Annotated in this window: 56 protein-coding genes and 6 pseudogenes (1 of these 62 only partly in view); 30 read left to right on the top strand and 32 right to left on the bottom strand. The window is 67.8% G+C overall.

Annotated features, from left to right (window positions below):
- Positions 1-27, top strand: partial view of a hypothetical protein gene (locus ACWFRU_RS35010; RefSeq protein ID WP_453692124.1) — the final stretch only. 255 nt of this gene lie to the left of the window's left edge; the window shows 27 of its 282 coding nt (coding positions 256-282); its start codon lies beyond the left edge, outside the window; its stop codon occupies positions 25-27.
- Positions 28-522: 495 nt separating this feature from the next.
- On the opposite strand, the gene ACWFRU_RS35005 is transcribed toward ACWFRU_RS35010, so the two are convergent.
- The 3 genes from ACWFRU_RS35005 to ACWFRU_RS34995 form a co-directional block, all read right to left on the bottom strand.
- Positions 523-900, bottom strand: coding sequence for a toxin Doc (locus tag ACWFRU_RS35005; RefSeq protein WP_453692123.1), 378 nt, complete (start codon positions 898-900; stop codon positions 523-525).
- Positions 901-903: 3 nt separating this feature from the next.
- On the bottom strand, positions 904-1140 hold the full coding sequence (locus ACWFRU_RS35000; protein ID WP_453692122.1) for a hypothetical protein: 237 nt from the start codon (positions 1138-1140) through the stop codon (positions 904-906).
- A gap of 238 nt (positions 1141-1378) precedes the next feature.
- Positions 1379-1828, bottom strand: a complete 450-nt coding sequence (locus ACWFRU_RS34995; protein WP_453692121.1) for an SgcJ/EcaC family oxidoreductase — start codon at positions 1826-1828, stop codon at positions 1379-1381.
- Positions 1829-1919: 91 nt separating this feature from the next.
- On the opposite strand from ACWFRU_RS34995, the gene ACWFRU_RS34990 reads away from it, so the two are divergent.
- The gene (locus ACWFRU_RS34990; protein ID WP_453692120.1) at positions 1920-2420 is read left to right on the top strand and encodes a MarR family winged helix-turn-helix transcriptional regulator; all 501 of its coding nucleotides are present in this window, start codon (positions 1920-1922) and stop codon (positions 2418-2420) included.
- Between the two features lie 509 nt (positions 2421-2929).
- Positions 2930-3490 carry a hypothetical protein gene (locus ACWFRU_RS34985; protein WP_453692119.1) on the top strand — a complete coding sequence of 187 codons (561 nt, stop codon included), beginning with the start codon at positions 2930-2932 and terminating at the stop codon, positions 3488-3490.
- Between the two features lie 248 nt (positions 3491-3738).
- Here the strand turns inward: ACWFRU_RS34985 and ACWFRU_RS34980 are convergent, their stop codons facing one another.
- Positions 3739-4143: a hypothetical protein gene (locus ACWFRU_RS34980; RefSeq protein WP_453692118.1), complete on the bottom strand. Its 405-nt coding sequence runs from the start codon at positions 4141-4143 to the stop codon at positions 3739-3741.
- 376 nt (positions 4144-4519) lie between these two features.
- Here ACWFRU_RS34980 and ACWFRU_RS34975 point away from each other — a divergent pair, with 376 nt between their 5' ends.
- The 3 genes from ACWFRU_RS34975 (at position 4520) to ACWFRU_RS34965 (ending at position 6887) form a co-directional block, all read left to right on the top strand.
- Complete coding sequence (locus tag ACWFRU_RS34975; protein ID WP_453692117.1) at positions 4520-5104, top strand: dihydrofolate reductase family protein; 585 nt, start codon at positions 4520-4522, stop codon at positions 5102-5104.
- Complete coding sequence (locus ACWFRU_RS34970; RefSeq protein WP_453692116.1) at positions 5101-5583, top strand: VOC family protein; 483 nt, start codon at positions 5101-5103, stop codon at positions 5581-5583. Before ACWFRU_RS34975 ends, ACWFRU_RS34970 begins: the two co-directional genes overlap by 4 nt.
- 62 nt (positions 5584-5645) lie before the next feature.
- A complete protein-coding gene (locus ACWFRU_RS34965) occupies positions 5646-6887 on the top strand; it encodes an IS256 family transposase (RefSeq protein WP_453692115.1) in 1242 nt (413 codons plus the stop codon).
- Positions 6888-7683: 796 nt separating this feature from the next.
- Here the strand turns inward: ACWFRU_RS34965 and ACWFRU_RS34960 are convergent.
- Positions 7684-8145, bottom strand: coding sequence for a hypothetical protein (locus ACWFRU_RS34960; RefSeq protein WP_453692114.1), 462 nt, complete (start codon positions 8143-8145; stop codon positions 7684-7686).
- An 870-nt stretch (positions 8146-9015) separates the two neighbouring features.
- Here ACWFRU_RS34960 and ACWFRU_RS34955 point away from each other — a divergent pair.
- The 5 genes and pseudogenes from ACWFRU_RS34955 to ACWFRU_RS34935 form a co-directional block, all read left to right on the top strand.
- A pseudogene (locus ACWFRU_RS34955) lies at positions 9016-9172 on the top strand (IS5/IS1182 family transposase); the annotation flags it as partial.
- 156 nt (positions 9173-9328) lie between these two features.
- On the top strand, positions 9329-9604 hold the full coding sequence (locus tag ACWFRU_RS34950; protein ID WP_453692113.1) for a hypothetical protein: 276 nt from the start codon (positions 9329-9331) through the stop codon (positions 9602-9604).
- 109 nt (positions 9605-9713) lie between these two features.
- Positions 9714-10100: a hypothetical protein gene (locus ACWFRU_RS34945; protein ID WP_453692112.1), complete on the top strand. Its 387-nt coding sequence runs from the start codon at positions 9714-9716 to the stop codon at positions 10098-10100.
- A gap of 121 nt (positions 10101-10221) precedes the next feature.
- Positions 10222-10578: a DoxX family protein gene (locus ACWFRU_RS34940; protein WP_453692111.1), complete on the top strand. Its 357-nt coding sequence runs from the start codon at positions 10222-10224 to the stop codon at positions 10576-10578.
- 329 nt (positions 10579-10907) lie between these two features.
- Positions 10908-11303 carry a hypothetical protein gene (locus tag ACWFRU_RS34935; RefSeq protein ID WP_453692110.1) on the top strand — a complete coding sequence of 132 codons (396 nt, stop codon included), beginning with the start codon at positions 10908-10910 and terminating at the stop codon, positions 11301-11303.
- A 10-nt stretch (positions 11304-11313) separates the two neighbouring features.
- Here ACWFRU_RS34935 and ACWFRU_RS34930 read toward each other — a convergent pair.
- Together ACWFRU_RS34930 and ACWFRU_RS34925 are read right to left on the bottom strand one after the other, a co-directional pair.
- A pseudogene (locus ACWFRU_RS34930) lies at positions 11314-11774 on the bottom strand (IS5/IS1182 family transposase); the annotation flags it as partial.
- A 233-nt stretch (positions 11775-12007) separates the two neighbouring features.
- Positions 12008-12430, bottom strand: coding sequence for a MerR family transcriptional regulator (locus ACWFRU_RS34925; protein ID WP_453692109.1), 423 nt, complete (start codon positions 12428-12430; stop codon positions 12008-12010).
- Between the two features lie 55 nt (positions 12431-12485).
- Here ACWFRU_RS34925 and ACWFRU_RS34920 point away from each other — a divergent pair, with 55 nt between their 5' ends.
- Positions 12486-13457, top strand: a complete 972-nt coding sequence (locus ACWFRU_RS34920) for an SDR family NAD(P)-dependent oxidoreductase (protein WP_453692108.1) — start codon at positions 12486-12488, stop codon at positions 13455-13457.
- Between the two features lie 504 nt (positions 13458-13961).
- Here the strand turns inward: ACWFRU_RS34920 and ACWFRU_RS34915 are convergent.
- The 3 genes from ACWFRU_RS34915 to ACWFRU_RS34905 form a co-directional block, all read right to left on the bottom strand.
- Positions 13962-14405, bottom strand: a complete 444-nt coding sequence (locus ACWFRU_RS34915; RefSeq protein ID WP_453692107.1) for a hypothetical protein — start codon at positions 14403-14405, stop codon at positions 13962-13964.
- 728 nt (positions 14406-15133) lie between these two features.
- Positions 15134-15454 (bottom strand): hypothetical protein, encoded by a 321-nt coding sequence (locus ACWFRU_RS34910; protein ID WP_453692106.1) that lies wholly within the window; start codon positions 15452-15454, stop codon positions 15134-15136.
- Positions 15454-15858, bottom strand: coding sequence for a hypothetical protein (locus tag ACWFRU_RS34905; protein WP_453692105.1), 405 nt, complete (start codon positions 15856-15858; stop codon positions 15454-15456). Before ACWFRU_RS34905 ends, ACWFRU_RS34910 begins: the two co-directional genes overlap by 1 nt.
- A 783-nt stretch (positions 15859-16641) precedes the next feature.
- On the opposite strand from ACWFRU_RS34905, the gene ACWFRU_RS34900 reads away from it, so the two are divergent.
- On the top strand, positions 16642-16974 hold the full coding sequence (locus ACWFRU_RS34900) for a hypothetical protein (RefSeq protein WP_453692104.1): 333 nt from the start codon (positions 16642-16644) through the stop codon (positions 16972-16974).
- Positions 16975-17029: 55 nt separating this feature from the next.
- Positions 17030-17960 (top strand): annotated as a pseudogene (locus tag ACWFRU_RS34895) (IS5 family transposase).
- Positions 17961-17978: 18 nt separating this feature from the next.
- Here the strand turns inward: ACWFRU_RS34895 and ACWFRU_RS34890 are convergent.
- From ACWFRU_RS34890 to ACWFRU_RS34880, 3 genes and pseudogenes are all read right to left on the bottom strand, one after another.
- Positions 17979-18368 (bottom strand): annotated as a pseudogene (locus ACWFRU_RS34890) (YdcF family protein); the annotation flags it as partial.
- Between the two features lie 49 nt (positions 18369-18417).
- Positions 18418-20376 carry an FHA domain-containing protein gene (locus tag ACWFRU_RS34885; RefSeq protein ID WP_453692103.1) on the bottom strand — a complete coding sequence of 653 codons (1959 nt, stop codon included), beginning with the start codon at positions 20374-20376 and terminating at the stop codon, positions 18418-18420.
- Positions 20377-20981: 605 nt separating this feature from the next.
- A complete protein-coding gene (locus tag ACWFRU_RS34880) occupies positions 20982-21173 on the bottom strand; it encodes a hypothetical protein (protein ID WP_453692102.1) in 192 nt (63 codons plus the stop codon).
- 125 nt (positions 21174-21298) lie between these two features.
- Here ACWFRU_RS34880 and ACWFRU_RS34875 point away from each other — a divergent pair, with 125 nt between their 5' ends.
- Positions 21299-21985 (top strand): HAD family hydrolase, encoded by a 687-nt coding sequence (locus ACWFRU_RS34875; RefSeq protein ID WP_453692101.1) that lies wholly within the window; start codon positions 21299-21301, stop codon positions 21983-21985.
- Positions 21986-23689: 1704 nt separating this feature from the next.
- On the opposite strand, the gene ACWFRU_RS34870 is transcribed toward ACWFRU_RS34875, so the two are convergent.
- The 4 genes and pseudogenes from ACWFRU_RS34870 to ACWFRU_RS34855 all read right to left on the bottom strand — a co-directional run bounded on the left by ACWFRU_RS34870 (position 23690) and on the right by ACWFRU_RS34855 (position 27109).
- A complete protein-coding gene (locus ACWFRU_RS34870) occupies positions 23690-24418 on the bottom strand; it encodes a dienelactone hydrolase family protein (protein WP_453692152.1) in 729 nt (242 codons plus the stop codon).
- An 80-nt stretch (positions 24419-24498) separates the two neighbouring features.
- Positions 24499-24954: pseudogene (locus ACWFRU_RS34865) on the bottom strand (transposase); the annotation flags it as partial.
- 306 nt (positions 24955-25260) lie between these two features.
- The gene (locus tag ACWFRU_RS34860) at positions 25261-25926 is read right to left on the bottom strand and encodes a helix-turn-helix transcriptional regulator (RefSeq protein ID WP_453692100.1); all 666 of its coding nucleotides are present in this window, start codon (positions 25924-25926) and stop codon (positions 25261-25263) included.
- 25 nt (positions 25927-25951) lie between these two features.
- On the bottom strand, positions 25952-27109 hold the full coding sequence (locus ACWFRU_RS34855) for a threonine synthase (RefSeq protein ID WP_453692099.1): 1158 nt from the start codon (positions 27107-27109) through the stop codon (positions 25952-25954).
- 544 nt (positions 27110-27653) lie between these two features.
- Between ACWFRU_RS34855 and ACWFRU_RS34850 the strand changes: the two genes are divergently transcribed.
- The 3 genes and pseudogenes from ACWFRU_RS34850 to ACWFRU_RS34840 form a co-directional block, all read left to right on the top strand.
- Positions 27654-28088, top strand: a complete 435-nt coding sequence (locus ACWFRU_RS34850) for an OsmC family protein (RefSeq protein WP_453692098.1) — start codon at positions 27654-27656, stop codon at positions 28086-28088.
- 91 nt (positions 28089-28179) lie between these two features.
- Positions 28180-29046 carry a GNAT family N-acetyltransferase gene (locus ACWFRU_RS34845; RefSeq protein ID WP_453692097.1) on the top strand — a complete coding sequence of 289 codons (867 nt, stop codon included), beginning with the start codon at positions 28180-28182 and terminating at the stop codon, positions 29044-29046.
- Between the two features lie 165 nt (positions 29047-29211).
- A pseudogene (locus ACWFRU_RS34840) lies at positions 29212-29358 on the top strand (IS701 family transposase); the annotation flags it as partial.
- Positions 29359-29499: 141 nt separating this feature from the next.
- Here ACWFRU_RS34840 and ACWFRU_RS34835 read toward each other — a convergent pair.
- Both ACWFRU_RS34835 and ACWFRU_RS34830 read right to left on the bottom strand, forming a co-directional pair.
- On the bottom strand, positions 29500-30909 hold the full coding sequence (locus ACWFRU_RS34835; RefSeq protein WP_453692096.1) for an IS701 family transposase: 1410 nt from the start codon (positions 30907-30909) through the stop codon (positions 29500-29502).
- A 143-nt stretch (positions 30910-31052) separates the two neighbouring features.
- Complete coding sequence (locus ACWFRU_RS34830; protein ID WP_453692095.1) at positions 31053-32228, bottom strand: hypothetical protein; 1176 nt, start codon at positions 32226-32228, stop codon at positions 31053-31055.
- 130 nt (positions 32229-32358) lie between these two features.
- Here ACWFRU_RS34830 and ACWFRU_RS34825 point away from each other — a divergent pair, with 130 nt between their 5' ends.
- The 4 genes from ACWFRU_RS34825 (at position 32359) to ACWFRU_RS34810 (ending at position 34422) form a co-directional block, all read left to right on the top strand.
- A complete protein-coding gene (locus ACWFRU_RS34825; protein ID WP_453692094.1) occupies positions 32359-32730 on the top strand; it encodes a hypothetical protein in 372 nt (123 codons plus the stop codon).
- 731 nt (positions 32731-33461) lie between these two features.
- Positions 33462-33800 carry a hypothetical protein gene (locus tag ACWFRU_RS34820; RefSeq protein ID WP_453692093.1) on the top strand — a complete coding sequence of 113 codons (339 nt, stop codon included), beginning with the start codon at positions 33462-33464 and terminating at the stop codon, positions 33798-33800.
- A gap of 34 nt (positions 33801-33834) precedes the next feature.
- Positions 33835-34203 (top strand): hypothetical protein, encoded by a 369-nt coding sequence (locus ACWFRU_RS34815; protein ID WP_453692092.1) that lies wholly within the window; start codon positions 33835-33837, stop codon positions 34201-34203.
- Between the two features lie 15 nt (positions 34204-34218).
- Positions 34219-34422, top strand: coding sequence for a hypothetical protein (locus ACWFRU_RS34810; RefSeq protein WP_453692091.1), 204 nt, complete (start codon positions 34219-34221; stop codon positions 34420-34422).
- Between the two features lie 212 nt (positions 34423-34634).
- Here ACWFRU_RS34810 and ACWFRU_RS34805 read toward each other — a convergent pair whose 3' ends face one another.
- On the bottom strand, positions 34635-34940 hold the full coding sequence (locus ACWFRU_RS34805) for a hypothetical protein (protein ID WP_453692154.1): 306 nt from the start codon (positions 34938-34940) through the stop codon (positions 34635-34637).
- An 84-nt stretch (positions 34941-35024) separates the two neighbouring features.
- Entirely contained in the window at positions 35025-35186 is a 162-nt protein-coding gene (locus ACWFRU_RS34800; RefSeq protein ID WP_453692090.1) for a hypothetical protein, read from the bottom strand.
- Between ACWFRU_RS34800 and ACWFRU_RS34795 the strand changes: the two genes are divergently transcribed.
- Positions 35185-35616: a YunG family protein gene (locus ACWFRU_RS34795; protein ID WP_453692089.1), complete on the top strand. Its 432-nt coding sequence runs from the start codon at positions 35185-35187 to the stop codon at positions 35614-35616. The two genes, ACWFRU_RS34800 and ACWFRU_RS34795, sit on opposite strands and share 2 nt — an antisense overlap.
- Before the next feature lie 527 nt (positions 35617-36143).
- On the opposite strand, the gene ACWFRU_RS34790 is transcribed toward ACWFRU_RS34795, so the two are convergent.
- From ACWFRU_RS34790 to ACWFRU_RS34770, 5 genes are all read right to left on the bottom strand, one after another.
- Entirely contained in the window at positions 36144-36719 is a 576-nt protein-coding gene (locus ACWFRU_RS34790) for a hypothetical protein (RefSeq protein ID WP_453692088.1), read from the bottom strand.
- An 845-nt stretch (positions 36720-37564) separates the two neighbouring features.
- Positions 37565-39724, bottom strand: a complete 2160-nt coding sequence (locus tag ACWFRU_RS34785; protein ID WP_453692151.1) for a SpoIIE family protein phosphatase — start codon at positions 39722-39724, stop codon at positions 37565-37567.
- A 312-nt stretch (positions 39725-40036) separates the two neighbouring features.
- Entirely contained in the window at positions 40037-40534 is a 498-nt protein-coding gene (locus ACWFRU_RS34780) for a nucleoside deaminase (RefSeq protein WP_453692087.1), read from the bottom strand.
- 148 nt (positions 40535-40682) lie between these two features.
- Positions 40683-41153, bottom strand: coding sequence for a cyanase (gene cynS, locus ACWFRU_RS34775; RefSeq protein WP_453692086.1), 471 nt, complete (start codon positions 41151-41153; stop codon positions 40683-40685).
- Positions 41154-41262: 109 nt separating this feature from the next.
- Positions 41263-41841: a carbonic anhydrase gene (locus ACWFRU_RS34770; protein ID WP_453692085.1), complete on the bottom strand. Its 579-nt coding sequence runs from the start codon at positions 41839-41841 to the stop codon at positions 41263-41265.
- Between the two features lie 128 nt (positions 41842-41969).
- Between ACWFRU_RS34770 and cynR the strand changes: the two genes are divergently transcribed.
- The gene (gene cynR, locus ACWFRU_RS34765) at positions 41970-42881 is read left to right on the top strand and encodes a transcriptional regulator CynR (protein ID WP_453692084.1); all 912 of its coding nucleotides are present in this window, start codon (positions 41970-41972) and stop codon (positions 42879-42881) included.
- A gap of 130 nt (positions 42882-43011) precedes the next feature.
- Positions 43012-43446 (top strand): DUF6892 domain-containing protein, encoded by a 435-nt coding sequence (locus ACWFRU_RS34760; RefSeq protein ID WP_453692083.1) that lies wholly within the window; start codon positions 43012-43014, stop codon positions 43444-43446.
- 534 nt (positions 43447-43980) lie between these two features.
- Here ACWFRU_RS34760 and ACWFRU_RS34755 read toward each other — a convergent pair.
- Positions 43981-45141, bottom strand: a complete 1161-nt coding sequence (locus tag ACWFRU_RS34755) for an alkaline phosphatase PhoX (protein ID WP_453692082.1) — start codon at positions 45139-45141, stop codon at positions 43981-43983.
- 659 nt (positions 45142-45800) lie between these two features.
- On the opposite strand from ACWFRU_RS34755, the gene ACWFRU_RS34750 reads away from it, so the two are divergent.
- A complete protein-coding gene (locus ACWFRU_RS34750; protein ID WP_453692150.1) occupies positions 45801-46640 on the top strand; it encodes a glycoside hydrolase family 19 protein in 840 nt (279 codons plus the stop codon).
- Positions 46641-47138: 498 nt separating this feature from the next.
- Here ACWFRU_RS34750 and ACWFRU_RS34745 read toward each other — a convergent pair whose 3' ends face one another.
- The 4 genes from ACWFRU_RS34745 to ACWFRU_RS34730 form a co-directional block, all read right to left on the bottom strand.
- Positions 47139-47450, bottom strand: a complete 312-nt coding sequence (locus ACWFRU_RS34745; protein ID WP_453692081.1) for an SCO5918 family protein — start codon at positions 47448-47450, stop codon at positions 47139-47141.
- Between the two features lie 67 nt (positions 47451-47517).
- Positions 47518-47922: a CBS domain-containing protein gene (locus ACWFRU_RS34740; RefSeq protein ID WP_453692080.1), complete on the bottom strand. Its 405-nt coding sequence runs from the start codon at positions 47920-47922 to the stop codon at positions 47518-47520.
- A gap of 46 nt (positions 47923-47968) precedes the next feature.
- Complete coding sequence (locus ACWFRU_RS34735) at positions 47969-49474, bottom strand: DEAD/DEAH box helicase (RefSeq protein ID WP_453692079.1); 1506 nt, start codon at positions 49472-49474, stop codon at positions 47969-47971.
- A gap of 282 nt (positions 49475-49756) precedes the next feature.
- Entirely contained in the window at positions 49757-49960 is a 204-nt protein-coding gene (locus ACWFRU_RS34730) for a cold-shock protein (protein ID WP_453692078.1), read from the bottom strand.
- Between the two features lie 540 nt (positions 49961-50500).
- Between ACWFRU_RS34730 and ACWFRU_RS34725 the strand changes: the two genes are divergently transcribed.
- Both ACWFRU_RS34725 and ACWFRU_RS34720 read left to right on the top strand, forming a co-directional pair.
- Complete coding sequence (locus ACWFRU_RS34725; protein WP_453692077.1) at positions 50501-51301, top strand: MerR family transcriptional regulator; 801 nt, start codon at positions 50501-50503, stop codon at positions 51299-51301.
- Entirely contained in the window at positions 51298-52512 is a 1215-nt protein-coding gene (locus tag ACWFRU_RS34720) for a glycosyltransferase (protein WP_453692076.1), read from the top strand. Before ACWFRU_RS34725 ends, ACWFRU_RS34720 begins: the two co-directional genes overlap by 4 nt.
- Positions 52513-53264: 752 nt before the next feature.
- Here ACWFRU_RS34720 and ACWFRU_RS34715 read toward each other — a convergent pair.
- Complete coding sequence (locus ACWFRU_RS34715) at positions 53265-54236, bottom strand: quinone oxidoreductase family protein (RefSeq protein WP_453692075.1); 972 nt, start codon at positions 54234-54236, stop codon at positions 53265-53267.
- A 486-nt stretch (positions 54237-54722) separates the two neighbouring features.
- Here ACWFRU_RS34715 and ACWFRU_RS34710 point away from each other — a divergent pair, with 486 nt between their 5' ends.
- Positions 54723-54932, top strand: coding sequence for a hypothetical protein (locus ACWFRU_RS34710; RefSeq protein WP_453692074.1), 210 nt, complete (start codon positions 54723-54725; stop codon positions 54930-54932).
- Between the two features lie 74 nt (positions 54933-55006).
- Positions 55007-55243 carry a hypothetical protein gene (locus ACWFRU_RS34705; protein ID WP_453692149.1) on the top strand — a complete coding sequence of 79 codons (237 nt, stop codon included), beginning with the start codon at positions 55007-55009 and terminating at the stop codon, positions 55241-55243.
- The last annotated feature ends 89 nt before the right edge of the window (positions 55244-55332 follow it).

Genomic DNA, 55332 nt, shown 5'->3' with positions numbered 1-55332 from the left:
CCCTCCGCCGGCAGCGCGACTTCATGAATAGCCGTCATATCCGCCTCAGCCGCAACCCACGTCCCGGCACAGAGCAGCAGCTGCCGACATAAGAGCGATGATCGTGGAGAGGGACATGCCGCACAGGCTGCCCCGCGCCGTGCCGGCTGCGCCTGAACGGCGCCGATGCCAAAAAGAGCTGGTTCGGCGTGGTCGTGATCGCGGCCGCCACGCCGCCGCCGTCACAGGAGAATTGGGGTGCGCGGATGGCCCGGTTTCACGGCAGACCGGGCCCCACACGGGCCCCGGAAGTTCGTGCACATCCCAAGGGGGGGCGCACGCCGTCACACCGGGACTGCGCCGTAGCCTGCCACGCCGCGCTGATCGGCAGGACCGTTTCGCCGGCTCTCACCAGATCGGGCTCCATCGTGCCCACGTGCGGACCTGACGTCCCGAGGGGAGCGCCGGGCCAGCGGACAGCTCTGGACCGCCGTTGGTTCTCCCGCCCACAGGCTCAACTGCGCGTGTGTCGATCAAAGTTGCCTAGATCCTCCAGGAGCGGATCCGGTCGGCTGCAGTGAGGACGTCCGTTTTGGCCGTCATCAACTGCTGGGTGAGGTCGACGAGTTGTCCGAAGGGGGCGTCCAGGCCCTGTCCGCAGGCGTGCATGTAGGCGAGAGTGGTCGCGCAAGCGAAGCGGACGTTGTAGGAGGGCAGAGGCCGCAGCAGGGCCAGGGTCTGCAGGAGCGCCGCGGCACGCCAGGACGGATCGGGGTCGCAGCCCAGGCGGGGCGGATCTACGCGGTGGCGGGCTACGGCCGCAACAAGCGCGGAGAAGTCACAGACCATCGGTTGGTCGGGCAGGGCCGCTTCGTGCTGGGCCAGCAGCCCGGGCACGTCGATGTGCAGGACAGGTGCCATGGGTCAGGCAGCCCGTCCCCTCGCGCTGGGGGCAGGTCCGTCGTCGATGCCGGCGGCCTCGATGGCGGCGGCCAGGTCTGGGTCGCGGAAGGTCGTCTGAAAGACTTCGGCAGCTTCCCGCAACGCCCGATGACGGGTGATCTTGTCTGCGGTGGCCTCACGGACGACGGCCTTCATGGTCGTGCCGCGTTCCTGGGCCAGGGCACGCAGCTCCTCAAGCTCCTGGTCGCTGAATTCCACGTGCGGGCATGTAAGAACGGTACCGCTCCGGTACCGCGGCGTACATCCGTGCAGCTCATAGGACAGGTGCAGAGGTACCTCTGCGCCCGGCCCCATGGCCCTCGTGGGACGACCTGCCGTCCGCAGGCACCCCTTGCGTGGTGACGCTGCGAACTGTCGGTGTGAGCGGACGTAGTGGAGGAGTGCGGTGTGAGGGTGCGGGCGCCTGCTCATGGAGGGCCTTTTGCGGCTTCACCGGTCACTTCTGGGAGGCCGGGACAAGAGCGGGCGCGGCCTTGAAGGAGATCGCTTCCATCAGCGGCTTGCGCTTGGTGTTGTGGAAGGCCGCGATGCGCCACTGGCCGTCCGACTCCCGGACCAGGGTGTAGGTCTGGACCTTGGTCAGTTTCTTTGGCCTGCTGCCCTTGTAGCTGTCGCCGCGACCGGTGATCACGGCGGTGTCCGGACCGCAGAAGCGGATGTCCAGGATCTCGTCGGCGAGCTGTGTGCCCTTGAGGAATCTGGCAAACAGCGTGCGGTGGCTGTCGATGATGTCGCGGCGGCCCTGGTAGTACGTACCGACGAAGGTGACGTAGGTGGCGTCCTGCGTGAACTGCGCACCATAGGTGTCGGCGTCGTGGCGTCGCCAGGCGTCGACGAGTGAGGCGATCACCGTGGTGACGGCATGCCGGTCGTCCGTGGTGGTCATGGAATCCTCCAGGTAGCTACACTGATGCAGATACTGCATGCAGACATTATCTGCACGCGTGCAACTATTTACGCAAGGGGCATCCAGGGACATGGCAGACCCGACGCCGGCAGATGAGCACCTGGTCTTCCGCCAGTACCTCGACGCTGTGGGACTCCACGCCATGGCCGGAGCGGAAGCGGTGGGGCTCGGCGCCTCCGAGTGGTATGCGCTCAGCCAGATCGCTTTGGAAGGCACGCTCACCTCGGGAGAACTGGCCGCACGTACCGGTCTCACCACCGGGGCGACCACTCGCCTCATCGACCGCCTGGAGCGAGCCGGATTCGTCCGCCGGGCTACCGATCCGAATGATCGACGCAAGGTCATCGTCGAGCCGGTGGCCGACTCCCTCGCCCAGATCGAAAAGGTGGTGGGGCCTGCCAGGCGCCAGATCGCCGAGGTTCTCCGTCGCTACACACCAGACGAACGCGCCGTTCTCTTCGACTACTTCGACCACGCCGCCCCTGCTTTCCGTGCGGCCACCCAGGAGATCCGGGACGCAGCAGCACACAGCCGTCAGCGCAAGCCAGGCGCGGCGGCCCGCCGCTCGTGAGGGCAGAGCGGGCCGCCGTCAGAGGACCTTCCCAGAAGTGCCCGTCCGGCTCGTACCCCACAGCAGGGACCGACCCTGACCCCACCACCCGAGGACCACGAGAGGGGCGCGGCGACGTCGGTTCCGGGACCGCCGTGGACGAAGCAGGACCAGAAGCCGACGGTCGCATGGCGGGCAGGCGGCTGGCCCGGCCGGAGCACTCGTTTCGTATGCAGTCGGTGAGGTCGTTGCCGTAGATGATGATGTCGTTCTGGTGGACGGCCAGTACGGGGTGGCCGCATTCGCCCGCCGTGCCCGGCAGGCAGCGGTGGCTGTAGAGGGGGACGCTCGGGTGATCGGCGCAGCTCCCGCTGCTGGGCGGCCGCGCTGCCGTTACGAGGGACGGGGACGGCACACTCGGCGTGCTGTTCATCCTGTGCGGGCTGCCGGGGTGCGGCTGCCGGCGCTGGACCGGGGGCTGTTTTGATATGTGCTCGTGATCCGGCGGAGGGCTTGGCAGACTGCGTGCGGTGAGCAACTCCTATGCGCAGGCCGTGCTGAGGACGCCGGATGTCACCGAGGCACTGCGGGTCGTTGGGCGGCTGCTCGCCCTGGCCGACACCGCGGACCTCGAAGTCGACTTCGAGGCGCGGGTCTCCACGATGTGCGAGCTGGAGCGGTTGAGCAAGGTCCTGCCGGATGCAGACTGGTGGCCCTACGGGGCCGGCAGGCACGGCTCTGGGCGCCCCGGCGACCGGGCGTCGCAGTGCCTGCCGGTCTTCATGCGCCAATGGTGCATGGCCCCGGACTCGGTGGAGGCGTTCGTGGCTGCGGCAGCAAGCATTCCGGCCATGGTGCGCTGGGATTTTCGCGGTTGGCCTGAGGCCCCGGAGGTCGGCCTTGGTTGCGGGGGCACCCGAGGCGCTTATGTGACGGTGTGTGTGAATGCCCGCGACCTCGACCTTGAGGAGCCCGCTCCGGACCACACGGTGTACGTCCACGTGACGCAGGTCGAAGCGCGGCGGGCAGCCTGGCTGGCCGGGCAGGTCGGCCTGCAAACGATCGGCGCATTGCAGATGGCGCCCCTGTGAGCCTGCCCGAACGCACCGCTGTACAGGGTCACTTTGGTCTTGTCGGACGGGTGCTGGACAGGCCTGCCCCGAGCACTTAACCGCGTGCGATGGCTGACGATTTGCTGTACGCGGCCTTACTGCGCCGCAGGCAAGAGGGGCGGAACGGCGCCGTGCAGAGCGCTGGGAGGCGTTCGCCACAGCGCACCGGGAGCGACGCGGGGCCAACCCTCGGGAGGGTTGGCCCTGCGTCGCTTATCCCGCCGGCTTCACAACGGCATGTCGATGCGATGAGTGCTTTGCTGTTTGCCGCACGTCAGGCAAAGAGTGAGGGTGAGCGAACCGGCTTCGGGTGCCGGCCCTGGCTGCAGCGAGATGGAGCCTTCGGTGAACCGGCCGTGGGGGTCGGTACCGAACGTCCCGCCCCCGTCCGTGTACTCCCTGCCAAGATCGTCTTTCGCTTCCAGCGACAAGTAGATCGGCGGCCCGGCCTGCGTCATCGAACCGTCGGGCTCATCCGCCCACCTCTCGGGAAGCGCGGGCGTGATGCGGTAGAAGAGTTCGATTCTCTCGGAGGTCCACGTCAGGCGCCGTACCTCCAGTTCGTGGTGGCCGCCCAGGACAGCGAACGTGCTGCCTGCAACGTCGCCGCTCTTGCGCTTACCTTTGCCCATGCCTGCCCCCTGCCGTGCCCCGAAGCCTACGGCTCATCCCGACCCCTTGGGCGGCACCTGACAGGTGAGGTAACGCGTGGCGCCCGCTCGCGGGTTGCTGTGACCAAGAGTTCCTGCTCGAGCAGCGGGTGGACGATCACCGGCGCGGTGCCCGCCAGTCCCCGGGGTGCGGCGCGAAGCGAGCACGGAACACAGCCCCGGCGTCAGCCGCCGCCCTTGGACCAGGGCTCATCGCCGAAAAGGCCCGGCAGCAGGGCCGGCGGGGCGTGCCGATGAGTTTCCCGGTTGCCGGAAGTCTTCTCTGTGACATTCCCGCCCCGTCGGCGGATCAGCAAACGCCGGATCCCGGTGTCGTGGAGGAGAGAGGGAGGCCAGGATGAACAATCCGATTCGGCTGTACATGTCGATGTCGCTCGACGGCTATATCGCCGGCCCGGACGATCGGCCGGGCCAGGAGCTGGGGCGCGCCGGTGGACGGCTCTTCAACTGGCTCGACGACCGGGAGTCCGACGGTCCGAGCGGCCAGGTCTACCGCGAAGCGCTGGCGACCGGCGCGGTGATCTCTGGCCGCCGGACCTTCGAACTCGCCGGGCGCTGGCAGGGCGACCACCACGACGGCGTGCCGATCTTCGTACTCACCCACCAGGCAGATGATGGGGACGTGCCACCCGGCCACGCGCGTTTCGTCACCGATGTCGAGGAGTGCGCCCGTCAGGCTCGCGCGGCCGCAGGGGACCGGCCGGTCATGGTCCATGGGGCGGGCGCGGCCCAAGCACTTCTGCGAGCCGGGCAGGTGGACGAGATGGAGATCCACCTGGTTCCGGTCCTCCTCGGGGACGGCCGACGGCTGTTCGACCACCTGGGTGGCGATCACATCGAACTCGACCTCGTCCGACGGCTCGAGGACCGAGACGTTACGCATCTCCGCTACCGGGTGCATCGACCCGAGGTGGCCGCGTGAAGACGCTCTTCGTCTCCTACCGCGTCACCGACCTGGACCGCTCGCTCGGTTTCTACACCGTCTTGGGTTACGTCGAATTGGGCAGGGTCGAGGCCGGCGACGGGGCTCGCCTTGTGATCCTCAAATTCTCCGACGAACCGGCGGCCTCGCTCGAACTGGTCCACCGCCCCGGCGGCGGACCAGTCGACGTGGGCAGCGGTTTCGACCACCTCGCGATCCAGGTGGAAACGCTCGCCACCACCCTGGAGTCGCTCACCAATGCCGGCCTGAGGCCCGAACCCCTCCAGCGCCCGGGCGGCCGAAACGGCCCGAAAACGTCGTGGCTCACGGACCCGGATGGTTACCGGATCGAGTTGGTGGAGTGGCCGTCCGGACATGCCGACGGATGGTGTCCCACCGAGTGGTGTAGGCGGGCAGGGCGTTGGAACGCGCGGTTGTCTGCTCGGGGCGTGCGCCTGCTGACGGCGACTGCTCCCTGAACAGAGGCGGGCCATCGCGCAAGTCTCCCTGGTAAACGGCCAGTTCAACCGAGGAGGACGCGATGGCCCTGTCCCAGTCTGGCCTGATGCGGCTGCTGGAGTCACTACGTACGGCCGATGGAGTCGAGTCGATCAGGGCGCTGTGTGAGCGCATTCTGCAGGAACTCATCGAGGCCGAGGCAACCGAAGCAATCGGGGCCGCCCCGCGCGAGCACACGAGCGAACGCACCACCTGGCGCAACGGGCACCGCGACCGGCTACTGACATCGCAGGCCGGCGACCTGGACCTGAAGATCCCCAAAGTGCGGACCGGGTCGTTCTTTCCCTCCCTGCTGGAGCGCCGGCGCCGGATCGACCGGGCCCTGTTCGCGGTGGTGATGGAGGCATACGTGCACGATGTCTCGACGCGTTCGGTCGATGACCTGGTCAAGGCGCTGGGTGCGGACTCCGGAATCTCGAAATCCGAAGTCTCCAGGATCTGCGGCGAACTCGATGAGGAATTGATCGCGTTCAGGGAACGGCCGCTGGATCACACCGTGTTCCCCTATGTGTTCCTGGACGCGACCTACTGCAAGGCCCGGGTGAATCACCGGATCGTGTCTCAGGCGGTGGTCATCGCGACCGGGATTTCTGCCGGAGGTCACCGCGAGATCCTGGGGCTGATAGTCGGCGACAGCGAGTCGAAGCCGTTCTGGACGAGGTTCCTGCGCAGCCTGCGGGCCCGTGGCCTGGACCATGTCCAGCTGGTGATCTCCGATTCCCACAGTGGTCTGGTGGCCGCGATCCGCACCGTGTTCCTCGGATCGGCCTGGCAGAGGTGCCGGGTGCATTTCGTCCGAGACGTCTTCTCGGTGATCGAGAAGGGCTCGGCAGAGATGGTCGCGGCGACCATCCGCACGATCTTCGCGCAGACCACCGCCGAGCAGGTCCGCAGCCAGCTGGACGTCGTGGCGGACATGCTCGGACGGCAGTTCCCGCAGGTCAAGTCCATGCTGCTCGAGGCAGCCGGCGACATCACGGCCTTCGCAGACTTCCCGCCGGCGCACTGGAAGAAGATCTGGAGCACCAATCCGCTGGAGCGGCTGAACCGGGAGATCAAACGCCGGGCCGACGTGGTTCAGGTCTTCCCCAACCCGGACGCCCTGGACCGGCTCGCCGCCGCGGTCCTGGCCGAACTCCACGACGAGTGGCAAGCCTTCGACCACCGCTACCTCTCCGAAGGCTCCATGGCCGAACTCTTCACAGACAAGACCACCCCGCAGCGGCAGACCCCCGCAAAACCGGAACCACACGAGCTCGACTGAGTACACCACTCGGCGGGACGCCATCTGCCGACGGCATCACCGCAGCAGACTTCGCCTGAGGCGGCCACGGCCTGAGGAGTGACGAAGCTCCCCCTCGGTGCGACCGCGGCGTAACACGAGGCAGCATCCCACCCCCATCCACAGGTCTTGGCGATGACTAGCCACCTCCCCGTTCATCACCGTTCTGACGTGCTGGATTTGGTCGATCGCTATGGTCGCCACATGGATTTCTTCGACCCGCCCCACGGCGCGAGAGTCACCCTGTCCGGAGGTGGAGCGTCGGCACTCGCAGGGAGCAATCATTTCCTCGCTCGACGCCTGAGTCGCGGAAGGGGGTAGCGACGTACCGCCCGAAGGCAGATTCACTTCGAGCCGCGCCTGACCGAGCGGCTCACGCGAATGCGATATACGCCCCACCAGGCAACAAGCAGGCCGGGCTGATCGTTCGCTGGTGGATCAGGCCGGGGCCCCTCGCGTCGCCGGATCAGCCTGCCAGATGGCACGTGGCGAACAGGCCGGCCATGGCCGGGCACGCACTGAACGCAATGCGGGCCCGGAGCAGAGGTCCCACCCCGGGCCCGCGTGCACCACACGTTCGACAACCTGCATGCCGCCGTGCGGCCACATCCGGCCAATGGTGCCTGGGGAGACACCATGGCTGAGCTCTGCACGTCAGTGCGACGAAGACCGCAGACAGCCCAGATGCCAGACGCCCATCCGTTAGCCACGGCGGACTACAAGCGCTCGACGGTCTTGGCCATCGGCTTATGGCATGTCTGCCTCAGGCTCAGCTTCTTTATCGATTCGCGGTGTCCTGCACCTTCCAATCGCTACACAAGCGGTCGTACTTGCCGACGTCACAGAACTGCACCTGCAACCACTTGACGTCGACTGTGGAGTGCTGGGCGTTGGACTTCACCGTTCCTTTACCGCCCGTGGCGCTGATGAACTTCTTCTCCGCCCAGTGCCATGCGCCCTGGTCATGCCACCAGTAACTTACGTACACGCCGGGGTAGCGGCCGTCGGCCTTGGTGTCTTTGGCCGAACCTGTGATGCTCACGCGGTAGTAGTCGTCCCACGTGATCGTGGCGTAGGCGGAATGACCATCGCTGACGTTGTAGGTGTACCGACCGTGTTTGTACTTGATGTACCCGGGATCCCAGTTATCTGCGGCCCACGCCTGAGGGGATAGGCCAAGAATCAGGCCCAAGCTGGCAAGGCCGGTACCGAGGATGGTGGTCGTGCGTTTGATACTCACGCGTTCTCCCCGTTTCTCCGCACCGGAGAGCGGCTGATGGCCCTTCTCCGGGTGAGCCACTCCAGCGGTGCACTGCAGTTGAGGTGCCTGCCACTTGTCGTAGCAGTTGCAGGTCTGCGGAGACCTTGTGATTCAGGAACGTACGATCCACCGCATACGATCCGCGTCCCACCCGGGGTTGAATCGCCGTGCAAACCAGCGCGGTAGAGCCGCGCAGTTCTGTAACTTCCGCGGTACTGCGAAAGTTTGACGCTCATCCGCGAGGGCGGGTTCATGCAGCTGCGCTGGATCCGCCTGCTCGGGTGAGCAGACCGCACTACCGGCCTTGTGCAGTGGCACCCCTGGTCACGGGCGGCGTCACCAAAGGGGCCATTCTGGAGGCGATGGTGAACGGGGAGCGCGATCCTGACCCGCTCGCCGACCTCGCCGTGGGCAAGACCAGAGCCAAGATCCCCGCACTGATCGAAGCCTTGCCCGATCCTGACCTGGCCTGGTTCGCCCCTCCGTTCCCCTCCAGCGGCAAGCGATCAGCCCGACGATCTGTTGAGTGCCTCGAGTGCCGCTCACTCACGGCAGTCGTCAGATCAGGCAGGCACATCGTGGCCGACGGCCAGTTCCGGGGCAGGCGTCCGCCGGTCCCGGTCAGATAGCAGGCCATGGCGTGCATTTCCGCCGGCTCTGCCGGATCAAAGGCTGCATGCCGCTGATCACGGTCAATGCGAAGGCATCCACCCAGGAACACCGGAGCCGCACCCGAGGTTGCCCGCACCAGGCGGAAGCAGCGCCGAACTTGGGGGCCCGCCCTTCGTGATCGCGGACGGTGTTGCCTGTGCGGTCGCTCCGCCCCCTGCGATAGGTCACGTGCTTCGCGGACTGCCCACGAAGGTTCATCTCGCGGCCGACGGCCAACTGCCGCCCCCTGGCCTTCCATCTCAGCGCCGGACAGGCTGGTGACGCGCCTGCCTTCGACGACGTGATGGCCCGCCTGCGTGTTCCCGGACGGCATGGACGACCCCGGACTTGGCCAACTCGGCACGGTACCAGGGGGTATCGATGCCCATCACCCCCTCGTGCCCGGCGCCACTGACAAACCGGGCAGCAAGAGGCGAGGGCGGCTCAGCTTAGCCGAGCGTCTGGAGCATCTGCCTCATCCCGGCCAGCACGGGCGGTCGACCAGCCCGGCGTGGCCCGCGTCCCGCTCGTCGACGTCGCCTCCGGCGGGAGCGCGGCCGCCGCGGGGCCGGTGCCGAAGATTCTCGACCTTCCCCGTCGGCTGCTCGGGAACGCGGGGCTTTTTGCGGCCGCGCACGGCACCTCTACGATCATGAACCGCCTCATCAAAGCTCGTGCCCTGCACCGCGTCTTCGACGAGCACCTGCTGGTCACCTCGACCAAGGCCATGACCGGCCATGCGCCGGGCGCTGCCGGCGGTATCGAAGCCGCGCTAGAGAGCCTTTGAGCGGAAGGGCTGGCACGGCATCGCTGCGGGGCGACGGGGAGCTCCTGGCGTAGGCGAAATGCGCTGTTCCCGTTCCCCTTTGTGCCCCGCTGAGGTAGGGGGGTGGAGATTGGGCGTACCGCCGCGACGCGCTCCTCTCCACGGCCGGTACGTCCCACAGTGGACGTCGACGCTGCGGGAATGCGTCGACGCCCACGAAGTGTGGCGCGCGGGAGCAAGTACCGGAGACGCGAGCCTGGTTGAGTCTGCGGCCCAAGACGTCACCGTCAACCGGCCATGCCCGGCCAAGTCTTTTGCCCGTGGTGAGAGGCCGTCCCCTCCCCAGGGCGGCTACCTCGAATGCATCCGCGGCGACCGGGTACTGCGCGAGGCACTGGCCGGCGGCGCTGACCCGCTGCACCTCGCCCTGGTCTTCAACCTGTCCCACACAACCGCGAGCCGCTATGCGGCCATCGCCAGGAACCTGCTCGACGACCAGACCACCGAAAGCGAATGAGTATGGATACGGCTCTCCTCCGAGGGATTGCTCTGACAGGGCATGTCACATCTTGAGGTGCTGCCTTCGTCAAGGAGACGAACACCCAACCGTCGTTCTCGCGCAGAAGAAGGAGTTTCTCGTGCTCGCCCTCTACCTCGTGGTCACCCTCCTCACCGCGGCTGTCAACGGTTCAGCCGCCATCGCCAACTTTATCGGCCACGACTATCCCCAGAGCCAGGCGGACAAGTTGCGTGTGCCCAGGTCCTGGATGCGCCCGCTGGGCACACTGCTGGCGTTGGGGGCGCTGGGGCTGCTGGCCGGGTTCGCCGTGCCGGTGCTGGGCACACTCGCTGCCATCGGTCTCGTGCTGTACTTCCTGGGTGCACTCTTCGCCCACCTGCGGGTTCGTGACCACCAGTTGGGTCCCTGGGCTGTGTTCTTCTGTCTGCCCGTGGCTGCTCTGTTCGCGAATCTGGCCTACCACGCCACCCGGTGACCCGGTGCAGCCCGTCCCTCAGGCCCCCCATGAGTTTCCTGCCGATCCAGGGGCGATGAACCCGCCGCACATTCGAGCCTACTAATCTCCTCGGGGCGTTGTCAGAATCCGTCCCGGAACCGGTTGAGAAAGGTTACCTCGACGGTTTCTCAGCGCACCGGTGATACAACCGGCCCGCGGCAACCGCATGCCCGGCACACGCAATCACAAGAGCATACGCAAATGAATTTACCGGACGGGATGGCTCCGTAGCTCACTAGGGGCTGTCCGATGGGTCGTGTGAACCGAGTAGAGGCGTGGCCTAAGGTTCGCTGAACGAAGGGGGCCGCATGTCACGCGATACAGCCGAAGCAGAGGCGGGAATGAAGGGGATCACGTTTCCTGCCTGGCACGGAAAGCATTACGTGACCCTGGCTGAGCTGGTGGTTCGCCTAGGCAGCTTCGGCCTGGACCTGACGTGGCGCGTCGAGTTCGATGAGGTTGTCGATCCTCGCTGTGTCGAGATGGAGAGGCTGTCTGCTGGCGAGGGCATGGACACCTTGACGTTGTTGTCGTTGACGACGCCCTTCCTCCAGTTGATCGACGCTGAAGCACGGGGATCCGCCGACGACAAGCTGGTGCTCGTCCTGACCGAATTCGACAGCTCCTCGTGGGAGGTCCGGGCTGTCGACGAGCGCGTACTCAGCGAACTTCGCCACCACTACCCGGGTGCCAAGGACCTCTGAACTGGGCGCATCATTGTGGACGGAGCCGTAGGCGGAGCGCGGCCACGGTGACCGTCCCCTCGGGAAGGCGTACGCCCTCTTGTCTAAGCGCGTGGCGATCGCTCGGAAGTTCTTGAGTCGGTTGATGGTCCGCTCACCTTCGTTGCGGCGGGGACGAGTACGCCTTGTCTCCCCCGACGGGGCCGGGACGGGGCCGGGACGGGGCCGCGGTCGCCCACCAGCCTGCCGGGGCACGCGGATCTCTTCCAAGACGGGGATCATCCGCGGTGCATCCCCCCACTGGCCGGGCGTGATGACAAACCCGAGCGGGCGGCACCCGCCGCGTTCAGCAGGGAGGCGGCGGACTGTTCGTCCTGGGCAAGGCGGAAGGCAGGCCACGTGGCGGTCGGGATGATCTCGGTGGGTGTCGGAGCCGGGCCCGACCACCGCCCCCTCCTGCCCAGCGCCACCAGCCCCGCCGCGCGCGGGCCTTCGACAAGGCCGTCACGACGATGGGCTGCTGCGGACACGCCGACGTCCGCCGATGAGCCACCGCGACGCCCTTGCTGCCGCACGCACGTAACGCACCCACACCCCCAGCGAGAAGGAAATCCGGTGGGGCGGCCATCCCTCGCCGGCGCAGCCTGACCCCATGCCGGTGGATCTATGCGGGAGAAGCAGCAGGTGTTCCGGGGCACAAGGGTGCTGTGCGTGCGGGTGCGGTTTCAGGTCGTGGGGGCCCAGAGTCCTTCGGCCTTGCCGCGGGCGAGGTGGTCGGCGTAGACGCCGACCTTCCTGGTGATGACGGACCGGCAGTCCTGCAGTGCCTGGATCTGCGCGTCGACGCGCCGCCGGTGGGTTTCGAGAAGGTGCAGGCGTTGCGCCTCGTTTCCCGGACCGTGCCGCACCAGCTCGGCGAACTGCTTGACGTCGGCCAGCGGCATCCCGGATTCCCGTAGCTTGACGCAGATCAGCAGCCAGCCGACGTCGAACGTGCTGTACCGTCGCCGGCCTCCGGTGGTTCGCCGGACCGGTCCCACGAGCAGTCCCTCGCGCTCGTAGAAGCGCAGCGCGTGGACGCTGAGTCCGGTCTGCTCGGCCACGTCGCCGATGCTCAGTGGTGTTGCAGGAGTCTCGGTGCCGGCCATGCGTCGCAGTCTAGGACTTGATCTAGAGTGCCCTCTAGATCGTAGCTTCGACGGCATGACCAGCATCGATCAACAGCCCCTCGGCTCGCCCTTCTTCGCCACTAGCACTGCCCAGGACGTCACCGCGGGCCTTGACCTGTCCGGCACGAACGCCGTGGTGACCGGGGGCTACTCCGGGCTCGGCCTGGAAACCACCCGTGCTCTCGCGGCCGCCGGAGCCCGCGTCATCGTTCCGGCGCGCCGGCCCGACATCGCCCGGGCCGCACTCGCGCATGTGAAGCGCTGCGAGGTCATCCCCATGGACCTGATCGACCTCGCCAGCGTGCGGACCGCCGCCGCACACCTCCGCGACACCCTGCCCCGGCTCGACCTGCTCATGGCCGTCGCCGGAGTCATGGCCACTGCCGAACGGCGCGTGGGGCCCGGCTGGGAGGGCCAGCTCGCAGCCAACCACTTCGGGCACTTCGTCCTGGCCTGCGAGCTCTACCCGCTCCTGGCCGCCGCCGACGGCGCACGCGTCGTGGTCAACAGTTCCGCCGGCCACACCCTGACCGACATCCGTTGGCACGACCCGCACTTTCACACCGGCTACGACAAGTGGCTGGCCTACGGCCAGGCCAAGACCGCCAACGCCCTCTTCGCCGTCCACCTCGACACGCTCGGGCGCGGCGACGGCGTCCGGGCCTTCTCACTCCACCCCGGCAAAATCATCACCGGGCTGCAGCGGGACATGACACTCCAAGAACAAATCGACCGCGGGTGGGTGGACGAACACGGCAACGTGATCGCCACCGACTTCAAAACCCCCTCCCAGGGCGCCGCCACCGGCCTGTGGGCCGCCACCTCCCCTCTCCTCGCCGACCGCGGCGGCCTCTACCTTCAGGACTGCGACATCGCCGCCATCTGTGCCCCCGAAGCGTCCATGGACGACGGCGGCGTCCGCGCCTACGCCACCGACCCCGATGCAGCCGCGCGGCTGTGGGACCTGTCCATCGCCGCGACCGGCACCACCCCGATCACCCGATGACGCCACCACACCGCAACGCACCACGGTGGCGCCCGGCTGCGTCGCGCCCCCGCCCCCAAGCGCCCGCCCCCGACGTACGCCAGCCACCCCCATCGTTCAGGGGCAGACAGCCACGGACACCCTCACGGTGCACGGTGATCCACACGCCCCCCTCTCCCTCCCCGGCCGACCCAGCCAAGAGCAGCCCACAGCACGCCCCCGCACCACGACACACCCCCAGCCCCGGCCCCGGCCTTGTGATCAGCCCTGCGTGCGGCCGTCCCCGAGCTGCCTGCGCACGTCACGCTGCATCCGCAACGCCGCACGCCTGCTGCGGATCGCATCCACTCTCATCCCCCGCCCCCGAGCCCTGACCCCTGCAACCCACGCACGCATCGCGACCGCACGCTCCTCATGCCCACCCATCCCTACCCGGTACCCCCAACCAGCCGGAGCAGCCGGAACGCATCCGAGCTGATCGGTCCGCGCGGCAACCATGCTGCGCGGCCCACCCTTCACACGCGACTACATGGCGAAGTGTTTTTCGAACTCGCGCTTGGCCTTGTCGAACCGCTTCTTCGTCGAGCGGGGAACCCGCCGCCACGACACCGTGCGCATGAGGATCTCCCACGCCGCTGAGTAGCACAGCGTCGTGAACAGATCGTTCTCAGCCCACTCGTTGTCGCAGTAGAGGTAGACGCGGGAGATCGCCGTAGCTGCGGTACGCGCGGCGGGCGGAAGGCTGGGCCCCGCAGCCCTGCCCAGGCGGTCGACCACCTGTGGATCGCAGGTCCGGGCCTTTTGCCAGTCCCACCCCATCTCGGCCAGCGCGGCGCGGATCTCGGGGTACAGCCGGGCCCGTCCGATGCGCTCGTGCCGGGCGTGAAGCGCAGTGAGCAACCCCGCGAGCCCCCCGACCAGGCCGGTAATACCGCCCCCCAGGGCCAACCAGATCTGCCACGTTTCCACAAGCTCCCCCCACGCAGGCCGACATCGCCGGGCCGCGACGCTCCGGCGTCTGCCGTACAGCCAGTGTCAAGGAAGCAGGCTCGCAAGCGCACTCCATCCGAGCATGCGGCGAAAGCGAATTCCCCTGCCGGGGGCGCCGTATGGAGCGAATCCCCTGCTCCGCCCCAGCAGTGTCCCTGCCGTCGGTCCATGCCCGATCCCCCCATCCCCGCATCCGACGTCGCGCTCGCAGCAGCCTCCCTGTTCGGGCGGCCGATCAGGTCTGCTGCACCGGGGCATGGGTGCGGGGTGACGCCGGGCGGCAAACCACCCTCCTTCTGACCCACACCGTCACCGCGCCGCGCCGTACCGCGCACCAGCTGGCGCATCATGCGCCCCAGCCGCCCAGACGCGGGCGCCCGTACGCGATCCGGTCTGGGTCGCCAACCGCTCCCGGACCAACTGCCTCCGGCCCTGCGGATTCCGGTCGCCCCGGATCCCGAAATCCGTCGCAGCCCTGGAGTGGGGTGTTGCGACGACCGCTAGAACTCAACAGGCGTCCGGGCCTTCGTCGTGCCTCGCGATCCTCCTGCCCGCACTTGCTGTCCGTTCTCATCACGCAAGGAGCCCAGTTCGGGCTGACCGTCACCGCGCTGGGGAGATCAGCCAGAACAGCGACACGCACAAACGTGCCGATGCCGACCGACCTCCCCGTGCCGCCGGGATTCTGGCGACAGCGCAAGGGCTGTTCAGATCACCCTGCAGTGATGCGCTCGGTGCCCCGTCGGAATCTGGTTGTTGGCGTGCTTCAGGGCGTTCTTCTTGGCGCTGCTGTAGGTGGACCCGGTTCCGGTTCCGTACTTCACATCCACGATGTCTCCATCGGAGATGCGTTCCACCGGGCACCTCACGTTGACGGTGAACCGCGCAGGAACAACCAGGGCAGTGGACGAGCCCGAGCCGTCGACTGCTGCAGTCGCCGCAGCGGGAGGGCCGATGAATCCCAGCAGCGCCACGGCCGCCACGACGGCAAAGCGCACGCTGCGGCGCCTGCTGGTGGCGTCAGCCATCAGGCTGCTCCCTGCACACCGCTGTTGGGCCCGAGCCCGGCGTTGCACGGTCCTGCCTGCAGTCGCTGGGTCGGGTTGCCCGACTGCGGGGTGATCCAGCCCGAGTAACGGTCAAAACCGTTGCAGTCGGCGATCAGGCGGACCTTTCCCTTGTACACACGGCACCAGGTGTACGCGTAACGGCCGGTGGTGTGCACTCGAGGGCAGTCGTACTCTGCGGGACTGGCGGCCGACACTTCCATGGCGGCGCCATCACCCCGTTCTGCCGAGACCGGGCCGCCGGCGCTGGAGGGAGCCGGAGCGGCAAACCCACCGTCAGGCATGGCCTGCGCAGGTACGGACATTGCACCCGTAACGAACAAGGTGCCGATGGCAGCGGCAGTGAGGGCATAGCGAGATCGCATGAGGGCTCCTTTGTGGGTCACTCAAGGGGACTGCAGGCAAAGGCCGCCAGAAACGAGTCCGGTGGCCCTGACTCCTTGTCGCGTTCGTGCCACGTGGGGCGACACGGACGATGCAGCAAGGCTTGCCGGTCCTGATACCGGGGATCAACAACATGCAGCAGTCCCGGACACTGATGGGCTGTCCGGGCTGTTCAGGGGCTTGTCCGGATCCCTGTCCGGGCGCCGTACAACCCCGCGCAGCAGGGATGGACAGCGCACTGCCCCAAACAACGAGCAGGGTCGCCGGTCAGCGCGGGTCGTACACGCCCGGCCTTGGAACGAGCCCCAGGGGACGATGCAACCAGCCTTAGGGCGATGGGGCAGCCGGTCGCTCGCCCTGGGTGCTCCACCGCGTGCGAGGACCGGGGGTGGCCTGCTGGGCCCGGCAGGGTGCGGACCTGAACAGGCCCCCGCAGGCCCCGGTGGCTTGCAAGTGACGTCCAGGACCACAAGAGAAGTCCACGGCCAGACCGGCGACTTGATACGTGGTGGCCCCGGGGCCCGGAGGTTTTCGGCGTACGCGTCCCAAGAGGGCTCGCTCCAGACCCCCTTGAGCCCCAGGGTGAGAGTCCGGTGAGCGGGCGCGAACCCGCAGCGACGGCGCTGCGGTCGTGCGAGCCCCGCGGGTGCCCCGGATTCGCCCGATCCCATCCCCTGCGACGTCGGTCCGGCAGCCAGCTACTCAGGACAACCTAGGTACACGAGCTCAAGCAGAGCACGACACCTGCTGCCTAGCATCCGAACATGACCGTTGATCAGATGGCAGGACCGGGCGAACAGGCTTCGCCGCGCCAGAAGTCGCCGGGTACCACGTCGCTGGTACTCGGTACTACCGCCCTCGCCATGTTTGTCTGCCCCTTGCTGGCCATCGCGCTCCCCATGCAGGTCCGCCTTCTTCTCGCCTGCAGCATCGTGCCCCTGGGCATTTCTGCGATCGTCTCAGGCACCCTGGCTCTGCGCAGAGTGCGGGGCCGGCGGGGAACCGATCTCTTCCGGGCGCGGGCGGGTATCACTATCGGCACCGCGGCCCTCCTGGTGCCGCGGGCCATATGGGCACTGAACCAGGCCCGCCACTAGGCACTGTTTCTCGGATCTGCTGACGTGAACGGGTAGTTGGGGTCAGGCTGATCGTATGGGTCGTGGTGATTTAACGAATGCGGAGTGGGACCGGCTGGTGTCGTTCTTACCTCGTGGTGGTGCCCGTGGGGGCCGGTGGAGTGATCACCGACGTGTGATCAACGGAGTGCTGTACCGGGTGCGCACGGGTGTGCAGTGGCGGGATCTGCCCGAGCGTTTCGGGCCGTGGGAGACGGTCTACAAACGTCATCGTCGCTGGTCAGCGGATGGCACGTGGGCCATGCTGCTGTCGAAAGTGCAGGCAGCTGAGGATGCCGAAGGTCGCATCGACTGGGATGTCTCCGTGGACTCCACCACGGTGCGAGCCCACCAACACGCGGCCGGCGCACGGAAATCACCCCCGGCCGCGGTGGGTCAAAAGGGGGCCGGCCGGGGGACGAACCAGGTCGATCCGGTGCTGCAGAAACTGGCCGCCCGCTTGGAGGAAGTCCTCCGAGCGGCGAATGTCTGGGACGGTCCCGCGGCGGCTTCACGACCAAAATCCACCTGGCAGCCGACGGACGATGCAGGCCCCTCGCCGTCGTCCTGACCCCGGGACACTACGGCGACAGCCCCCAGTTCGAGCGCGTACTCAGCCAGATCTCCGTGCCCCGCCTCGGCGTCGGACGGCCGCGCACCCGACCCGACCATGTCCTGGCGGACAAGGCCTACACGTCCGGCAAGAATCGCCGCTACCTGCGACGACGCGGCATCGCCCACACCATCCCCGAACGCCTGGACCAGCAAAGGCACCGGCACAACCGAGGCTCCCGCGGAGGCAGGCCCACCGGGTTCGACGGCGAGCGCTACAAGAAACGCAACACCGTCGAACGCGCCATCAACCGGCTCAAGGGCTTCCGGGCAGTGGCCACCCGCTATCAAAACGCGCCTACATCTACCTCGGCACCACCACCCTCGCAGCCCTCACCATCTGGCTCCGAACATGATCCGAGAAACAGCGCCTAGTCCAGTGGCTCCGACACGCAGAGGATCTCGACGTGGGGCCAGAGCTTGCGGGCCTGGCGAACGACCGTGATTCCATATAGGGCTTGGAGACCAGCAGCACCGGCTCGGCGCCGGATCGCTGCGGCGGCAAGGACCTCGCGCGTGAGGGTGATGTTCTGGCCGGTGTTGCCTGCGTGGGGCTCCAGCCGGATCGCCTCGGGCGGCACGCCGAGGTTGATGGCGTGCCCGCAAAACTGCAGGGCCTCCCTGCAGGGAACGACCCGGGCGGTGGTGGGGCTGTTGCCAGCGGTGAACACCAGGAGGGGGAAGAGCCCGCAGCGCTACAGCTCGGCGTGGGCGACGACGCCGAGCCCGTGCCTCTCCGGCCGCAGCGCCCTGGAAGCATTCATAGCCCCGGGCGCTGATCCGTCTCGGCGGACCGGAACCCAGCAGATCTGGTCAGGCCACGTTTTCGGGGTGACGGCCGCATCCCCGGGCCGGCTCCGACGGCCCCGGAGAGGAGCCTGCCTCCACCAGGGGCGAGGACAAGGGCGGCGGAGAGGAGTCCAACCGCTCCGCAGGGTAGAAAATGTCGATGTCGACCTCCTCGCCGCCGACGATCTGCGTGTCCCATGCACCGCTGCGGACCAAGGTGTAGAGAGTCCGGCTGTCCAACGTGTCCAGGTGCTGCAGCAATGTCGCGTCATCTGGCATGCCGGGAACCCGGGGCGACAAGCGGTGGCGGATGGTGCGGAGTTGTGTGATGAGCGTGTCGAGGTCGGACTCCCGGTCCAGTTCCATGGACTCCGCGATGCTCTGCTGGATCTTGTCCTTGATGGCCCGGGTCACCCCCTGCTCGTCCGTTGCAATCATGGAGTTCCAGGCGCGGCTCTTGTGCCGGTACTGGAGCATCGACATGGCCGCCTCATGACGGACGAAGTCCGCGTCGCGGAACGGCCGCCCCCGCCAGGTGCCGCTCAGTGACCGGGCCAGCGAGATGACCGAACCCCAGCCGCTGTTGAGGCCGCGCCCCGGCCAGAAGTGGATGGCGTTGGCGGCGTCCCCGAGCAGGAATCCATAGGTGCCGGGTCCTGCGGATGTTTTGGGATACAGCCGTGCCGTGAATCGCGGCCGCTGCACCATGTCGAGCCGGAACGCAGTGACGGCACTCAAGTCCGACTCGGGCACGGCGAACAGTGCCAGGCCCTCCTTGACCCGCTTCCACAGTGCGGAGCCCTTGATCAGGGCGGGCAGGAACAGGGAATTGTGCGTGTCGCAGCGGTAGTCGCCGTCCTCGCTCCGGTTCATCACACACGGACGCGAGGCGATGCAGTCCTCGAAGACCTGCCGCACGGGGTCAATGCCCACGACCTCCTTCGCCTCCTCGTCGGTCAGCCGCATGTTGAGGAAGCCCTCACCATGCAGGGAGTTGAGGAGGAAGCGGTTTTGCGCCACGGTCAGCAGCACGGACATCGCATCCGGAAGCCGCGACTTCACCTTCAAACCGAGCACCACGTCCTGCAGATGCGCGCCTTCCAGGGAGTAGATGGACTTGTCGGCCTGGCCGAACTTCTCGGCGAAGTGCTCACGCGTCCGGGAGCGGCCACCTTCGCAGATGGCGAGCACGTGGCCCGCGGCCACGGTCTTGTCGTGCCGGACCGCATCGAACCGCTCCGGCACCAGACGGATGCGGTCCGGCTTCTCGTTGGCGATCTCCAGCAGAGTGTCCTCGACGTAGGCGATGCGAATGTTGCGGGGGTTGTGACCGTCGATCGAGTCCGGGCCCGCCGGCCACATCTCGCTGTAAGCGCCGTCCCGGAACAGCCTCGCCTGCACCTCGCGGGGAAGCCCCAGATACTGACGGCTCTGGACCGTGACGACCTGCTGCCGCCGGACATTGCCCTGTTTGGCGTCCTTCCAAAGGACTCGGTCCCCGGCCCGGGTCCAGCGGCCGTCGTAGACCGTGATCGCGGCCCGGGGGCCGAGCAGCGATTCGAGGAGGAGGGCGAAAGCCAGCCCTACGGGACCGCCGCCCGCCACCGTGACCTTGAGCACCGGCAGCGGCTGCCCGACCGGAGGAGGCGTGAGCGCCTCCAGCACGGAGAGGTCCATGATGGTCTCCATCGGATTCGCCGCCTCGAAGCGGAACGTTTCCTCACCGATGGTGATCAGGTCGCCGGGCTGGAGCACATGAGAGGTCGCTCGCTCCCCGTTGACGTACGTGCCGTTGCTGCTTCCCAGGTCGTACAGCATGAAGCCGTGTCCCTCACGGCGTACCTCGGCATGGAACCGCGAGATGCTCGCATCGCGGATCACCACGTCATTCGTCGGCTTGCGGCCGAAGGTGAGGGGCTTGGCGCCGATACCGAACCGCTCCCCGGTCAGGGCGCCTTGATGACTGACAATCTCAGGAGGCATGAGGTCCTCGGATTCCCTTCACTCGACGGGCAAAGAGCGTGCGGCGGGGCGAGCGAACCGCGGCCGCCGTGTGTCACTGACTGCATACGGCGCGGTGCAGTCGCGCGTTCAACAAGACATTTCGATTGCCCGAAAACCGACGCCGCGCCTCCGAGAGCGGCTCTCGCTGACGTACTCAGCCAGTTGCGGACTTGCTCCGCGACACCGACCGCCCGCGTCACCGAGTAGCGCACGGCTCATCGGGGGAGCCCGCACGACAACTACACGCACGATGCCGTCCGGGTGCTGAAGGGAAAACCTCCTCCACTGCTCCGGCCAGGTCGTCTGCCGGCGGCCTTCGAGGCGGCTTCAAGCTGGGTGAGGAGTGCAAGCATCTGCTGACAAGGCGTACGCCTCCCGCAGCAACCGCGCCTACCTACGCCGCCGCGGAACGCTCGATGAGGCAACACACCGCCACCAAGCACAAGATCCGGTAGGCGAAGGAGCGCAGGTAGTAGCCAGACTCCCCGCACGAACCCCGCATCCGCAGCCACTGGTTGTGCTCGAACCTTAAAAAGTTCGACAACCGGCTGCGCAGAGCGCTGCCGGACTCCAGCAACAGTCCCTTACAGCGCAATCCGGTCACGCAACGCCTTCTGCTGCTCATACGTGTACTCGATATCCAGCTTGCGCCGATGAAACCGCTTGTCGAAGCCGTACGTCACCGACGGCGTCACCACGGCAACGACCAGCGCCACCACTGCGGCTATCACCGCCGAGGCGATGGGGGGCGGCAGCGACGACCAGGCAAGTTCCATGCCCCGAGACAAGTACCTCACCGTGTGTCTGTTAAGAGGGCACCAGTCGGCCGACCCTCCCTGCGCCCCCGTTGGGAGTTGGGCTGTCCCGCAACTGCTTGCTCGGGGCCTGGCATGATCGAGGCGTGAGCGGTGAACTTGCCCAGTCCGGAACGAAGAAGTATGTCCTGTTTGACGTCGATGGCACGTTGATCGACGCCGTGGACAACCAGCGTCGGGTCTGGCACGTGTGGGCGCGGCGATACGGCCTGGAACCCGACGAGGTCTACCAAGTGGCGTTGCGGACCAGGCCGATGGAGACTTTTGCGCAGGTCGTTCCGGACCGTGACCCGCGCGAGTGCCTGGCTGCGCTGCATGAGCTGGAAGACGAGGACGTGCGGTCCGGCGTGTATACCGCCTTTGACGGCGCCTCTGAGCTGCTGGGTGCTCTGCCGCCCGGGTCGTGGGCACTGGTCACGTCGAACTACGAGCACCGGGTGCGCGGACGCTTCGCCCGGACCGGCCTGCCGGTTCCCGACATCATTGTGGATGCTGCCTGCGTGGAGGAGGGCAAGCCCTCGCCTGTCCCTTATCTGCTGGCTGCCAAGCGGCTCGGTGCCGAGCCAAAGGACTGTCTGGTGATCGAGGACGCTTTGTCTGGGGTGCGGTCCGGGCTGCGGGCCGGCATGACCGTGTGGGGTGTCAACACTCCCCTCGCGGTGGACGGCGTGCACCGCCACTTCAAGGTCCTGCGCTCAGCGGTCCTCGACATTCTCGCCTTCGCGTCCGCACCCCGCCCTGATCAGCCCGAAGGCTCAACCCCAAAGCAATGATCTTGCTACGGTTGGTGTGATCACGGCGTTGGAGTGGTCTTGGACCGCCCCGTTCCACCGGGCTGAGCCCTCGCCAGTTGGCAAAGCTGGTGAAGGTGTTGCGCCGCGCCGGTGCCGATACGGTCCATTGAGCTCAGCCATGGGGCTTGTCGCTGGACGACTGGCCCTGCTGGTCACGACGTACTGGCACACGCACGTGACGATGCGCCAGTACGCTCCGCAGTCCGGCATTTCGAAGTCCGCGGTCGACCGCACCGTCGATCATGCGGGGCCGCTGTCGGCACCCCCACGTCGGCAGGATGGACAGCGCCCATTCCCGCGCGAGCATTGGCACACGCCGATCACCCTGGCGCCCACGGGGTGATCTACGGTCGAAAGCAGGGGTGCCGTGAGGCTGGCGGCCTTCTCGCGAGGCCCTCCCTGCCGGCGCGGGGGTGTCGCGTCGTCGTTGATCCACGCAAGGATCATGTCGAGACTGAGGCAGCGATGCCCACACCGCCATCGGCGACGTGCGCCGCCCACCGGTCGTGGCGGCGGCGCCTGCAAGGCCGTCAGAATAGCGGGACCTGGTCCGGGTCGTCAGGCTGCTTCAGGGGAGGTACGTCCTCGCCCCGCCATTTCGCCGCAAGGTGCTGGCGCCATCCCTTCGGCGGCGGCCAGGGAACACCCCATTGAGCAAGCTGCTTCTTCGACCAGCCACCGTCATCAGACTGCGCGGCGGTGACTTCATCAGGAGAGGGAACAAAGGAAGACATGGCCAAGGACTGCCCAAAAGAAACCTGGCATGCACATGCGGGTGGGCGCCTCCGTCAGATTGTGGTGGTACTGGTGCCGCAGGTGCCGGTGACCCCTTTGGTCACCCCTCTTGGCAGTCGCGTGGGACCACTCGTGGAGTGTCGGTACTCGAGGGTTGCAGTATTCGCGCGCAAGCCCGCATCCGGCCCGGGTCATCCACGACGTGGCCCGCTGACACGCTTTCAATCCCAGGCGCTCCTCCCAAAGTAAAGCTGAAGTTGAGGTCGAGGCTGAAACGACACGATCACTCGATGTGCCCTGCACCCCCCACCCGAAGGGGCGACATTCCAAGGGCCACATGGCCGCCACCGGCCACGCCACACGATCACCCTGTGGCACACCAGACGACGAGCAGCCACCACTCCCCCGCCACCGTCCTGGGGGTGAGGGCCGAGGTCCACCGCCCACGCGCGGACGTCACACCCCGTGCGCATCACGGGCTTCCCCTGCCGGGTGAGGCGGGCGGGCCCGGGCGGCGGCGGTTTTCCGGCGAGCATCGCTTCTCGCGTCACAAAAAAGATCCGGTAGATCCGCGAGGAGGACTTCGCGATGCCTTACCGCTCGAACGCCGCGGTGTACGACGACGGCCAAGCGGACAGAGGTGGCGCGGCAACCGATGTGCGCCTCCGCTCCCGGGACCGGTCACCGGTCACCGGTTCGATCCCACGCCGTCGCGCCCTTCGGGTGCTGCCGCAGGAGATGCGTACGCCTCGCCCCGGCAACCGGATTGGTCCGCCGCAGGTCGCTCAGATCACCGTAGAAGCTCTGCCGCAGCACACCCGCTACCTGCGGCGGGAGTTGTGCATCCACCGTGACGATCGAGTCACCACTCGGATGCGTCGGTGCCGTGCGGACTCGAAAGCGATGGACCGTCAGTGCCCGGGCTCGGGGCCGGCACACGCACCCGAGTCACGCCCACAGATCGTTGGTCACCGGCAGGCATTCGGCGAGCAGGTCCAGGACGTCGCGCCAGGCGCGCTGCGCGTGGCGGGGGTGGTAGCCGACGCCGTCAACCGCCCGGTGGTCGACCGGCGGGTGGTGGAAGGCGTGTAGGGCGCCGCCATAAAGCGTCAGGCGCCAGTCCACACCCGCGTCCTGCATCTCCTCGGTGAACGCCTCGCGTTGCGCGGGCCCCATGATCGGATCATTGGAGCCGACGCCGGCCCACACCGGACACCCAATGCGCGCCGCTTCGCCGGGCCGGCCGGTGGTCAGGGCGTTGACCGTCCCGATCGCCCGCAAATCGACCCCGGCGCGGCCGAGCTCCAGCGCGATCGCGCCGCCGGTGCCGTAGCCGATGGCGGCGATCTGATCGGGGTCGGTGCGCGGCTCGGCGTGCAGCACATCGAGCGCTGCCAGGCCCATTTCACGCATCCGCTCGGGATCATCGAGCAGCGGCAGGCAACGGGCCAGCATCTCCTCGGGCTCGGCCAGATAGCGGCCGCCGTGCAGGTCGAAGGCCAGCGCCACATACCCCAGTTCGGCCAGCGCGTCGGCGCGGCGGCGCTCGACGTCACTGAGCCCCATCCCCTCCGGCCCCATCAGCACCGCGGGCCGGCGGCCCGCACCGGCCGGCAGTGCGAGATACCCGACCATCGTCAGACCATCAGCCGCATACTCCACCGCACGCGTCGTCATCGTTGTCGTCGTCACAAGACGTGGACTGTAGTGACCGTTGAGCCCGGTCTGGCCGATGCTCTGCCACGGGCAGAAGAGCGCGGCCGGCTCGGCCACTCTGACATGCCCTCCATCACCGCGTCAGTGATCGTGGAGAGGGTGGTTTTTGAGGCCTCGGCCCCATGGCCTTGGCGAAATGGGCGGAGATCGCTCCCTGTGTGGGGCCTTTCGCGGACAGCGACAGCCCCATCTCGTCGACGCCGGTCTGCCGGTGCTGTCGTTCCGTGGCGTTCTGCGGTTCGAAGCTGCCCTGACGGTCGCGGGGCACGGTGGTCTCGACCGGGCCGACGTCGGTCAGCACAGCCGGGATTGCTTCGCTTGGGCCGCCGACCCTTGCGGGAGTTGTTGCCGTTCCTCCCGGCCGCATCATGCTTGTCATGACCGAGGTGATCAGCTATCTCACCGTGGAGCGGGGACTCAAGCAGCCGATACGTGAGCTGCTGCAGAACCCCGCCCTCGCCGGTCAGCTGCAGCCTGGCGGCCTGGGCCCGAAACACGAGTTCCTCGGCTGAAGTTCCGTCACGCGCGGCGTTGAGCCCCGATCCAGAGGTTGCGCAGGACCATCCGGGCCTGCGTCGCGAGGTACGTCCGTCGCGGGCGTGCCGTCCGCGTCGAGCGGGAGCTGATCGGATATAAGGATGACGCCGTTATGGATCACGGCGGGTACCGGCCGAGAGGCGTGCTCACCGCGGTGCTTTGGCGAGGTGGATGCTGCTGGACCCGGTCGTCCGTAAAGCCGGAGGGTGGGTCATGGTTCTTCGCTTTCGGCCGCAACAGGGGTGTTCTCGCGGTAGGCAAGGTGGCTACTTCGTGTAGTTGTAGACCGTCGCCCGGGAGACGCCGAGCTGGTCGGCGATGAGCTGAGCGGAACTCCGGGTCTCGAAGAACCCGTCGCAATGCAGTTGCCGGACCAGTTCGCGCTTCTGATCGCGGTTGAGGCCGCGGGGGGTGCTGGAGCGCGCGGCGGCGAAGGAGTCGATGTGCGACCGGAGTTCGCGTCCGGTGCGGTCACGCAGCGTCTCCAGCCTCTCGCCTCGGTGTTCGGCGTCCGTGGCGACCAAGTTGGCCAGGGTCAGTGCCAGCGGGGACAGCGTGCTGACGTCCAGGTTCAGGCAGAGGGCCGCGACATATCGCCCCTCGGCGTTCTTGATGCCAATCGAGGTGCTCTTGGCCGGGCGTCCGTCGGGGAACTGGTTGCTGTAGTTCTGGATGACGCTGGGGTAGCCGGGGTCCGCGATGCGGTGCAGCCCCAGCTCGGTGGCGGAGTCGCCGACCTGCCGCCCGGACAGGTTGTTCTCGATGGCGCGGATGGCACTGTCGGGCCGGCGAAGATCGTGCAGGACAACTTCGCACAGGCCCGGGAACATGCGCCCGATGGCAACGGCGATGCGCTCGGCTTCTCGTACGAGGTGCTCGTCCTCCCCTTCGAGGTGCTCGTCGGTGAGATCGTCGTCGGAAGGGTGTGCCACCGTGCTCTCCTTTCCTCGTGTGGGCTCAGTCGGATGGCTGGGCGAACACCGAGGCCATTGTCTCGGCGGACTTCAGCCCCGCACCGGTGAGAACGACCACGGTTGTCTCGCCCGGAGCGATGGCCCCGGTCTCGATGAAGTGCTCGAGGGTCGCGGCGGCGACACTGCTGGTCGGCTCGGCGTACAAGCCCCGCGCGCTCAGTGCGCGGACCGCGGCGTGGATCTTGGCCTCGGGGACGGCGCAGGCGGCGCCGCCCGAACGGCGAATGGCCTCCACCGCCTCGGGCAGCCGGACCGGGTGGGCGATGGAAGCGCCCTCAGCGATCGTCGGTATCCGCTCGCCACGGCGGGCCGGGACGATGCCGTTGAACGTGTCGGCGATGGTCGCCCAGTGCTCGGGCTGCCCGACGAACAGGCGCGGGAGCCTGTCGATCTGACCGGCAGCAAGGAGCTCGCCGAAGGCGAGGTCGCATCCGATGATATTGCTGCCCGCCCCGGCCACCAGGACGACATTGTCGGGCGCGGTGAAGCCGAGCGACTCCCACATCTCGTAGGCGATGGTCTTGGTGCCCTGGAGAAACATGGGGTGCCAGTTGTGGCTGGCGTAATGGATGTGCTCCGACTGGCGGATCGCTTCGTTGGAGACGTCCTCACGGGTGCCGTCCACGAGCTCGATCTCGGCTCCGTAGGCGCGAGCCTGGAGGATCTTGGCTGCCGACGTGGCGGCGGGAACGATGATCTTGGCGCGGATGCCTGCGGCAGCGGCGTAGGCGGCCACCGCACAACCGCCGTTGCCCGAACTGTCCTCGAGCACCCGGTCCACGCCGTGTGCCGCGAGGTGGGAGATCATCACCGAGGTGCCCCGGTCCTTGAAGCTGGAGGTCGGGTTGAACCACTCCAGCTTGAAGTGGACGCGCCGACCGGCCCAGTTGGCTGGGATCATCGGCGTACATCCTTCGCCGAGGCTCACCCGGCGGGCGGCCGGGACGGGCAGGGCCGCACCATAGCGCCACAGGGACCGTTCGGCGGTGTCGATCTGATCGGGACGCAGACCCGGCAGGGCGCTGACGGCGAGAGGGCTGCCGTCCTCGGCCCGCCAGCGCAGGTGGTCCAGGGAGTAGCGCTTTCCCGACCGGTCGTACAGGTCCGGGGCGGTGACGGCTGAGTGCTGTTCGGCCTTCATGGATGATCCCGGCTTCTCCTCGCTCGACGTGCTGCCGCTGGGGGGCTGTGGCGCGGTGATCACCCCACCACCCCACATTAGACCACCTTTCTAGATCTAGACAATGCATCCAACTTCTTGTTGTTGAGCCGACGGGAGCTGACCGGGGCCGGCGAGGGCGAGCAGAGTGATCCGGGCCGGGAGCAGCTCCGGCTGCGCCGACCGCGGGGTTTTCCGTGTGCCGGCCTCCTTGGGATGGGCGATCCGCATCAACTCGACCAGCGGCGGCTCTGCGCAGCCCGAGGCCAGGTTTCCGACATGACCGCGGGGATCAGCAGGATCAGTTGGGAGAAACTGCAGGATCAGGCGCCGACGTAGCACGTGATCAATTCCGGGCAATGCTCCTGTCGTACTCATCTGACCTTGACGCCCCACGTCATGAAGCAGATGCGATACGAGGCGAAAGTGCGGCATACGGCCGTGCGGGCGCGGGCGGGCTCGGCACGGTGTGCGGGCGGGCATGGCATGAAGACGGTCAGCGCAACGTGGCAGTACTGTCGGCGCCATGACTGCCAATGCGCTGCGTTCTGTCACCATCGAGCGGGCCGGCCCGGGCCGGTTCACCGTGACCAACATCCGCGGGGGCACGCTGAGCTTCGGCACCGGCGAGGGTGCCGACTTCACGCCGGTTGAGTTGTTCCTCGCGGCGATCGGCGGCTGTACCGCGGCCGACGTGGAGGTCGCCACGAGTCGCCACGAAGAGCCGACCACGTTCTCCGTCACTGTCACCGGCAACAAGGTCGAGGACGCGGGCGGCAACCGGATGACAGACCTCGAGGTCACCTTTGCCGTAGCGTTCCCGGACGGGCCGTCAGGGGAGCGCGCCCGCACGATCTTGCCCCGGGCCGTGAAGACTTCGCACGACCGTCTCTGCACAGTCAGCCGCACCGTCGAGGCGAGCACACCGGTCAGCGCGACCGTATCCGACGCCAGAACCTAACGAAGCACCACTGCAGCGTCTCCTGTCGATGTGATGGACCGAGGAGAAATCGGGTGCGGTTGCTTGCCGCGGTGGTGTTGGGTGCGGGGGTATGACGATCGTTTTGAACAAGCCCGGCGTCCAGGGACTGAGCAAGGTCGTGGACGCGCTCCGCGCCTGGCAGGACGACCAGACGCCGCTGCAGCTCCACCCGGGCGACCTCGGTTGGGCCTGGGCGCTGGGCGCGGAGAGACTGGCTGGTGCCGTGCGTACCTGGAGCACCGACGGGCGGATCGTTGCCGTCGGTTACCTGGACGGACCCGATGTGCTGAGGCTTACGACCGCGCCGGACCTGCGAGCGGACGAGGCGCTGGCATGGCAGTTGCGGACCGATCTCGACGATCCGGAGCGAGGGGTCCTGCCGCCCGGGAAGGTTGGCCTTGAGGTTCCCAACGGCGCCCTGCTCCGCGAGGCCCTCCTTCAGGCGGGCTGGAACCTGGACGAGGCGTGGACGCCGTTGCGCCGCGACCTTGGCGCGCCGGTGCAGGACGCCAGGCTCCGTATCGAGGTGGCCGGTCCGCACACGGCGGGGGCGCGGACTGCGGTGCACCGCTCGGCGTTCGCCAGCCCGGTGTTCACCGAGGAGGTCTGGCACGTGCTGGCGGGTGGGCCGGTGTATGCCGACGCCCGTTGTCTGATCGGTTACGACGAGAAGGACAACGCGGTGGCCGCAGCGACGGTCTGGTCGGCCGGGCCCGGCAGGCCCGGTCTGCTGGAGCCGATGGGTGTCCACGCCGACCACCGTGGTCACGGCCACGGGACGGCGATCAGCGTCGCCGCCGCGGCGACGTTGCGCGAGATGGGCGCGTCCAGCGCGCTCGTCGCCGCTGAGAGCTCGAACGTCGGTGCCCTCGCCACATACAAGGCGGCAGGATACGAGCCCTCGCCCCAACGACTGGACATCGTCCGACCCGCCTGACGCCACTCGTACCCCAGCCGGACTTCGACGCTGTGCCTGGTCAACGGCCTGCGATCCAAAGAGTGTAGCGGCGTGGTGCCAAGGTCGGGACGGGCTCTTGCGGCCCGTCCCCCAAACGTGTGACCACGGCGCGCAAAGCGACCACGACACGGACAGCATCGAGGCATGTCCGGTGACCTACCCCCCGTGGCGTGGGAACAAGGGCCGGAAGAACTCTTCCTCAGGATTGGGCACCGCTTCGCCCGGATCAAGCCGCGGCGACGGATGCGGGACTACGTTTACGGCCTGCTCGGCCCGGCCTGCCGCAAGAACCCACCGGTGCGTGGCGGGCAGAGTGGCCGGCTGTAGGTGAAGCCCACGAGGTCGGTGCCGGTCCGGGGCGGTGATCATGCGGAAGCCGGGAACCTGGTGCTCGCGTTGCTACCGGTAGTTCGTTAAATCCGGCGGTAGAGGTCAATGCCGTGTCCGGTCGTAACCGCGTCGATCAAGGCCTGAAGCTCGGAGGGCGGGTCCTTGTCCATCCAGGCTCGCCACCAACGGTTGAGCCTGACGGCAGGGTCGAGCCAGGAACGGATCGCTCGTAAGGCCCTGGGCCAGCAGGGCTGTTGGTGCTGGTGGGACGGGGGCGGGCCCCCTCTCTGACCCCTTGCTGGGACACGGGTCCGGTGCGGTGGCATCCACGGTGCCGGGTGGGGCGAACCATTGGTCCCAGCAGAAGGAGAAAGCGCAGTTGACCAGGGTCTGGTGGCGGCGGATGGCGCGGTCGGAGCGGACTTGAAAGTCGGCCCAGCCAAGTTCGTCTTTGACCTGTTTGTAGTTCTGCTCGATCCAGGGGCGCAGGCCGTAGAGGCGGACGATCTCGGCGAGGTCGGCCGGCGGGTGCGGGCTGGTGGCGGCGCAGGCCGCGTCCGGGTGGGGCAGGTTGGCGGCCAGGTACCAGGTGCCCTTCTCCGGCAGGGTGGCTGGATCAGCGGTGGCCACGACCAGCCGGCAGGGTGAGTGGGGGCCGTATCCGCCCAGTCGGGCATCGGCAGCCCACCAGGTCTGGGTGTGTCCGTCGCAAAAACGGCGCTCCACCGGTGTCCAGTCGCCGGGATCGTCGGCATTCTTCCAGGCCAGGGCGTGTGCGGCGTCGATGGGGGTGTGCGGCTGGCCGACCCGGGCCCAGGTGCCACGGTGCGGCTTGAGCGCCACGACATAGGGCAGGCCGGCCTCGCGTAGCGCGAGATACCAGTCGTCGCTGACGGAGTAGGCGCAGTCGGCGACCACCGCCCGGCAGCCGAAGCCCGCCTCCTTGCCCCGGACCGTGAGAGCGGCGGAGATCTGCGGTTTCGTGCGGAAGGCCGGATCGGACCGGCCGCGAGTGAAGTGATGTGCGGGCGTGTACGGCTGTGCGTGCAGCGGGTAGTAGACACGCCCGTCGGTCCACACCGTGGTCACCGTGACGATGCCGTTGTCGGTCTTGCCCAGCCGGCCCAGCCACTGCCAGCCCACGTTGGCAGTTGCCGTGCCGTCCTTGCGGTCCCCGGAGTCGTCAATCACGATGACACCGCCGTCGTGCGGAGCGGTCGCCGCTTGCTCGTGCAGCAGTGCAAGCCGCCGGTCATTGATCTGCTCGGCCTCCCAGGGAGACTCGGACAGAAAGAACTGCAGTCGCTGCACTCCCGGCATCCCCGCACCGGCCACCGGCTCAGCACCTGCCAGGCACGTGATGGTCTTGTTTCGCTCCCGCGGCGCCAGCAGCCCGGTCAGATACTCGCGAAAACCCCGACGCTGAGCCAGGCTGAAGAAGAGGTCATCGAACCGGGCCGCGTACTCCTCCAACGGCCCCGGCGCAGGCGGACACGGGCGGCGAGCAGTCATCTTCGGCTCCCAGCAGAGCAGTTGACTCCTACTACCGGCCTACGGCCAACCTGCACCGCCGTCAACCCACACGACCACCAGATTTAACGAACTACCGGTAGCGCTCAACGACGTCGACGATGTGCTGGCCGGCGGTGGGCGGTTCATAGACCGGAGGCATCCAGCAGACGCTGCAGGGCCTTCTTGGTTGGGTGCTGGCCGCGCAGCGCGCGCAACCGCTCCGCGAATGCTTCGCTGGTGCCGTCACGGTCGGCGAGGACGGCCAGGTCCCCGAGCAGCTGCACAGCGGCGGGGTAGTTGCGGCCCCTCTGGTACGCGATCATCTCGTGGATACGGCTCCACGCCGCCTCGGGATCATCTTGGATCGCGGCCAGCCGACGCCGCTGTTCAGCATGCGCCTTTCGACGTTCGGCTTCCTCGCGTTGGGCTTCTTCCTGCGCTTCGTGGGCGAGCCGCTCGGCGGTCGCCGCGGGCACGGCGGCCCGCAGTTGGGCAACGGTGCGGCCGGGCTCGCGAGCGGGAGTACCAGGATGTGCCAGGCGGAAGCGTCGGCGCAGATCAGCGACGGCGTGGGGGTCGTCGTCGTACAGGAGGCGTACCAAAGTGGTGTCCTTGTCCGTCGACGGAAGTGTGCTGAGCCAGGACTCGTACATGGCTCGCGTGGGCTCAGGATCGGGGTGAGGGGCAGGAGCGGACGCTGCGGTGATCAGGTCGGGGTCGATGCGCAGGAAGTTGGCCAGGTCGGTGAGGGAGTGAGGAAGGTCGGCGAGGCCGGCGGGAAGCGCGGGTTCGACATCGTCGTCGTCCAGGTCATTGTTGCCCAGGCAGTGCAGCCAGGCCAGGTAGAGCAGACGCATGTCTCCGGCCGCGACGTCGAGGCGCGCTTCAGCGATCGAGGGAAGCCATTCCTCTTCGCGGCCGATGTCTTCGTAGTTGTCGAAATCGAAGAGGTCGTTGAAGTCGTCGAGCTCCCCGTCCTCGTCGTCGGAGACCAGCGTGATGAGGACGTGTCCGTCGTGCTGGCGGGCGTTGGCTGATTCGCCGGTGCAGTACTGCTCGGCTATGTGCAAGGGGAGCTGGTCGGAGGGCCATCGCAGGATGATCTTGCGGTGGCCCCAGTTCGCGAAGTACAGGTGGGCGTCGAAGTACTCCTCCATGAGCTGGTCGCAGCTGCCCTTGAAGTCGCCCCACTGATAGTTGTTCACGAACGTGGTGCGGGTGAGGGCGGCACGGGAGGTCAACTGGCGGATCCCAGCGACCTGTTCGTCGGTCAAGGGCCGGTCAGCGGCGAGAAACTGGTAGTGCTGATATTCGGACATTGCGGCCCTTTGCCTTTCGATAATGGTCGGTGCCTGACGGTGAACGAAGTCAGGCTCCGACCTCGGAATTCCGCCGACGCCCATTCGCCCGTTCGACCTGGCGTAGCAGTAGGTCTGCGAACTGAAAGTGATGGCGCTCAAGTCCGCCGTCTATGAGATGACCGGCGACGAGCTCGCCGCAGAGCTTCCGGTACCGGTGCCCCTGGACGTCACCACTCACGCACTGTGCGCCCAGTTCACCGCCCTGTCGCGCATCCAGGAGCGCACAGGTATCCGGTTCGTGCACTCCACCGTGAACGAGCAGCTCAATGACACGCCGTGGCGGATCGGCGACTACACCCATCAGGCCTACCGGGCCGCCTTCGGGCCGGTCAACGTGCGCTACTGGATCGACGCGCAGGTAGCCGAGCAGCGCCGGGAGATTCTCGACGCGAAGTACGCATCCATCGGTGTCACCGACCGCGGGCGAACCGTCGCCATCGACTTCGCCCCGGCGGTGTAGCAGCAGCGTACTCCTGCTCGGGGGGCTCTGGTGCGCAGGCCGGCGCCGTACGGTCCGGCTCCAGCCCGATTTTGTGGGGGTGCACGCAAGCCGGAGTCCCCTCGGCCGTGTAGCGCAAACCGTCGTCCGGGTTGAACGGTGCTTCGCGGTTGGGCCGGTCGTAGACCACGAACGCCTCGCGGGGCAGCCGCTTGGACGGGCAGATCCCGCACACCGGCCGGGCCGGGTCGTCCACATCGGGGTCGATAAACGGCGCATCATCGTCCATACCGCAGCAGCGTAGGGGAATTGAGACCACGCCCGCCCCCGCTGTGATGTCTATGCCCTGACGGCGCTGCCGGACCACCGCCCCACGCTCGTCCATAGGTGGCTGTCTCGTACTCTCGGCGGGCCTCGCGCTGAGCCAGAACAGCCGAGACGCCCTGGCCGCCGTCGAGCAGCGGGCGAGGAACTGACGGTGCACGACGGGGATGGCGGTTACGCAGGTGTAGCCCTGGCCGTGCCGAACGGTCGCCGAGAACGGCATCAGCGCCCTCGCCGCAACCGGACCATGATCGTTCTCAGGGGGGTGAACGGCGGTGCCGGCATCGCCAAGACCAGCAATCACGCGTAAAGAAAGTCGGAAAGAGCCTGTTCCAGCGTGGCCTTTGGCTTGGAACCAGTGATGGACGACCGCCCCGGCTCTCCTGCGCGCCCGGATCTGGCCCGCGCACCCCTTCACCGGCCCCGCCATGCTACAGCTCGGGGAGTGGCTGCCCTACGACTGGCGCGAGCTGAAGCAGCTCCAGCGTCGCCGCCTCGCCGCTCTCGGGATCGGGCCGGACGTCACACAGTCGCGCACCCGAGAGTCCTTCGCGGAAGTCGTTCAGTACGCCCTGACCACCGAGGCACGCCCCTTGTTCGACGCAATGCTCAAGGACGGGTCGTCCCTCTTCGAGGATGACCTGGTCGCCCCCGACGGCCGCCGTGAAGGTCTATGGAAGCTCGATGTCGGACCGTACCGGGAGGACGGCGACGCTCAGCTCCTCGAAGTCGCCGATCTCCACCTGACGGCCGTCTCGTTCCTGTAGACCAGCTTCACTCCACCCCCTTCAAGGAGGGCCCATGTACATAGTCCGCCCGGCCACAGCCGTCGATATCCCCGCCGTCCGCACGTTGGTCCTGGCCCGCTCGGCGTGGCTGGAGGAACGGCACATGCCCTCCTGGCGGGCGAGCGTGGACGACGTGGCTGGGCAGGCCGAGAACCCGGACGGGTCGATGTGGCTCCGCACCGAGGAAACGTCCGGACGGATCATCGGATGCACCTCGATTCAGCAGGAGACCCCGCCCTGGGGATGGACAGAACAGGAGCTCGCCGAGCCTGCCAGCTACCTCTACACGACGGTGACGGACCCGGCCGACCGGGCACAGCGCCCAGGAACACTTCTCGCACTCTGGGCGGTGGACCGCGCGTCCCGTGAAGGGCACGCGTGAGTACGGCGCGGGTGTATGTTCCCCGGCCTGGTCCGCTACTACCAGACCCAGGGCTTCGCGCTGATCCACCAAGTGCAGCGCACCCACCATCTGTTCTACCTCCTGGCGCGCAAAGCCGAGAGGCTGACCGAGGTCACGGCCACCATTCGGACACAGGATCCCGCGGCCCTCTTGTCACCGCCCGCCGCCCATGCGCCCGAGCCGCCGCCCAGCGCCTGAGCACCGGCAGAAAGTGCCGGTCCCTGCCGGGCCGCCTTGATGGTCGAGTTGGCCCCGGGCGCTCCCAGCGTGTGATGTAGGGCTCGATGCCGCCCTGGGCCGTGCGGAGCCGTCACAGCGCAGCCGCAATCGACATCGCGACCAAGGCCCAGCCACGTCGTGCAATCCCCCAGGGGAAGGACCGGAACCCACACGAGTGATCGAACGCAGCATCACGGCACGCCGCACCGGGCAACACACGGACGGTCCCCGGTTTTCGAAAATGATGGCAGCGACGCAGAAGCTGGCCGGCCTGCCGATGGGCGGCGCGCCGTCGCTCGGGTACTTCCTCGGATTCCATTGGCGTACCATCCACCGCGGCCACCATCAGTGCGGGCCTTCCAGCGCATCGTCCAGCGGCGTCGGCCCTTGCCGGTCGGGTCCAGGCTCATCAGCGCCATGTAGACGCACTTCACCTTTGCGGCCGACTCAACGACCGGCTCCTCCACGGCCTCGTGCTCGGTGATGGTCTCGCTCATCAGGCGTCTCCTTGATCATCGGATCCGCCGTCTATTGGACACTCCCCCGAGCAGCCGTCCGCACGCAAACTGGTGGCCGCCAGCCTAGCGGCAGGCGTCGGTGAAGACCCGGCTGCTGTACCGGGCTCCGTGATCGGTGTGCATGATCGCTCCGACGAGGCTGCCGAGGGTGTCGACGATAGCGGGTGGGTTGGCGTGGCCGCCGGGGCCCGGCTTGTCAGTGCCTGCTGGCAGGATTACCGGCATGACACCGTTGCTTCTCACCGACATCGAACGAGCCATTCGCAGCAGTTGGAGTGCCGAGACGTGCACGCCTGAATTCCGGTCACTCTGGACCAACGACAATCCGGCCCGTGACCAGTGCGGGGTGACCGCCATGGTGCTCAATGACCTGCTGGGAGGCGAGTTGATCCGGGGGGAGGTCCACATTGACGGCAAGCGGGTGGACTACCACTGGTGGAACCGACTGGGCGTGGGCGTCGACATCGACCTCACCCGGGAGCAGTTCAGGCCGGAGGAGATCGTCACCGAAGGCATCGTGATCCCTCGTCCGCCCGTGACCGAGTGGCGCAGGCTCCGCGAGGAATACGAGCTTCTCCGCGACCGTGTCCTGGACAAACTCCAGCGCCAACAGGCAGCGGCCACTGCGGCGGCCGCATCACAGCAACAGGCGTGAACCTGTCCGGTGCGTGCGCGGGTGCCGGCAAAGGCGGTGGACAACGATGCCGCGTGGGTCGGGCGAGGGCGGAGGGGGCCAGGCGGCCTGGGCCCCTGACACCCTGGCCGGACTTCCCGCAGCGGACTCAGCCGCTCTCACGCGCTATCGATCTCATACGCCAAGCCCATCCAGGGAGGCCTGTCACCTGCAGGGCTGCGGTCCTTCTTGTTAAGGGACGCTGGGTAAAGGCCAAGCGAGCCAATACCGATCGCGAGCATCTACCAGTCGCTCGCCGAGCACGCGAATGGCGAGGCGTAATCCCGAAGCCGCCGAGGACACTTCCGCAAGATCACATTCGTGTCAGGTTGTGATCAGCCCTGGCGGGGGCGCACCGGGCGGCGATGACGGCGAGCACCAGTACGGGGGCCGCAGACAACCCGAGCCGCTCAGAGGGTGTGTGCCACGCCAACCCCGACAGGGGCGCCTTGACGAAGGACATCAGGGCCCCCAGCCGAACCGAGGAGAGGTAATGAAGTCCGGCTCTCTCAGAGTTTGCCTTCCAAAAGGACCGTGCGATGCCCCCCGAGCGCGCGGGAGAGACCGGCGAGGAAACCAGGGCTGAAGTCGGGCCAGTCCCAGAACTCGAAACCGAGGTACCCGAAGGCGAAGTAGTCATCCGACCAGGTCCACGCAGTCAGGTCACCAGTGCGCCGACAATGCGGGCAGGCGACTGCCGCGCTGCCTGTGTCGCTCCAGTCGCTGATGGCCTCCCTGAAGGGTTCCCACGCGCCCTCGATCTCTTCCAGCCGGTCGGTGTAGAAATCTGCTCGCACGGCACAATGGGGGCACACCGCGAACCGTGGTTCACCCTGACCGCAGTTGAATACGGTGCGGCCGGTCTCGATCTTGAGTCCGTCGCTGGGCTCCCAGTCCTCCTGATTGACCGCCTTGCCCCAGGAGGGACCGGGCGGATGCCCCGACGGCGCCCCGAGAACACAGTCGGTGAGCTCGGCCCGAACTATCCCCTCCCTGACCAGCCAGCCCAGTCCGCTATCTGCCAGGGTTTGGGCGTCCGCTTGCGTGGCGTCGAGGTCGACGATGGTCTGAAAGTAATTCCCCATGAGGCAACAGTAGAAGCAGCCACCGACAGCACGTCACTGGCGACGTCCACACCTACCGGTCCTTCACATCCCCGATTGTCCGGGCCTGCCCGGGGGCCACGCACAGGCCGCGACAGAACTCGGTCCAGAGTACTCACCGGCCCAAGCGGCCCTTGGCTGACTCCCGAACCCCAGGAGCGCCGTCGGGCTGCACCGGACACGTTCAGGGTCCTGTACGGGGCCTTCCCATCACGAGGTTGGCCCATTCCTGGTCCCACTGTCCGGGGATCGTCCGTCCCGTCCGCCGCCAGGTCGCGGCGACGGCAGCGAAGATGGGCGGCTCATCGATTCGAAGAAACGATTCTCCGAATGCGTGCACGGTTTTCCTCCGTCGCTCACTCTCCTGGGGCGACGGAGCCGTCTGCATCGTGGTCATACCAGCTCAACGACGTCTCAGACCGTCGGCACCGCGTCCAATCGCACGTCACCCGACCGGGTAGCCCGTTACCCGGCCACACTCGCACAGGCGAGCGACATCCCGGGGCGAGGAGACCTCACCCGGCTTACCGCAGAACGATCCCTGCCGCTCCGAACCTGCCTGGGGGCACTGCGCTCGGCATACGGGCCTCCGACCGGGGCATCCTGCCGCTGCGCGCTCTGCGGGCCGGGCACTTCACCGTCCTGTCCCCTCGAGGTCGATAAGCCCGGCATCTCCTCAACCGGGCAGCCTCAGCGGCTGCCGCTCCTTGTGCCCCGTCAGCACGGCGTGGCAGCGCGCACGTTGCCGACCTACGTATGGTGTCGTTGGCTTCAGACGCCCAGCTGGTCGCCGTGGTGGTGGCCAATCACGCTGCCTCTCACGGTCACTACTGTGGTTGATCCGGTGCCTGTTGGGCACCGTGCCCGCGAGTGCTGACCTGGCTTGTACTGCGATCGGCGTCTGTGCTGTTCGAGGTGGCGTGGGCGATGAGCAGAGCTACGTCATCGTGGCCGCCGGGGTGACGCAGGGCTTCCAGGATCCGGTCGCAGGTGTCCTCCAAGGGGGAGTCGGCGGTCTCGTCGAGGTGTGTCAGCAGGGTCTGGAGGCGGTCGTCGATGTCTTGGTCCCGGGTTTCGACCAGGCCGTCGGTATACAGGACGAGCCGGTCGCCGGGGACCAGGTCAAGGGTGGTGGTCTGGAAGGCGACACCTCCGACGCCAAGGGGCGCACCGGGGGGCAGGTGGAGGAGTTCTGCCGGTCGGCCGCTGCGTACGAGGGCAGGGGGTGTGTGCCCGGCGTTGGCGATGCGGCACTGCCCGCGGTGCGGGTCGTAGACGGCGTACAGGCAGGTGGCGATGTAGTGCTCCAGAGTGCAAGTGAGCGTGTCCAGCTGCTGGAGCACTTCTTCCGGAGCGAGGTCGAGTTGGGCGAAGGCGCAGGGGGCGGCGCGCAGTCGGCCCATGGTGGTGGCGGCTGCGATGCCCTTGCCCATCACGTCGCCGACGACCAGTGCGGTCCGGTCGTGAGCGAGGGGCAGTACGTCGAACCAGTCGCCGCCCACTTCGATGCTGGCTCCTGCGGGCTGGTAGCGCGAAGCGACGTCCAGGCCGGTCAGGGGCGGCGGTTGGTCGGGCAGCAGGCTGCGTTGGAGGCTGACTGCGGTGTTGCGGGCGATTTGGTACCAGCGGGCGTTGTCGATGCTGACCGCGGCACGAGCTGCGAGTTCCCCGGCCAGGATGGCGTCGTCCTGGTTGAAGGCGGCGGTGTTGCGCGTGCGCTTGAGGTCGAGGGCGCCGAGGACTTCGCCGCGGGCGATCAGCGGCACGGCGAGGTAGGAGTGGACGCCGGCGCGGGCCAGGAGCCGGGCGGCGGCGGGGTTACGGGCGATGTGGACAAGGTCGCCGGGGTCCACGTGCGGGACCAGAATGGGGCGTCCGGTGCGCACGCACCTGGTGACCAGGCGGTCGGGTTCGTATGCGGCGAGGTGGCCCGGCGGGTCGGCGGCCTGGATGGCTGCGCTGGGATGGTCGGCTGCAAGGGCCAGGGCGCGGAAGAGGGCCGGGGTGTCGCTGTCTGGTGCGGCGGAGTCTGCGCCTTCCAGAACGGAATCAAGGATGTCGACGGTGGCGATGTCGGCGAGGGCGGGAACGGTGAGGTCAGCGAGTTCGTGGGCGGTCTTGTTCAGGTCGAGGGTGGTGCCGATGCGTGTGGAGGCGTCGGCGATCAAAGCCAGACGGCGCCGGGCTTGGTCGGCTTCGATGGAGGAACGGTGGCGTTCGGTGGTGTCGATGACCGAGATGGCGATGCCCAGAATGCGCCCGCTGGGATCTTCCAGCCGGTAGTACGACACCGACCAGGCGTGATCACGGTCCGGGGCGGCTGAGGTACGACCGACTGCGGACTGATCAACGACAGGGGCACCTGTACGCAGGACCTGACGCATCGTCGCTTCGATGCCCTCCACGTCCAGGGTCGGCAGGACCTCGCGCAAGGTGCGGCCGAGGTGATCTTCGGCGGTGACGCCGTTGATCCGCTCCAGTGCCGGGTTGACGGCGACGTAGTGCAGATCGGTGTCCAGCACTGCGAGCCCGATCGGGGACTGGGCGACCAGACGGGTGGACAAAGCCAGGTCCCGCTCCACGGTGCGCAACGTGGCCTGGTCGGTGGCGATGCCCAGGGCGTAGAGGTCACCCCGGTCGTCTTCCAGGCGCATGTTGCGGAACTCCACCAGGCGGGTGCTGCCGCTCTTGTGCCGGGTGGGGAATACACCCGCCCATCCGTCGCCCCTGTCCATGACCTCGGCGAACAGCTCGGTCACGAGGTTTCGATGCTGTTCGTGGACAAGGAGGCGGGCGGCAAACTGGCCGAGGGCTTCCTTGGCCGTGTAGCCAAACAGCTGTTCGGCCTGTGGGCTCCACAGCAGGATCCGGCCTTCGGCGTCCAGCACCACTGCCGCGACCTGGAGCACGTCCATGAGCGCCCCCGGAGGAGCGGGGCCGGGTTCGGGGAGATACTGGTCAGCTCCGAAAGCGCCGGTCGGGCCCATCCGCCGCTCCTTTCGCTCCAGCACCCGGGGCTTTTCCCGTGCGTCCTGGGGCACTGCTGTCTCCATGATCCTCCGGATTCGGCCTGTCCACATAGTCGCGGATAGGGCTGCCGGAACCGTGCCGTGAGTGACACGAGGAGGTGCCTCCGGTGACAGGCTGGCGCCTGCACGATCGTGCACGAGCACGCGTCGGCACCCTTCCACGCCGAGACCGGCCACGCTGCAGGCGCGGTGAGCTCGGATGACCCTCCAAGGCCGTCAGGAGGCGGCCTTCGCCCGGGTGGGCTCAGGCCGCCATCTCGATCTCCTGGGTCAGCCGGTGGGGGCGCCCGTGACGCGGCGCTCGCCGCCGTTGCGCTCCTGCCAGAGGCGGTACACCTCGACGGCGTCGTCCCGCTCTTCATAACGCATCGGCATCCGTCGGTCCTGCCACGGCTTGGCGATCTCGTCGTAGAAGGTGCCGAGTTCGAAGTACTTGCGGTCGTCGACGTAGTGGGGTTCGTAGGCGTCGCGGGTCGTGAGGAAGACGACCTCGTCCGGCGAGCAGTAGTACAGCGAGCCCAGGCACATCGGACAGGGGTGGGCGAGGACGTAGATGGTGGTGCCGGTCAGGTGCTCGGTGCCCAGCTTGGTGCAGGCGTCGCGGATGGCGAGGATTTCCGCGTGGGCGGTGGGATCGCTGGTCTGAGCGACCTTGTTGGGGCTCTCGGCGAGGATCTCGCCGTCCTTGACGATGACGGTCGCGAACGGGCGGCCGCCTTCGGCGACGTTTTGACGGGCGATGTCGATGGTGCGCCGGACGAAATCCATGAAAGATCCTCCAAGGACGGAAGCGGGGAGCAAGGCCGCCTAAGGGCGGCTTCGCGGGGTTCGGGGAACGGGGCGGGCTGGGCGGGCCGGAAAGCTTGTTCTTCCGGCCCGCCCCGTCACCGCCCGTATGTGGCGCTGTCGGCGCCGGTCAGAACGGCTTGGTCGGCAGGTACTTGCCGTCCAGGGTGATGACGGCGCGCTCGCCGCCCTCGGGGTCGGCGACCTTCTTCACGTCGAGCCTGAAGTTGATCGCGGAGATGATGCCGTCGCCGAACTGCTCGTGGACCAGGGCCTTGAGGGTCGTGCCGTAGACCTGGAGCATCTCGTAGAAGCGGTACATGGTCGGGTCGGTCGGGATCCGGTTCGGCATCGAACCGCGGACCGGGATGGTCTGCAGCAGCATTGCCGCGTGGTCGTCCAGGTCCAGCAGCTCGGCCACGGTCTTCGCGGACTTCTCCGGCAGCGGGTGCTGGCCGAGGACAGCGGCGGTGGTGAAGGCAACTGACAGGCCCGAGGCGTCAGCGATCTGCTGCCAGGAGAGGTTCTTGACGGTCTTGGCCTCCACGGCCTGGGCGGCCAGGGCCTCACGGGCGGTCGGGTCGAACTGTGCGTGCACCATGATCAGTACGTCCTTTTCTCAACGGGGCCACTTCACGAGCAGGGGGTGGGGTGAAGTGGCGGATGGGGGTGGGGTTCCGTTCCCGGGCGGGAGGCCGGAGCCGGGAGTATCAGGCCGCGAGCGGGACGGTCAGGTCCTGGATGCGGCCGGTGGGGATGTCGAAGACCCAGCCGTGCAGGGCGACCTTCCCTTGCGCCAGCGCCTTGGCGACCGAGGGGTGGGTGGCCAAGTTCGCCACCTGGGCCAGCACGTTGTGCCGTACCAGGGCGGGAACGTCACCGTCGGTGGAGGTTCGGGCCACCGCGGGGTCCGCGTACCGCAGCCAGGTGGCGACCGCTGGGACGCTGCTGAGGTCGTGTCCTTCGGCGAGTGCGGTCATCGCGCCGCACGCGGAGTGACCGCAGACGACGATGTCCTTGACTCCCAGTGCGGCGACGGCGTACTCGATGCTCGCCGCGATCCCGTCGGCGCCGGGGGCGTGGGCGGGCACGAGGTTGCCGGCACTGCGGATGACGAACAACTCCCCTGGCTCGGTACCGGTGATCAGCTCGGGAACGACACGGGCGTCAGAGCAGCTGATGAACAGCGTGTGGGGCGTGTGATGCGTGGCCAGATGGGCGAAGAGCTTCGCCTTGGCCGGAAAGACGTCACGCTGGAAACGGGCGACGCCCTCAGTCAGGTCCTGCATGGTCACTCGCTTCGGGTGGTGGTGATCGGCCCTGGCGGGCTGGTGAGATCCACCTTGCATGACCTGTACCTATAGGGTCCAAGAGCCATTAGGCATAGAAGCTATCGACCGCATCTATGATGGGCTCCATGGCTGCTCTCGAACTGCGCCACCTGCGCTATCTCCTCGCCGTGGCCGAACACGGCAACTTCACCCGGGCCGCCGAGGAGCTGCACATCTCCCAGCCCACGCTTTCCCAGCAGATCAAGCAGCTGGAGCGGACCCTGGACGTGCAGCTGCTGGACCGCACCGGCCGCACGGTGCGGCTCACCGACGCCGGCGCCGCCTACACCGACCACGCGCGGCGCGCACTGCGCGATCTGGCAGCGGCCGAACGCGCCGTCCACGACGTCCGGGACCTTTCCCGCGGTCACCTGCGGCTGGGCCTCACTCCCACCTTCACCGCCTACCTGATCGGCCCACTCACCGCCGAGTTCCACACCTGCCACCCCGGCATCAGCCTCACCCTGGTGGAGATGACCCAGGACCGCATCGAAACGGCCCTGCTCGCCGACGACCTCGATCTCGGCATCGTCTTCGCCGGCCCCCACCTTCCCGGCATCGCTGCCACCACCCTGTTCACGGAGACGCTCACTCTGGTCACCGGCGCCCGCCGATCCGACGCCGACCAAGTCACCCCGCTACCCGTAAGGGAACTCGCCGACCGGCAACTCGCCCTACTGAGCGGCGACTTCGCCACCCGCGGTCACATCGACGCCTACTTCACCCGGCACCGGGCCGCCCCACGCATCACGGTCGAGGCCAACTCCGTCCAGGCCCTCACCGAGATCGTCCGGCGCACCGGCCTGGCCACCGTCCTGCCCGACGCCATCACCCATGACCACCCCCACCTCACCCCCATCCCGCTCGACCCGCCCCTGCCCACCCGCACCGTCACCCTCCTGCACCGCGAGGGTGCCTATCACAGCGCAGCCACCCGCGCCTTCACCCGGCTCACCCACGACGTCGTCCGCACGCGGGGCTACACACCCGCCTCGTAGCCGCCTGCCCGGCTGGCAGGGCATGCGCTTCCGCAGGTAGACCGCAACCGCGGCCGTCCGCCGCCCTCCTCCGCCAGGCCGGGAGCCGGGCGGGGGGACCCGTGTCGTGCCGCCGTGGTACTCATGCCCCATGAACCAGTTCCGCGACTTCAACCTCAAGCTGCTCGTCATAGAGGAGCTCATGTACGGCTCCGAGCCGCTCCTCCCGGTTTACGACCTGCCCGCGCGGCTGGCCGAGCAGGGGATCGGCGACCCCGCCTCCTACGTCCTGGAGAATGGCTTCCACGCGGAGGTGCTGCCGGAGCCCCGGGCCCATTTCGAGGCCCTGGAGATCCCGGCCGACCTCCTCGCCCGCGTCGAGGCGCTGTGCTTCGATGCCGGGGCGGGCATCTTCCGGCACTGCGCCCCCGCCTGGGACGGCGAGGACGACCTGTTCGACGTCCGCTCACTCGACGACCTTGTCCTGCTGCCCAACCTGCGGGAGGTCACCTTCGTGGAGGACGGCGTCCTGGCGGTGCCGGAGGCAGCGGAGGTTTTCGCAGCGCGCAGCATCGAAACCGACTGAGCCCCGGCACCCAATCGTTGCCCGCCGCCCCCGGCGGGGCCCCCGGGCCCCGCTAGTGAAGTTCCGCGCCGGTAACCAACCGAGCCGCAACGGGACCTGGAAGCGGCCAAGTTGGCCCTCTACTCTGCCGCGTAAGGCTCGAAGGGACCAGGAGAGCGACCTCCAGACCTGGATGGCCATGCCCGCGCCGAGCACGTGGGGAAGCCTCCCATATTGAGGAATGAGCACACCCGATAGGCGGGCCGTGCCCGCGCCTCAGCCGTCGTGACGTTCGATCCTGCGCAGACACGGCGGATGCATTGATCTGGCCGCGGCGGTGCGAGGCCTCCGCGTAGAGGCCAGTGAAAAGTCCTCTCCACGGAAGAGGCCGGTCAGCGCGGTGTGATCCAGTACGACGGTGCAGTTCACGCCGGGTTGATCCCGCTGTTCTTCTGAGGCTGCGCGGCGTGTCTGGCGACCAGGTCCCATGGGGCTCCCCGAATTTGGCAGTGGGATGCTTTGCGGCGGGCACATGCGGCTCGTAACGGCGGTCGGTCAGCTGCGGAAGGGGCCTGTGACTTCGTAGGTGATGCCGCCGGACGAGCTGCCGCTCGTACCACGCTGGCTGGAGAAGTACAGGCGCTTGCCATCCGGCGAGAAGGCCGGGCCGCATATCTCCGATGCGGACTGGCCGTTGATCCGCAGGAACGGCGCGACCACGTCGTCCGGCGTGATGATGCAGATCTCCATGTTCCCGCCGTCCTCCGCGACGTACAGGTCGCCGGAGGACGAGCCGGTGACGTTGTCGACACCGGTCAGCGGAGCTCCGCCACCGACGACCAGGGAGTCGTCGTAGGCCAGCTCATAGGTGCCGGCGGCCACGTTGAGCTGCCAGACGCGGCCATCGCCCTTGGTGGTGAACCAGACGGTGTCGTTGGCGTAGTGGCAGCCCTCTCCGCCGTTGAACAGCTTGGCGCCGGAGATTTGGTCGCGGGTGGGGGTGGGTGAGCCGTCCGGGTCGGGCACGGTCACCCAGGTGAAGCTGCCGGAGGTCGCCGTTCCGCTCTTGAGGACCTGGAGGGTACCCGTCGACAGGTTGCCCCAGGTGGACGGAACGAACCGGTAGAAGCAGCCGTCCGATGCGTCCTCGGTCAGGTAGATCACCTTGCGGACCGGGTCGGCGGCCGCCGCCTCGTGGTTGAAGCGGCCCATGGCATCGCGGCGCACGGCCGCCTTCACGCCCCACGGGTCGGTCTCGTAGACGTAGCCGGTGCTGACCTCCTCGCAGGACAGCCAGGTGTTCCAGGGGGTCGCCCCGCCGGCGCAGTTGCGGTTGGTGTTGGACAGGATCCGGTACGAACTGGTGATGGCGCCCGCCGAGTTGAACTTGATCGCGCCCGCGCCGCCGGTAGCGGAGATCTCCGAGTTGGAGACGTAGATCCAGCCCGTACCGTCGGCGAAACAGGCTCCACCGTCGGGGGCGTTGTGCCAGGTGTAGGTGGTGGAGCCGACCTTCTGGCCCGACCGGGCGATCACCCGGCTGGTGAAACCGCTGGGCAGCTGGATGCCGTTGGCGTCGGCCGCGCCGAGCGCGCCGTAGGGGCCAGGCCCCTTCTGTGCCGGCGCCGCGTAGGCGGCGCCCTGCATGAGCGTGTACCCGAATGCCGCTGCTGTGCCGCCGACGACTGCTCCACGCAGGAAACCACGACGTTCCACTTGATCACTCCAGGGTTCGTGACCGTCCCTGCCGCACCGGTCGGGCGGCGGGGTCGCGAGGGGTGCTTGCGGAACCTAGAAGTCCCAAATTGACGGAGCGTCAACAACTGGTGACGCGGAAGCGTCTGGTGTCGGCCTGTTGCACCAAACCCTCTGCCAGAACCTGCCGCCGCGCCGGTGGGCGGCGACCGGATTGACCGAGCTTCACGGCGGCACGGCTGTCTTCGGCGCCCCCGCGCGTTCCTCGACGTGGCCGCACATACCTTCACGGGCGACGGCGGGACAGCCGTCGGCAGGGACGACGAACCCGCCTACTACCCGGCCGGCCCGGCTGGTGCGCGCCCGGGAGCCGAGCCGAACACGGACGCCTCCCGGCCGCCGCAGCCCCCGGGCGCCGGTGCGGGTCCAGAACGCGAGAGCGGTTTCCCCGTTGACCGTGATCTGTTCCGTGCGGGCGGCGGAATGCGGCGAATTCAGGTCAGCCGTACACCAAAATTGGTCCAGACCTTGACAGGTCCAGACCATTTCGCTTGAGTCACCGACACTCCCCTGGCGGCGTGGAGCCCGTCGCCGGCCCCGCCCCTAGCCCGCCCGATCGGAGATGCCGCGTGATCAAACGTCTCATCAGTTTCGCCGCAGCGCTGGCTGCGCTCTGCGCGATGATCGTCCTTGGCCCGGCCGCCGCCACGGCGTCCGCCGCCGCGTGCGCGACCCCCTGGAACTCCTCCTCCGTCTACACGGGCGGCAACACCGCCTCGTACAACGGGCACAACTGGACCGCCAAGTGGTGGACCCAGAACGAAACACCCGGCCGCAGCGACGTCTGGGCGGACGCGGGCGCCTGCGGCGGTGGCACCGACCCGGGCAACCCCGACCCATCGGGATTCGTGGTCAGCGAGACCCAGTTCAACCAGATGTTCCCGAGCCGGAACTCGTTCTACACATACAAGGGCCTGACCGACGCACTCAAGGCGTACCCGGCCTTCGCCAACACCGGCAGCGACACCATCAAGCGCCAGGAAGCAGCGGCGTTCCTCGCCAACGTCCACCACGAGACCGGCGGCCTGGTGCACATCGTCGAGCAGAACCAGGCCAATTACCCGCACTACTGCGACGCCAACCAGCCCTACGGCTGCCCCGCGGGACAGGCCGCGTACTACGGCCGCGGTCCGATCCAGCTCAGCTGGAACTTCAACTACAAGGCGGCGGGCGACGCACTCGGCATCGATCTCCTGCGCAACCCCTACCTGGTGGAACGCGACCCGGCGATCGCCTGGAAGACCGGTCTTTGGTACTGGAACACACAGTCGGGCCCGGGCACCATGACGCCGCACAACGCCATGGTCAACAGCCGCGGTTTCGGTGAGACCATCCGCGCCATCAACGGCAGCCTGGAGTGCAACGGCGGCAACCCCGGTCAGGTCCAGAGCCGCGTCGACCGCTACAAGCAGTTCACCCAGATCCTCGGCACCACGCCGGGCTCCAACCTGAGCTGCTGACCTTCCTCCTCCGCACACGACGGCCGGGCGGCCCTGATCTCGTATCAGGTCCGCCCGGCTCCGTGCGTCGCGCCTTGCTCCGGCGGCAGCAGCCGAACGGCACACCGCATGCCGGGCCCACTCGGCCGCGAACTCGGTGTCGGATGAGCCGCCAGTCACCTCAACGCTGCAGGGGCCGCCCAGGTGTCGAAGGTGCCGGCGGACTCGGGCCGTCTGCGTGACTTGTCCGCCCTGCCGCGCGATGAGCGGCCTCCCGGGCATCTGCATCTCCATGTGGCGCGGCTTCCGCAGGGCTCGGTGGGGATCCCGGCGACGGGAGGGATGTACCCCAGTGGCCATCGAGGAGGTCAGCGCCTGGCCCATCGGCGACCTCAGCGACTCCGCCCACTGACGGACCACTGGCCGGCCGGGAATGCCTCGGCATGCCGTGAGGGTCCGACCGGCGTACCCCGGTCAGACCCTCAACACCGTGTTTCCGGCAGCGCGCTTACCGCTCGGTCAGGCTGCCGCAGCGGCACCGAGCATCGCGGAAGCCTCCTGCACCGGGGTAAGAACGCGCACGGGCGCGGCGGGCTGGGGGAAGCTGCGGCAGGTGAAGCCGAGCTGGGTCATGGCCCGCAGGACTTCTGCGGCGCTGAAGTCACGGCGGTCTTGGCGTGTGAGGACCTGGCCGACCTGCTTGAGGGGGTAGGTACGGCGGCCGATGATGACGGACTCGCCGAGGGCCTGCTCGGGCTTGATGCCCTTCATCGACTCCAGGACGCCGCTCTTGGTGAGGTCGAACGGGAAGCGGGCAATGACACAGCGCATGATGCCTCACAGGGGGAAGGGCCGAAGGGGGGGGTGGTTCTGCCGCGGTTGAGCCGGTCGGGGCGGTTCAGTGGGCGAGGGCGAGGATGCCCAGAGCACTGCCGTGTTCGTCGACCACCGGCAGGGCATCGAGCCGGTTGTAACGCATCGCGTGCTGGGCTTCGGCCATGGTGGTCACCGGAGAGGTGAACGGGCCGCGGCCGCCGAGGATGTCACGCAGTTGGACCCTGTCGGTGTATGCGGGGCTGTCGCGGGCCTCGGTGAGCTGGGCCAGGGTGAGAAGCCCGGTGCACAGGCCGCCGCCGTCGCAGACGAGGAGGTAGCCGGTGCGGGCGCTGGCCATGACGGACAGGGCAACCTCGACGGTCATGTCGTCGCAGACCTGGGGCCCGCCGGTGACCATGGCGTCGGCCGCCGTCCTGCGGACGAACGTCGGCTGTGACGAGTCGGGCGGCATCTGAATCAGCGTCAAAAGGTGCCTCCTGCAGTGACGGGTCAGTTTCCTGATCACGAAGTTTCTAGGCCGCCGCGTCCAACGAGGTCTGCCGCGCTGTCATGCGCCGGGCAGCCGCGGCAGGGCTGCGTCGGCCGCGTGGAGCGGCGCTGCGCTTGCGTCGCTCGGTCACCGGTGCGGTGATCGTGACCGGGATACCGGAGGGGGCCTGGGCGCCGGTGATCCTGCTGAGTGCCTCCTCGCCGGAGCGCACCTGGGTCGTCTGGGGCACGATGCCGGCGGCGGTCATGAGTCGTGTCATGTCGCGGCGCTGCCCCGGTGTCACCAGGGTGACAACGCTGCCGGACTCACCGGCGCGGGCCGTACGCCCACCGCGGTGCAGGTAGTCCTTGTGGTCGGTCGGCGGGTCGATGTTGACGACGAGGTCGAGGTCGTCGACGTGAATGCCGCGGGCGGCGACGTTCGTGGCGACCAGCACGCTGACGTGTCCGGTCTTGAACTGGGCCAGGGTCCTGGTGCGTTGGGGCTGCGATTTGCCGCCGTGCAGGCTGGCGGCCCGCACGCCGCTGTTCAGCAGGTCCTGGGTGAGCCGGTCGACGGCGTGCTTGGTGTCCAGGAACATGATCACGCGGCCGTCGCGGGCCGCGATCTCGGTGGTTGTCCGCTGCTTGTCGGCGCCATGGACGTGCAGTACGTGGTGTTCCATCGTGGTGACCGCACCCTGCGAGGGGTCGACGGAGTGGACGACGGGGTCGTTGAGGTAGCGGCGGACCAGCAGGTCGACGTTGCGGTCGAGCGTGGCCGAGAACAGCATCCGCTGGCCCTCGGGGCGCACCTGGTCCAGCAGCGCGGTCACCTGGGGCATGAAGCCCATGTCGGCCATCTGGTCGGCCTCGTCCAGGACGGTGATGCCGACCTGGTTCAGCCGGCAGTCGCCGCGGTCGATGAGGTCCTTCAGACGGCCGGGCGTGGCGACGACGACCTCGGCACCATTGCGCAGCGCACCGGCCTGCCTGCCGATCGACATGCCGCCGACGACGGTGGCCAGGCGCAGCTTGACCGAGCGGGCGTAGGGGGCGAGCGCGTCGGTCACCTGCTGGGCCAGTTCACGTGTCGGCACGAGGATCAGAGCCAGCGGCTGGCGGGGCTCGGCGCGCTGGCCGGCGGTGCGGGCCAGCAGGGCCAGGCCGAAGGCAAGGGTCTTGCCGGAGCCGGTGCGCCCGCGTCCCAGGGCGTCGCGGCCCGCAAGGGTGTTGGGCAGCGTCGCGCCCTGGATCGGGAACGGCACGCTGACGCCCTGCGCGCTCAGCGCGGCCAGCAGGTGGGCGGGCATGTTGAGGTCGGCGAACGCCTCGACCGCGGGCAGCGCGGGAGTGATGGTCTTCGGCAGGGCGAACTCACCCTGGACCGCGGCGGGGCGCCGTCCGCGGCCGCCCGAGCGGCTCGGACCCCCGGAGCGGCCCGTAGCGGGCGAGCCGAAGCGGGCGCCCCGCCCCGAACCGGCGCCGAAGCCGGGGCTCTCGGTCCGGCGGGGGCGGGAGGAGCGATCGTTCGTACGTGTGGGGTTCATCGAGAACCTTCCTTGATACGGCGCGTATCAAGGAATTCCCGCAGCGAAAGTACAGCGCGGGGCAACACAAGAACGAACCGAATGAAATGCGGAAAGAAATGCGGCTTGCGGTGACCTGATGTGGGACGCAAGCTCTGGCGAAGGCATCGAGAAACGCGCATCCTGGGGGCGGGGATGCGGGCGGTGTCGGGACCTCACAGGTGACATCACTGTGGGAAATATCCGTAGCTGGGTCCCGCACCCCGAGGGATGCGGGACCCAGCTACGAAGAGCGCGTCAGCGTCAGGCGAGAGCGATGTTCTCTGCCGTCGGCCCCTTCTGGCTCGGCGCGATGTCGAAGGTGACCTTCTGGCCCTCCAACAGTTCGCGGAAGCCCTGAGCGGCAATGTTCGAGAAGTGGGCGAACACGTCGGCGCCCCCACCGTCCTGCTCGATGAAGCCGAAGCCCTTGGCCGCGTTGAACCACTTCACAGTGCCTGATGCCACGTCGTATCTCCTTCTGGGGCAGTACGCCGGTACCCGCGATGCGCGGGTACCGGGTCGCCGCGATGATGCCCCGACCGGAAAGACCGGCAATACGAAAAGGATTCCAGGCGCCGGAATATCTTCGGCGAAGGAGCTTGAGGTTTTTGGGAACCAAAACTGCAACTGAGATCGACAGTAGCATGAGGCAGCAGCCCGTGTACGGAAAATAATGCCACTCTATCGGTTGCCCCAAAAACACTCCCCGCACTGCGCGTTAAACCCTCATCGGGCGGTCACAGATATTGCCCACTCGAGGTGCAGCGTTCAAGGAAAACCGGGGCGCTGTTGGCGCATGCGACGCAGATCTGACCTGCTCAGCCAGGCTCTTCAGCGGTCCCGCTTCAAGGTGGGCCGCAGCGCCGTGGCCGCCCTGAAACTCAATGGGCCGCAGCTCGCAGGCCGGTGGGTTTCCTCCGTCTTCACCTCCGGGGCTCAGCGAGCGCGAGTTGACCCTCCCCTTACGTCAGGCTTGAGGCTGTGTACCGACGAGAGGGCAGGTTGATGAACTACTCCGTGGGGCAGGTCGCGGCCTTCGCCGGGGTGACGGTGCGGACACTGCATCACTACGACAAGGCGGGTCTGCTCTCGCCCAGTGACCGCAGCCACGCCGGATACCGGCTCTACAGTGAGGCTGATCTGGTCCGTCTCCAGCAGATCCTCTTCTACCGTGAGCTCGGTTTCCCCCTCGACGAGATCGCCGCGCTCTTCAAGGATCCGCAGGTGAACCCCCTGGAGCGGCTCCGGGCCCGGCAGCGGCAGCTGAGTGAGGAGATCGCCAGGCTGCAGCGGCTGGCCGAAGTGGCGGAACGGGCGATCGAGGTCCAAGAGACCGGGGTGACCCTGACTCCTCAAGAACGCTTCGAGGTCTTCGGTGAGATCACCTTCGACCTGAGCTATGCCACCGAGGCGGAACTGAAGTGGGCGCACTCGGAGGGACAGCGCGAGGCGATGGCGCGCGCTGCTGCGCACACCAAAGAGGATTGGAGCCAGCTCATGGGTGAGGCCGCCGCCTGGCGCGCGGAGCTGCTCGCGGCCTTCGACGAGGGGGAGCTGAGCGACAGCGAGCGGGCCAAGGACCTCGCCGAGGAGCACCGCTTGCACATCTCACGCTGGTTCACCTCGTGCCCGCCCGACATGCACCGGCGCATCGCGGACGATTTCGTCGCCGACCCGCGCGCATTCGCACTGGTCATACCGCCGTCGCAGCAACGCCCAGGCCTGGCTGCCTATACGCGCAAGGCGATTCACGCCAACGCGGCCCGTCACACAGGGGGCCGCACCGATTTCGAGGAGAACCAATGAGGATCCTGATCGCCGCGGCCGGATCGCGCGGCGACGTCGCGCCCTACACGGGTCTGGGCGCCGAACTTCGCCGGGCCGGATACGACGTTGCCCTTGCCACCACCGACACCTTCGCACCCCTCGTACGCGACGCGGGGCTGGAATTTCGCAGTCTCCCCGCCGACACACGGGGGCGAAGCGGCGTCACAGGCAAACGTGAACTGATGCGCACCGCTGTCGCATTCATCACCGAACTGGGTCAGGGCTTCGCCGACGCGATGGACGATCGCACGGATTTGCTCCTGCTGTCGACCACCACGGCTCCGCTCGGCTGGCACCTCACCGAGGCTACCGGCACACCGAGCCTCGGCGTGTACCTCCAACCCACCCAACCAACCGGCGACTTCCCGCCCATCGTCACAGGCTCCCGCTCACTGGGCCGTCTCGCCAACCGAGCAACCGGACGCTTCGCACTGCGGATGGCCGACCGCGTCTACGAACAGGCTGTCGCACAGCTGCGCCACCGCCTCCAGCTGCCCCCGACCTCACCCTCCGAGATGCGGCGACGACAGGACCAGGCGCATTGGCCCATCTTGCACGGCTTCAGCACGGCCCTGGTGCCCCGTCCCTCCGACTGGTGCTCTGGCCTGGAGGTCGTGGGCAACTGGTGGCCCCATCACGATGCGGCCGAACGGCTGCCTACTGATCTGGAGGACTTCCTGCGCGCCGGACCCCTGCCCGTCCTCATCGGCTTCGGGAGCATGGCATCCGGCGACGGGGAACGGCTGAGCGAGATCGCAGTGCGAGCCCTGCGCCGCGCCGGGCTGCGCGGCATCCTCCAAGCCGGCAGCGCCGGGCTCGCCGCCGACGGCGACGACGTGCTCACCATCGGGGAGGTACCGCACGCCCTGCTGTTCCCACGGCTGGCTGCGGTGGTCCACCATGGCGGGGCCGGCACCTCGGCCGCCGCATTGCGCGCGGGAGTGCCCGCGGTCACCGTACCGGTGACCGCAGACCAGCCGTTCTGGGCGGGGCGGCTTGCCGCCATCGGCGCCGCCACCACCCCCATCCCCTTCCGATTCCTTACCGCCGAACGGCTTGCCGACTCCCTTCACCAAGCAGTGAAGCAGCAGGCACACAGTCGAGCCGCCGCACGAGCGGCGCACCATCTGGCGACCGAGAACGGAGCAGGTCAGGCGCTCAAGGCCATCCAGCAGCTGACCGATGGATGACGCCGATCCGTTCGTCGTCCTCGTCATTGCTCCTTCAGTCTGGGCACCGATCAACTGAAGGTTGAGGGCGCATCACAGGCGAGGCCCCCGGGTTGCTGATGACGTTGTCTGACCTCTCAACCAACAAGCCCTGAAGGCATCGTTGGTCATCTATCGTGCCCATCCGCATGCCCCGGGCTACTTCGTGCGCCCCGTCGATCACACCGTTGAGGATGGCGTCTGCGGCTTCGAACGGCAGGGCGGCGAGGCCCGGAGGGTTCGACAGGGGCGGCGCTTGCCGTGGCAGCACTGCCGAGCACAGCGGACGCCGCGAGCACGGCGGTAGCGAACACAGGACGCCTGCGCATAGAGGGCTCCTTCAGCACGGCGGCAAGTGATCAACTTGCAACCGTGCAACACGACCCCCGCGTCACGGGCAGAGCACGACAATCACTCGGCCGATCCGCCGAGCCAAGCCCCGACCGACCCAGGAAACCGGCGCGATGGCCGAGCCGGGCCCGGCTGGACGACTGCCCGGCTTGCGCGGTCAAGTCTGAGGGCCCAAAGGCCGCAACGCCGTCGGGCCTTGACCAGGGATGGTGTCCGTCAAACTCTGATGGCACGCGCTCAAGGTTCGATGACACAGGACATGTGCTCGCACCGCAGCTGGCTCCCGTTAGCGGTCCTCCTCCCGGGATCGCGGTCCCAGCTGCGTGGGATCGACGCCTGGCGGAAGCCACCTTCCTGCAGGTCAGTCAATTGCGTCGGTTGCTTTAGGGGATGACGAGTAGCTTGCCGGTGGTCCGCCGAGCCTCCAGATCGCGGTGAGCTTGGGCGACCTCGGCGAGCGGGTAGCGGGCCGTCACGGTGGTCTCAAGCGCCTTGGTGCGCACCCATTCCAGCACGTCGGCGGCGCGCCGGAGCAGCTCGGACCGATCGGCGATGAAGTGTCCGAGGCTTGGCCGGATCAGGGTCAGCGAACCGCCCTGGGCGAGCCGGATGGGGTCGAAGGGCGGCACTGCACCACTCGCGGCGCCGAAGAGCACCAGGTGGCCGCGGGTTCGCAGGCTGGCGAGGCTCGCATCGAAGGTGTCCCTGCCGACGCCGTCGAAGACGACAGGCAGGCCCTGGCCGCCATGGAGCCGCTTCACCTCGGCCGCGAGATCGTCCACCGCAGAGTAGAGGATCACCTCGGCGGCCCCGGCGCGCCGCGCCAGCTGGGCCTTCTCCGGTGTCGAGGTTGTGCCGATCACTCTGCCGCCGAGATGGGTGATGAGCTGGGTCAGCACAAGCCCCATGCCGCCGGCAGCAGCGTGCACGAGCACCGTGTCGCCTGGCTGCACCGGGTAGGCGTCCTTGACGAGGTAGTGCGCCGTCATGCCCTGCAGCAGCACAGCGGCGGCGGCCTCGAAGTCGACGCCGTCGGGCAGGGGCACGAGCCGGGAGGAGTCCACGACGGCCTGCTCGGCATAGGTGCCGGGAATCTCCACCCAGCCGACCCGGTCTCCCACAGCAACGTGGGTGACGCCCGGTCCCACCTCGAGGACCGTGCCCGCGCCCTCAGTGCCCGGGGTGAAGGGCAGCGGGAGGGTGTACCGGCCCTGGCGGTGGTATACGTCGAGGAAGTTGACGCCGGACGCGGCGACCTGCACGACCGCCTGGCCCGGGCCCGGCGTCGGTTGATCAATGTCGACCAGTCGCAACACCTCGGGACCGCCCACGTCGGAAACTTGAATCGCTCGCATGACCCCTCCTGAAACGGCTAACTTCCCTCACCAACTCCGGTCGTGGCGATCTGATTCCCGCTCGCGGTGGGGTGTCGCAGCCGTCTCGTGCCCACGTGGGAGAAAGGTGCCACTGACGGAGTGAGCCTGCCCAGGTGACGAAGCGCGGTCGACGGTCGGCCGGGCATCACGGCTCTGCCTGCGCTCGCACCCAGCTGGCTCCCGGTAGCGGTCATCACCCGGGGGTCGCGGACACAGCTGTGCGGTCGCGCCACCCCAGGTCCAGCTGTAGGTGAGGGCCTTCAGCTTGCAATTACCCCTGAAACTCTTGCGCTTGATGAAGCTCCCGGCCCGGGCAGGAGGGAGCCACCGCTGCGGGAGCACCTTGCCGCCGGACAACGGAACTTGTTCTGCCGCCAGGTCGTCGCAGATGCACCAAGGGTGTGCAGAACGTGTGAACGTCACGGCGCGGCCTGCACCGGTCCCGGCGCAGCTCGTTCCCCATGCATGAGCGATGCCCCGATCCCCCGGCCGCATGCCGAGTCGTCCGCCGTGTACTGGCTCGACTCCCCCGCCCCCCAGCAGCACAGCCTGTGCGCCTGCCCCGGCAAGGATGACGCCGCAGAGCGCCGCTACGAAGGAACGATCCGCTACCTGCTGATCGGTCTAGCCTGCATGTTGGTCGTCATCGCCTTGGTCACGGCCCTGACCTCATGAAACGTCCTTGCACCGGCCCCGAGACCGCACCCTCGCCTGACCTTTCCACCGGAACCTTCGGCCAGGCTGTGCATATTCACGCGCACGACGTCCACAGCGCGGACCGCTCGCCGGCCGTCGTCCACCCGCCGTCCGGCACGGGAGGTCGCCGGGTGACCACAGGCGGCACCATCCTCGGCCTAGCGCACTCGGACGCCGACGTCATCGAGTTCCTGCGCATGACCGGACTGCCACAGGCAGCAGAGCTGCTCAACGACCCGGCATGGGTGCAATGGCGCGGCGGACGAGCACACCGATACGACGTGGCGTGACACTCGAGCAAGCACCGCAAACCCACCCGTCCCACCAACAGCGGCGGAAACCAAGTCTGCGGCGGTGGGGCCGGTGGAGGGCTCGGCGA

It is taken from the genome of Streptomyces sp. NPDC055099, from assembly GCF_053607685.1.
This window is presented reverse-complemented; position numbering and strand designations above follow the sequence as displayed.

Bases quoted from the DNA above. Each gene is read 5' to 3' on its own strand.
- ACWFRU_RS34770 (WP_453692085.1), bottom strand. From the start codon at position 41,841: ATGCAGGACCTGACTGAGGGCGTCGCCCGTTTCCAGCGTGACGTCTTT.
- ACWFRU_RS34910 (WP_453692106.1), bottom strand. From the start codon at position 15,454: ATGGCTGACGCCACCAGCAGGCGCCGCAGCGTGCGCTTTGCCGTCGTG.
- ACWFRU_RS34805 (WP_453692154.1), bottom strand. From the start codon at position 34,940: ATGAGCGAGACCATCACCGAGCACGAGGCCGTGGAGGAGCCGGTCGTT.
- cynR (WP_453692084.1), top strand. From the start codon at position 41,970: ATGGCTGCTCTCGAACTGCGCCACCTGCGCTATCTCCTCGCCGTGGCC.
- ACWFRU_RS34870 (WP_453692152.1), bottom strand. From the start codon at position 24,418: ATGACGACGCGTGCGGTGGAGTATGCGGCTGATGGTCTGACGATGGTC.
- ACWFRU_RS34825 (WP_453692094.1), top strand. From the start codon at position 32,359: ATGGCGCTCAAGTCCGCCGTCTATGAGATGACCGGCGACGAGCTCGCC.
- ACWFRU_RS34965 (WP_453692115.1), top strand. From the start codon at position 5,646: ATGGCCCTGTCCCAGTCTGGCCTGATGCGGCTGCTGGAGTCACTACGT.
- ACWFRU_RS34785 (WP_453692151.1), bottom strand. From the start codon at position 39,724: ATGGGCCCGACCGGCGCTTTCGGAGCTGACCAGTATCTCCCCGAACCC.
- ACWFRU_RS34855 (WP_453692099.1), bottom strand. From the start codon at position 27,109: ATGAAGGCCGAACAGCACTCAGCCGTCACCGCCCCGGACCTGTACGAC.
- ACWFRU_RS34745 (WP_453692081.1), bottom strand. From the start codon at position 47,450: ATGCGCTGTGTCATTGCCCGCTTCCCGTTCGACCTCACCAAGAGCGGC.
- ACWFRU_RS34800 (WP_453692090.1), bottom strand. From the start codon at position 35,186: ATGCCGGTAATCCTGCCAGCAGGCACTGACAAGCCGGGCCCCGGCGGC.
- ACWFRU_RS34820 (WP_453692093.1), top strand. From the start codon at position 33,462: ATGCTACAGCTCGGGGAGTGGCTGCCCTACGACTGGCGCGAGCTGAAG.
- ACWFRU_RS34780 (WP_453692087.1), bottom strand. From the start codon at position 40,534: ATGGATTTCGTCCGGCGCACCATCGACATCGCCCGTCAAAACGTCGCC.
- ACWFRU_RS34790 (WP_453692088.1), bottom strand. From the start codon at position 36,719: ATGGGGAATTACTTTCAGACCATCGTCGACCTCGACGCCACGCAAGCG.
- ACWFRU_RS34845 (WP_453692097.1), top strand. From the start codon at position 28,180: ATGACGATCGTTTTGAACAAGCCCGGCGTCCAGGGACTGAGCAAGGTC.
- ACWFRU_RS34835 (WP_453692096.1), bottom strand. From the start codon at position 30,909: ATGACTGCTCGCCGCCCGTGTCCGCCTGCGCCGGGGCCGTTGGAGGAG.
- ACWFRU_RS34925 (WP_453692109.1), bottom strand. From the start codon at position 12,430: ATGGCCGGCACCGAGACTCCTGCAACACCACTGAGCATCGGCGACGTG.
- ACWFRU_RS34815 (WP_453692092.1), top strand. From the start codon at position 33,835: ATGTACATAGTCCGCCCGGCCACAGCCGTCGATATCCCCGCCGTCCGC.
- ACWFRU_RS34850 (WP_453692098.1), top strand. From the start codon at position 27,654: ATGACTGCCAATGCGCTGCGTTCTGTCACCATCGAGCGGGCCGGCCCG.
- ACWFRU_RS34975 (WP_453692117.1), top strand. From the start codon at position 4,520: ATGAACAATCCGATTCGGCTGTACATGTCGATGTCGCTCGACGGCTAT.
- ACWFRU_RS34990 (WP_453692120.1), top strand. From the start codon at position 1,920: ATGGCAGACCCGACGCCGGCAGATGAGCACCTGGTCTTCCGCCAGTAC.
- ACWFRU_RS34880 (WP_453692102.1), bottom strand. From the start codon at position 21,173: ATGGAACTTGCCTGGTCGTCGCTGCCGCCCCCCATCGCCTCGGCGGTG.
- ACWFRU_RS34810 (WP_453692091.1), top strand. From the start codon at position 34,219: ATGTTCCCCGGCCTGGTCCGCTACTACCAGACCCAGGGCTTCGCGCTG.
- ACWFRU_RS34995 (WP_453692121.1), bottom strand. From the start codon at position 1,828: ATGACCACCACGGACGACCGGCATGCCGTCACCACGGTGATCGCCTCA.
- ACWFRU_RS35005 (WP_453692123.1), bottom strand. From the start codon at position 900: ATGGCACCTGTCCTGCACATCGACGTGCCCGGGCTGCTGGCCCAGCAC.
- ACWFRU_RS34725 (WP_453692077.1), top strand. From the start codon at position 50,501: ATGAACTACTCCGTGGGGCAGGTCGCGGCCTTCGCCGGGGTGACGGTG.
- ACWFRU_RS34715 (WP_453692075.1), bottom strand. From the start codon at position 54,236: ATGCGAGCGATTCAAGTTTCCGACGTGGGCGGTCCCGAGGTGTTGCGA.
- ACWFRU_RS34795 (WP_453692089.1), top strand. From the start codon at position 35,185: ATGACACCGTTGCTTCTCACCGACATCGAACGAGCCATTCGCAGCAGT.
- ACWFRU_RS34750 (WP_453692150.1), top strand. From the start codon at position 45,801: ATGATCGTCCTTGGCCCGGCCGCCGCCACGGCGTCCGCCGCCGCGTGC.
- ACWFRU_RS34710 (WP_453692074.1), top strand. From the start codon at position 54,723: ATGAGCGATGCCCCGATCCCCCGGCCGCATGCCGAGTCGTCCGCCGTG.
- ACWFRU_RS34920 (WP_453692108.1), top strand. From the start codon at position 12,486: ATGACCAGCATCGATCAACAGCCCCTCGGCTCGCCCTTCTTCGCCACT.
- ACWFRU_RS34735 (WP_453692079.1), bottom strand. From the start codon at position 49,474: ATGAACCCCACACGTACGAACGATCGCTCCTCCCGCCCCCGCCGGACC.
- ACWFRU_RS34980 (WP_453692118.1), bottom strand. From the start codon at position 4,143: ATGGGCAAAGGTAAGCGCAAGAGCGGCGACGTTGCAGGCAGCACGTTC.
- ACWFRU_RS34720 (WP_453692076.1), top strand. From the start codon at position 51,298: ATGAGGATCCTGATCGCCGCGGCCGGATCGCGCGGCGACGTCGCGCCC.
- ACWFRU_RS34905 (WP_453692105.1), bottom strand. From the start codon at position 15,858: ATGCGATCTCGCTATGCCCTCACTGCCGCTGCCATCGGCACCTTGTTC.
- ACWFRU_RS34900 (WP_453692104.1), top strand. From the start codon at position 16,642: ATGACCGTTGATCAGATGGCAGGACCGGGCGAACAGGCTTCGCCGCGC.
- ACWFRU_RS34830 (WP_453692095.1), bottom strand. From the start codon at position 32,228: ATGTCCGAATATCAGCACTACCAGTTTCTCGCCGCTGACCGGCCCTTG.
- ACWFRU_RS34760 (WP_453692083.1), top strand. From the start codon at position 43,012: ATGAACCAGTTCCGCGACTTCAACCTCAAGCTGCTCGTCATAGAGGAG.
- cynS (WP_453692086.1), bottom strand. From the start codon at position 41,153: ATGGTGCACGCACAGTTCGACCCGACCGCCCGTGAGGCCCTGGCCGCC.
- ACWFRU_RS34885 (WP_453692103.1), bottom strand. From the start codon at position 20,376: ATGCCTCCTGAGATTGTCAGTCATCAAGGCGCCCTGACCGGGGAGCGG.
- ACWFRU_RS34935 (WP_453692110.1), top strand. From the start codon at position 10,908: ATGTCACGCGATACAGCCGAAGCAGAGGCGGGAATGAAGGGGATCACG.